The sequence below is a fragment of the Klebsiella sp. JN_Kp121 genome (assembly GCF_040062145.1).
Classification (GTDB): Bacteria; Pseudomonadota; Gammaproteobacteria; order Enterobacterales; family Enterobacteriaceae; genus Klebsiella; species Klebsiella aerogenes.
On sequence record NZ_JBEAHX010000002.1, the window covers coordinates 513,621 to 571,291 of the forward strand.

50 protein-coding genes and 2 pseudogenes (2 of these 52 cut by a window edge) are annotated in these 57,671 nt (G+C 53.8%); 30 read left to right on the top strand and 22 right to left on the bottom strand.

The window, feature by feature from the left end:
• Both tyrR and ABLU86_RS05105 read left to right on the top strand, forming a co-directional pair.
• Nucleotides 1-1,203, top strand: partial view of a transcriptional regulator TyrR gene (gene tyrR / locus ABLU86_RS05100; protein ID WP_015366278.1) — the 3' portion only. 339 nt of this gene lie to the left of the window's left edge; only the last 1,203 of its 1,542 coding nucleotides appear in the window; its start codon lies off the left edge, out of view; the stop codon is at nt 1,201-1,203.
• A gap of 133 nt (nt 1,204-1,336) precedes the next feature.
• On the top strand, nt 1,337-2,374 hold the full coding sequence (locus tag ABLU86_RS05105) for an AbrB family transcriptional regulator (protein WP_074165970.1): 1,038 nt from the start codon (nt 1,337-1,339) through the stop codon (nt 2,372-2,374).
• A gap of 28 nt (nt 2,375-2,402) precedes the next feature.
• On the opposite strand, the gene tpx is transcribed toward ABLU86_RS05105, so the two are convergent.
• Entirely contained in the window at nt 2,403-2,909 is a 507-nt protein-coding gene (gene tpx, locus ABLU86_RS05110) for a thiol peroxidase (protein WP_015366280.1), read from the bottom strand.
• Nucleotides 2,910-3,011: 102 nt separating this feature from the next.
• Here tpx and ycjG point away from each other — a divergent pair, with 102 nt between their 5' ends.
• Nucleotides 3,012-3,977 (top strand): L-Ala-D/L-Glu epimerase, encoded by a 966-nt coding sequence (ycjG, locus tag ABLU86_RS05115; RefSeq protein WP_020078608.1) that lies wholly within the window; start codon nt 3,012-3,014, stop codon nt 3,975-3,977.
• Here ycjG and mpaA read toward each other — a convergent pair.
• The gene (gene mpaA / locus ABLU86_RS05120; protein WP_015366282.1) at nt 3,968-4,681 is read right to left on the bottom strand and encodes a murein tripeptide amidase MpaA; all 714 of its coding nucleotides are present in this window, start codon (nt 4,679-4,681) and stop codon (nt 3,968-3,970) included. The genes ycjG and mpaA overlap by 10 nt on opposite strands.
• Before the next feature lie 90 nt (nt 4,682-4,771).
• Between mpaA and ABLU86_RS05125 the strand changes: the two are divergent.
• Nucleotides 4,772-4,834, top strand: a pseudogene (locus tag ABLU86_RS05125) (hypothetical protein); the annotation flags it as partial.
• A gap of 35 nt (nt 4,835-4,869) precedes the next feature.
• Nucleotides 4,870-6,486 carry an ABC transporter substrate-binding protein gene (locus ABLU86_RS05130; RefSeq protein ID WP_213197784.1) on the top strand — a complete coding sequence of 539 codons (1,617 nt, stop codon included), beginning with the start codon at nt 4,870-4,872 and terminating at the stop codon, nt 6,484-6,486.
• 179 nt (nt 6,487-6,665) lie between these two features.
• On the opposite strand, the gene ABLU86_RS05135 is transcribed toward ABLU86_RS05130, so the two are convergent.
• Entirely contained in the window at nt 6,666-7,718 is a 1,053-nt protein-coding gene (locus tag ABLU86_RS05135; protein WP_074160617.1) for a LacI family DNA-binding transcriptional regulator, read from the bottom strand.
• A gap of 222 nt (nt 7,719-7,940) precedes the next feature.
• Here ABLU86_RS05135 and ABLU86_RS05140 point away from each other — a divergent pair, with 222 nt between their 5' ends.
• The 8 genes from ABLU86_RS05140 to ABLU86_RS05175 all read left to right on the top strand — a co-directional run bounded on the left by ABLU86_RS05140 (nt 7,941) and on the right by ABLU86_RS05175 (nt 14,186).
• Nucleotides 7,941-8,381, top strand: a complete 441-nt coding sequence (locus ABLU86_RS05140; RefSeq protein WP_020078611.1) for a PTS sugar transporter subunit IIA — start codon at nt 7,941-7,943, stop codon at nt 8,379-8,381.
• Between the two features lie 10 nt (nt 8,382-8,391).
• A complete protein-coding gene (locus ABLU86_RS05145; RefSeq protein ID WP_015366287.1) occupies nt 8,392-8,658 on the top strand; it encodes a PTS sugar transporter subunit IIB in 267 nt (88 codons plus the stop codon).
• Between the two features lie 31 nt (nt 8,659-8,689).
• Nucleotides 8,690-9,952 (top strand): PTS ascorbate transporter subunit IIC, encoded by a 1,263-nt coding sequence (locus ABLU86_RS05150; RefSeq protein ID WP_015366288.1) that lies wholly within the window; start codon nt 8,690-8,692, stop codon nt 9,950-9,952.
• Nucleotides 9,953-9,973: 21 nt separating this feature from the next.
• Entirely contained in the window at nt 9,974-10,651 is a 678-nt protein-coding gene (gene alsE, locus ABLU86_RS05155; RefSeq protein ID WP_032708260.1) for a D-allulose 6-phosphate 3-epimerase, read from the top strand.
• A gap of 267 nt (nt 10,652-10,918) precedes the next feature.
• Complete coding sequence (locus ABLU86_RS05160; RefSeq protein ID WP_063410693.1) at nt 10,919-11,383, top strand: PTS sugar transporter subunit IIA; 465 nt, start codon at nt 10,919-10,921, stop codon at nt 11,381-11,383.
• Between the two features lie 45 nt (nt 11,384-11,428).
• Nucleotides 11,429-11,740, top strand: a complete 312-nt coding sequence (locus tag ABLU86_RS05165) for a PTS fructose transporter subunit IIB (RefSeq protein ID WP_001028229.1) — start codon at nt 11,429-11,431, stop codon at nt 11,738-11,740.
• A 43-nt stretch (nt 11,741-11,783) separates the two neighbouring features.
• On the top strand, nt 11,784-12,890 hold the full coding sequence (locus ABLU86_RS05170; RefSeq protein ID WP_015366291.1) for a PTS fructose transporter subunit IIC: 1,107 nt from the start codon (nt 11,784-11,786) through the stop codon (nt 12,888-12,890).
• A 429-nt stretch (nt 12,891-13,319) separates the two neighbouring features.
• On the top strand, nt 13,320-14,186 hold the full coding sequence (locus tag ABLU86_RS05175) for an aldo/keto reductase (RefSeq protein ID WP_063410694.1): 867 nt from the start codon (nt 13,320-13,322) through the stop codon (nt 14,184-14,186).
• Nucleotides 14,187-14,311: 125 nt separating this feature from the next.
• Here the strand turns inward: ABLU86_RS05175 and ABLU86_RS05180 are convergent, their stop codons facing one another.
• The gene (locus tag ABLU86_RS05180; protein ID WP_042892635.1) at nt 14,312-15,991 is read right to left on the bottom strand and encodes a glycoside hydrolase family 43 protein; all 1,680 of its coding nucleotides are present in this window, start codon (nt 15,989-15,991) and stop codon (nt 14,312-14,314) included.
• Nucleotides 15,992-16,034: 43 nt separating this feature from the next.
• Nucleotides 16,035-17,474, bottom strand: coding sequence for an MFS transporter (locus ABLU86_RS05185; protein WP_162184136.1), 1,440 nt, complete (start codon nt 17,472-17,474; stop codon nt 16,035-16,037).
• Between the two features lie 598 nt (nt 17,475-18,072).
• Between ABLU86_RS05185 and ABLU86_RS05190 the strand changes: the two genes are divergently transcribed.
• The 8 genes from ABLU86_RS05190 (at nt 18,073) to ABLU86_RS05225 (ending at nt 28,765) form a co-directional block, all read left to right on the top strand.
• Nucleotides 18,073-19,455 carry a carbohydrate porin gene (locus ABLU86_RS05190; protein ID WP_126027334.1) on the top strand — a complete coding sequence of 461 codons (1,383 nt, stop codon included), beginning with the start codon at nt 18,073-18,075 and terminating at the stop codon, nt 19,453-19,455.
• Between the two features lie 400 nt (nt 19,456-19,855).
• Nucleotides 19,856-20,347 carry a type VI secretion system contractile sheath small subunit gene (tssB, locus tag ABLU86_RS05195; protein WP_015366297.1) on the top strand — a complete coding sequence of 164 codons (492 nt, stop codon included), beginning with the start codon at nt 19,856-19,858 and terminating at the stop codon, nt 20,345-20,347.
• A gap of 42 nt (nt 20,348-20,389) precedes the next feature.
• Nucleotides 20,390-21,925: a type VI secretion system contractile sheath large subunit gene (gene tssC / locus ABLU86_RS05200; RefSeq protein WP_015705647.1), complete on the top strand. Its 1,536-nt coding sequence runs from the start codon at nt 20,390-20,392 to the stop codon at nt 21,923-21,925.
• Between the two features lie 119 nt (nt 21,926-22,044).
• A complete protein-coding gene (hcp, locus tag ABLU86_RS05205; RefSeq protein ID WP_015366299.1) occupies nt 22,045-22,536 on the top strand; it encodes a type VI secretion system effector Hcp in 492 nt (163 codons plus the stop codon).
• 154 nt (nt 22,537-22,690) lie between these two features.
• Nucleotides 22,691-25,360: a type VI secretion system ATPase TssH gene (gene tssH / locus ABLU86_RS05210; RefSeq protein WP_042894549.1), complete on the top strand. Its 2,670-nt coding sequence runs from the start codon at nt 22,691-22,693 to the stop codon at nt 25,358-25,360.
• The gene (tssA, locus tag ABLU86_RS05215) at nt 25,360-26,946 is read left to right on the top strand and encodes a type VI secretion system protein TssA (RefSeq protein WP_042894552.1); all 1,587 of its coding nucleotides are present in this window, start codon (nt 25,360-25,362) and stop codon (nt 26,944-26,946) included. Before tssH ends, tssA begins: the two co-directional genes overlap by 1 nt.
• A gap of 14 nt (nt 26,947-26,960) precedes the next feature.
• The gene (gene tssE, locus ABLU86_RS05220; protein ID WP_042894555.1) at nt 26,961-27,404 is read left to right on the top strand and encodes a type VI secretion system baseplate subunit TssE; all 444 of its coding nucleotides are present in this window, start codon (nt 26,961-26,963) and stop codon (nt 27,402-27,404) included.
• Between the two features lie 20 nt (nt 27,405-27,424).
• On the top strand, nt 27,425-28,765 hold the full coding sequence (locus ABLU86_RS05225) for a VasL domain-containing protein (protein WP_046883219.1): 1,341 nt from the start codon (nt 27,425-27,427) through the stop codon (nt 28,763-28,765).
• 65 nt (nt 28,766-28,830) lie between these two features.
• Here the strand turns inward: ABLU86_RS05225 and ABLU86_RS05230 are convergent, their stop codons facing one another.
• The 7 genes from ABLU86_RS05230 to ABLU86_RS05260 form a co-directional block, all read right to left on the bottom strand.
• Nucleotides 28,831-29,397: a DJ-1/PfpI family protein gene (locus ABLU86_RS05230; protein ID WP_015366302.1), complete on the bottom strand. Its 567-nt coding sequence runs from the start codon at nt 29,395-29,397 to the stop codon at nt 28,831-28,833.
• Between the two features lie 171 nt (nt 29,398-29,568).
• Nucleotides 29,569-29,763: a hypothetical protein gene (locus ABLU86_RS05235; RefSeq protein ID WP_015366303.1), complete on the bottom strand. Its 195-nt coding sequence runs from the start codon at nt 29,761-29,763 to the stop codon at nt 29,569-29,571.
• A gap of 203 nt (nt 29,764-29,966) precedes the next feature.
• Entirely contained in the window at nt 29,967-31,049 is a 1,083-nt protein-coding gene (locus ABLU86_RS05240) for an oxidoreductase (RefSeq protein WP_015705632.1), read from the bottom strand.
• A gap of 13 nt (nt 31,050-31,062) precedes the next feature.
• The gene (locus ABLU86_RS05245) at nt 31,063-31,809 is read right to left on the bottom strand and encodes a DeoR/GlpR family DNA-binding transcription regulator (protein ID WP_047064386.1); all 747 of its coding nucleotides are present in this window, start codon (nt 31,807-31,809) and stop codon (nt 31,063-31,065) included.
• A gap of 186 nt (nt 31,810-31,995) precedes the next feature.
• Nucleotides 31,996-33,813: an ABC transporter ATP-binding protein gene (locus ABLU86_RS05250; RefSeq protein ID WP_048230939.1), complete on the bottom strand. Its 1,818-nt coding sequence runs from the start codon at nt 33,811-33,813 to the stop codon at nt 31,996-31,998.
• 3 nt (nt 33,814-33,816) lie between these two features.
• Nucleotides 33,817-35,268 carry a M81 family metallopeptidase gene (locus ABLU86_RS05255; RefSeq protein ID WP_048230938.1) on the bottom strand — a complete coding sequence of 484 codons (1,452 nt, stop codon included), beginning with the start codon at nt 35,266-35,268 and terminating at the stop codon, nt 33,817-33,819.
• Nucleotides 35,269-35,281: 13 nt separating this feature from the next.
• A complete protein-coding gene (locus ABLU86_RS05260; protein ID WP_045366288.1) occupies nt 35,282-36,415 on the bottom strand; it encodes an ROK family transcriptional regulator in 1,134 nt (377 codons plus the stop codon).
• Between the two features lie 232 nt (nt 36,416-36,647).
• Between ABLU86_RS05260 and ABLU86_RS05265 the strand changes: the two genes are divergently transcribed.
• The 7 genes from ABLU86_RS05265 (at nt 36,648) to dbpA (ending at nt 44,296) form a co-directional block, all read left to right on the top strand.
• A complete protein-coding gene (locus ABLU86_RS05265) occupies nt 36,648-38,180 on the top strand; it encodes an ABC transporter substrate-binding protein (RefSeq protein WP_047077597.1) in 1,533 nt (510 codons plus the stop codon).
• Nucleotides 38,181-38,204: 24 nt separating this feature from the next.
• Nucleotides 38,205-39,125 (top strand): ABC transporter permease, encoded by a 921-nt coding sequence (locus ABLU86_RS05270; protein WP_015366310.1) that lies wholly within the window; start codon nt 38,205-38,207, stop codon nt 39,123-39,125.
• A gap of 1 nt (nt 39,126) precedes the next feature.
• Nucleotides 39,127-39,987, top strand: a complete 861-nt coding sequence (locus ABLU86_RS05275) for an ABC transporter permease (protein ID WP_015366311.1) — start codon at nt 39,127-39,129, stop codon at nt 39,985-39,987.
• Complete coding sequence (locus ABLU86_RS05280) at nt 39,984-40,901, top strand: ROK family protein (protein WP_015366312.1); 918 nt, start codon at nt 39,984-39,986, stop codon at nt 40,899-40,901. Before ABLU86_RS05275 ends, ABLU86_RS05280 begins: the two co-directional genes overlap by 4 nt.
• A 553-nt stretch (nt 40,902-41,454) precedes the next feature.
• Nucleotides 41,455-42,438 (top strand): zinc transporter ZntB, encoded by a 984-nt coding sequence (gene zntB / locus ABLU86_RS05285; RefSeq protein WP_015366313.1) that lies wholly within the window; start codon nt 41,455-41,457, stop codon nt 42,436-42,438.
• 287 nt (nt 42,439-42,725) lie between these two features.
• Entirely contained in the window at nt 42,726-42,908 is a 183-nt protein-coding gene (locus tag ABLU86_RS05290) for a hypothetical protein (RefSeq protein ID WP_071596126.1), read from the top strand.
• 14 nt (nt 42,909-42,922) lie between these two features.
• A complete protein-coding gene (gene dbpA / locus ABLU86_RS05295; protein ID WP_063410896.1) occupies nt 42,923-44,296 on the top strand; it encodes an ATP-dependent RNA helicase DbpA in 1,374 nt (457 codons plus the stop codon).
• Nucleotides 44,297-44,343: 47 nt separating this feature from the next.
• Here the strand turns inward: dbpA and ttcA are convergent, their stop codons facing one another.
• The 7 genes and pseudogenes from ttcA to nifJ all read right to left on the bottom strand — a co-directional run bounded on the left by ttcA (nt 44,344) and on the right by nifJ (nt 52,169).
• A complete protein-coding gene (gene ttcA / locus ABLU86_RS05300; protein WP_032711785.1) occupies nt 44,344-45,279 on the bottom strand; it encodes a tRNA 2-thiocytidine(32) synthetase TtcA in 936 nt (311 codons plus the stop codon).
• 47 nt (nt 45,280-45,326) lie between these two features.
• Nucleotides 45,327-45,596 (bottom strand): annotated as a pseudogene (locus tag ABLU86_RS05305) (tyrosine-type recombinase/integrase); the annotation flags it as partial.
• Between the two features lie 33 nt (nt 45,597-45,629).
• Nucleotides 45,630-45,965 (bottom strand): HigA family addiction module antitoxin, encoded by a 336-nt coding sequence (locus ABLU86_RS05310; protein WP_032711784.1) that lies wholly within the window; start codon nt 45,963-45,965, stop codon nt 45,630-45,632.
• A 57-nt stretch (nt 45,966-46,022) separates the two neighbouring features.
• Nucleotides 46,023-46,319, bottom strand: coding sequence for a type II toxin-antitoxin system RelE/ParE family toxin (locus ABLU86_RS05315; RefSeq protein WP_042894575.1), 297 nt, complete (start codon nt 46,317-46,319; stop codon nt 46,023-46,025).
• A gap of 236 nt (nt 46,320-46,555) precedes the next feature.
• Nucleotides 46,556-46,990 (bottom strand): universal stress protein UspF, encoded by a 435-nt coding sequence (gene uspF, locus ABLU86_RS05320; protein ID WP_015366316.1) that lies wholly within the window; start codon nt 46,988-46,990, stop codon nt 46,556-46,558.
• Nucleotides 46,991-47,134: 144 nt separating this feature from the next.
• A complete protein-coding gene (gene ompC, locus ABLU86_RS05325; RefSeq protein ID WP_032714650.1) occupies nt 47,135-48,280 on the bottom strand; it encodes a porin OmpC in 1,146 nt (381 codons plus the stop codon).
• Between the two features lie 361 nt (nt 48,281-48,641).
• Nucleotides 48,642-52,169 carry a pyruvate:ferredoxin (flavodoxin) oxidoreductase gene (gene nifJ / locus ABLU86_RS05330; protein WP_348795976.1) on the bottom strand — a complete coding sequence of 1,176 codons (3,528 nt, stop codon included), beginning with the start codon at nt 52,167-52,169 and terminating at the stop codon, nt 48,642-48,644.
• A gap of 654 nt (nt 52,170-52,823) precedes the next feature.
• Between nifJ and ABLU86_RS05335 the strand changes: the two genes are divergently transcribed.
• Nucleotides 52,824-53,090, top strand: coding sequence for a DUF333 domain-containing protein (locus ABLU86_RS05335; RefSeq protein ID WP_015705621.1), 267 nt, complete (start codon nt 52,824-52,826; stop codon nt 53,088-53,090).
• Between the two features lie 16 nt (nt 53,091-53,106).
• On the opposite strand, the gene hslJ is transcribed toward ABLU86_RS05335, so the two are convergent.
• The 3 genes from hslJ to ABLU86_RS05350 all read right to left on the bottom strand — a co-directional run bounded on the left by hslJ (nt 53,107) and on the right by ABLU86_RS05350 (nt 55,291).
• A complete protein-coding gene (gene hslJ, locus ABLU86_RS05340; protein ID WP_015366322.1) occupies nt 53,107-53,529 on the bottom strand; it encodes a heat shock protein HslJ in 423 nt (140 codons plus the stop codon).
• A gap of 125 nt (nt 53,530-53,654) precedes the next feature.
• Entirely contained in the window at nt 53,655-54,644 is a 990-nt protein-coding gene (locus ABLU86_RS05345; protein ID WP_015366323.1) for a 2-hydroxyacid dehydrogenase, read from the bottom strand.
• Nucleotides 54,645-54,790: 146 nt separating this feature from the next.
• A complete protein-coding gene (locus tag ABLU86_RS05350; RefSeq protein WP_042894585.1) occupies nt 54,791-55,291 on the bottom strand; it encodes a DedA family protein in 501 nt (166 codons plus the stop codon).
• Nucleotides 55,292-55,477: 186 nt separating this feature from the next.
• Between ABLU86_RS05350 and ABLU86_RS05355 the strand changes: the two genes are divergently transcribed.
• Nucleotides 55,478-57,671: the 5' portion of a YdbH family protein gene (locus ABLU86_RS05355; RefSeq protein ID WP_045414171.1), read on the top strand. The gene runs 440 nt beyond the window's last position; only the first 2,194 of its 2,634 coding nucleotides appear in the window; the start codon lies at nt 55,478-55,480; its stop codon lies beyond the right edge, outside the window.

Sequence of the window (57,671 nt, forward strand, 5' to 3'; positions counted from 1 at the left end):
GGTCAAACTCAGGCACGCTTACGCAGCCATCCGGTGGCGCAACTCATTACTGATTTCAACCTGCAGCGCTGGCTGGAAGGCAACCCGCTGGAGTCGCATACCGAGCATGTGGTCGTCAATGGCCAAAACTTTATGCTGGAAGTGACACCGGTGTATCTGGAAGGCGAACACGCCGAGCGTGTGCTGACCGGCGCCGTGGTGATGTTACGCTCCACCGTACGTATGGGGCGTCAACTGCAAACGCTGACGACCCAGGATACCAGCGCCTTTAGCCAGATCCTCGCCGTTGGGCCGAAAATGCGCCACGTTGTTGAACAGGCCCGCAAGCTGGCGATGCTCAGCGCCCCGTTGCTGATTGTCGGCGATACGGGTACCGGTAAAGATCTGCTGGCCCATGCCTGCCATCTGGCCAGCCCGCGCGCGAGCAAACCTTATCTGGCGCTGAACTGCGGTTCGATTCCGGAAAACGCGGTAGAGAGCGAGCTATTCGGCGATGCGTCGCAGGGGAAAAAAGGTTTCTTTGAGCAGGCCAACGGCGGCTCTGTGCTGCTGGATGAGATCGGCGAAATGTCGCCTGGCATGCAAACGAAGCTGTTGCGCTTTCTCAACGATGGTACTTTCCGTCGTGTCGGTGAAGATCACGAAGTGCATGTCGATGTCCGGGTTATCTGCGCGACGCAAAAAAATCTCGTCGAGCTGGTGCAAAAAGGACTCTTCCGCGAAGATCTTTATTATCGTCTGAATGTGCTGACGTTGAACCTGCCGCCGCTGCGCGATTGTCCGCAGGACATCATGCCGTTGACCGAACTGTTCGTCGCGCGCTTTGCCGATGAGCAGGGCATCCCGCGGCCAAAACTCTCCGCTGACCTTAATACCGTGTTGACCCGCTATAGCTGGCCGGGCAACGTGCGTCAGTTGAAAAACGCAGTGTACCGCGCGTTAACCCAGCTCGAGGGCTTCGAACTGCGCCCGCAGGATATTCTGCTGCCAGATCACGATGTGTCGTCGCTGCCGGTAGGTGAAGAGGCGATGGAAGGATCGCTCGACGATATTACCCGCCGCTTTGAGCGTTCGGTATTGACCCAGTTGTATCGCAGCTTCCCCAGCACGCGTAAATTAGCCAAACGTCTCGGCGTTTCGCATACCGCGATTGCTAACAAGCTGCGGGAGTATGGTCTGAGCCAGAAGAAAGGCGAAGAATAAATCACCGGTGCGGCCGGCTCGGCGCGGCCGCGATTTTCAGCGTTTTTTCAGCGATATCTCTGTATATACTTATTTTATTTTTCTTTTTCCGGGAAGGTGACGGTTGGCGAAGCAACGGGATTGGCCTCAGTGGATGATATTACTGGCACTCTCCGCCGTGCTCTCCTTTGTGCTGTTCCGGCTCCATCTTCCCGCTGCGCCGCTGCTTGGCCCGCTTATCGCCGGAATTACCCTTAGTCTGCGCGGCGCCGCGATTCGTCTCCCTCGTCCATTCTTTATCTCCGCTCAGGCTATCATCGGCTGTATGATCGCCCGCGCGCTAACCCCGTCTATTTTCGGCGTTCTGGCCGCCAACTGGGCGCTGGTGTTGATTATCCTCCTTTCCACGCTGGCTATCAGCGCGCTGACCGGCTGGCTGCTGGTGCGTTACAGTTCGCTACCCGGGGCAACCGGCGCGTGGGGAAGCTCGCCGGGCGGCGCTTCGGCGATGGTGGTGATGGCCCAAGAGTATGGCGCCGACGTTCGTCTGGTGGCCCTGATGCAGTATCTGCGGGTACTGTTCGTGGTTGGCGCGGCGGTAATGGTGGTGCGTTTCGCGCTCGGCGGCGAGGCGCAGGAGATGACCCAGCAGATCGTCTGGTTCCCGCCGCTGACTTTTAATCTACCGTTAACGTTGCTATTGACTGCGGTCGCCGGTTGGTTAGGGTTACGTTTACGCATCCCTTCCGGGGCAATGTTGTTACCGATGCTGGCCGGTGCGCTGGCGCAGGGTGAAGGCATGCTATTGCTGGAGCTACCGGAATGGTTACTGGTGCTGGCGTATACCGCGCTTGGCTGGACGGTTGGCCTGCAGTTTAATCGCGAGATTTTTATGCTGGCGCTGAAGACGCTACCGCAAATCATTGCCGCCATCGTCGGCCTGATCGCGCTGTGCGCGCTGATGGCTTTAGCGTTAACGCACCTGCTGCCGCTGGATTTTCTCACCGCCTATCTGGCGACCAGCCCCGGGGGTCTGGATACGGTGGCGATAATCGCCGTCGGTACCCGGGCGGATATGTCTTTTATCATGGCGATGCAAACGCTGCGCCTGTTTACCATATTGCTCACCGGCCCGGCCACCGCGCGGTTAATTTCGCGCTATGCGCCGCGCAAAGAAAAAAGCCCCCGTTGAAGGAGGCTTGATAACAGAAGGGAAGCGATTACGCTTTCAGCGCAGCCAGCGCCGCATCGTAATCCGGCTCTTCGGTGATTTCGTTAACCAGCTGGCTGTATACCACCTGGTCGTTTTCATCGATAACAACGACTGCGCGTGCAGCCAGACCAGCCAGCGGGCCGGCGGAGATAGCAACGCCATAATCTGCCAGGAACTGCGGCGCGCGCAGGGTGGACAGGGTGACCACATTGCTCAGGCCCTCTGCGCCGCAGAAACGGGACTGCGCGAACGGCAGGTCAGCGGAGATGCACAGCACCACGGTGTTGTTCAGCTCAGAAGCCAGTTGGTTGAATTTGCGAACCGATGCCGCGCAGACGCCGGTATCGATGCTTGGGAAAATATTCAGTACTTTACGTTTACCAGCGTATTGGCTCAGCGTGACGTCAGAGAGATCTTTGGCGACCAGCGTAAACGGCTGCGCCTTCGCGCCAGCCTGCGGAATGGAGCCCTGAACGGACACTGGGTTACCCTGGAAATGTACGGTTTGCGACATGGTTATCTTCCTGTTTACATATAGTTAACGTCGTAGTTAGTGTATGACATCAGCCAGCAACACGGCAAACTCTATTTAACATTTACCTAAGAGGCCCAGGGAATGCGCAACCTTCGAGTTTTTGAAGAATCATGGCCGCTTCACACGCCGTTTGTTATCTCTCGCGGCAGCCGCAGCGAGGCCAAAGTCGTGGTGGTGGAAATAGAAGAGGATGGGGTAAAAGGGGCCGGAGAATGTACGCCTTATCCGCGCTACGGGGAAAGCATCGCCTCGGTGATGGCGCAGATTATGGCGATCGGCGAGCAGCTTGAGCGCGGCGCTACCCGCGAGCAAGTGCAACAGCTACTGCCGGCTGGGGCAGCGCGCAACGCCGTCGACTGCGCGTTGTGGGATCTGGAGGCGCGCCGCGCGGGGAAAACGTTGCCGCAGCTGCTTGGCGTCAATCTGCCGCGCGAAGTCGTGACGGCGCAAACCGTGGTAATCGGCACGCCGGAACAGATGGCGGCCAGCGCCGCCGCGCTGTGGGAGAAAGGCGCGCGGCTGCTGAAGGTCAAGCTCGACGATCATTTGATTAGCGAGCGGCTGGTTGCTATTCGCGACGCGGTGCCGCAGGCGACGTTGATCGTTGATGCTAACGAAGCGTGGCGTGGCGAAGGTCTGGCGGCGCGCTGTCAGCTTTTGGCCGATCTCGGCGTGGCGATGCTGGAGCAGCCGTTACCGGCCGGCGCGGATGAGGCGTTGGAAAACTTCATTCATCCGCTGCCGATCTGCGCCGATGAGAGCTGTCATACGCGGGAAAGCCTACCGGCGCTGCAGGGTCGCTACGAAATGGTCAACATTAAGTTGGATAAAACCGGTGGTCTGACCGAGGCATTGCTGTTGGCGCAGGAGGCTGAACGGCTGGGTTATAAGAGGATGCTGGGCTGTATGCTTTGTACTTCACGGGCCATTTCCGCCGCGCTGCCGCTGGCGCCGCTGGCCCGTTTTGCGGATCTCGATGGCCCGACCTGGCTGGCGGTAGATGTGGAACCGGCGCTGCAGTTCAGCACCGGCATGCTTCATCTGTGAGTGTGCCAGTGTAGTAAATCGGTCATCGCCGCGAGGTACTTTTCTGTCGCTTCGTCGGCGGAGACCGGCGGAAATTCGGCGGTAATGCACGGCAGGCCGATATCGGCGCACCAACTGCCAAAAGAGCCCGGCGTTTCGTAACCGACGCTGCCCACCAGCGGTAAATTAAAAGCCCCGGCGAGCCATTGTCCCAGCTCGCTGTGGCCGGGGTCCTCAATGCAGGCCAGCGGATCGTGGAAGGAGACTACCCACGCCGGATGGATCTGGTGGATCAACTGGCACAGCGCCTGGGTTTCGGGCTCCGAACCGGGTTTTTCACCGGTCAGCAGAACCACATCACGCTCTTCGGCTGCACTATTCCAGCGATACACCGTTTCTCCCGCCTTCCAGTTAGCGGCCGGGAAATTACGATTGAGATCGATACCGCGGGCGTTGGCGCGTAACCCTAGCTGACAGCCGTCAGGGTTGACCGTTAATACCACGTGATGGCGACGCAACTCCGGTTTTAGCGTGCGCAACGCGCAGGAGAGGGTGACGATCGACGAGTTTTCGTCGCCGTGCGTGCCGGCGATAATCAGACCGCTGCGGCTATCTGCCAGCGGAGCGGGGAACCACAGCAGCGGCGCGCCGAGATGCGACTGGCCGTAACGTTGCGTGCCTGGCGGGAAAGCGCCGCGCAGGGGACGAGGGCGTGAAACGGGCATAGGGTATCCTGTCATCAGGTTATTGTTAGCAGTGTTGTAGAAAAGCGTCCCGGAATCAAACGCTTTCCCTCTCTGGCGAAAAAACTCGTCATGTCAATTTTCTATCATAAGCCGTTTGCAATTTCAGGTGGGGAAACAAATAATTATCGCTCTGCCAGCACTGGTTTGTTCATTTAAAAGGGGATCTCATGAAGTATCCTGTCACATTGACATGCGGCGCGCTGTGGTTAGCCAGCGTTTCTTCTCTTGCCTGGGCGGCGGACGTGCCTCCGGGAACCGTATTAGCTGAAAAACAGCAGCTGGTACGCCATATAAAAGACGAGCCCGCTTCATTAGATCCCGCTAAAGCCGTCGGCCTGCCGGAAATTCAGGTTATCCGCGATCTGTTCGAAGGGCTGGTGAACCAGGACGCGAAGGGCAATATCATCCCTGGCGTGGCGACCCGCTGGCAGAGCAACGATAACCGCGTCTGGACCTTTACCCTGCGTGATAACGCGCGCTGGTCAGACGGCACCCCGGTGACGGCGCAGGATTTCGTCTATAGCTGGCAGCGGCTGGTGGATCCGAAAACCACCTCGCCATTTGCCTGGTTCGCCGCCTTGGCGGGTATCAGTAATGCGCAAAATATTATTGATGGTAAAGCGGCGCCGGACACCCTTGGGGTGACGGCGGTCGATGCCCACACGCTGCGCGTGCAGCTGGATAAACCGCTGCCGTGGTTCAGCAACCTGACCGCCAGTTTTGCGTTCTACCCGGTGCAGAAAGCCAACGTCGAAAGCGGCGCTAACTGGACGCGCCCGGGCAGCCTTATCGGCAACGGCGCCTATGTGCTGAAAGACCGGGTGGTGAATGAGAAGCTGGTTGTCGTGCCGAATACACAATACTGGGAAAACGCCAAAACGGTGATTAAGCAGGTGACTTTCGTGCCGATTAACCAGGAATCTTCGGCGACCAAACGTTATCTGGCGGGTGATATTGATATCACCGAATCCTTCCCGAAAAATATGTATCAGAAGCTACTGAAGGATATTCCCGGACAGGTCTACACGCCGCCGCAGTTAGGTACCTATTATTACGCTTTCAATACCCAGAAAGGGCCAACCGCCGATGAGCGTGTGCGTCTGGCGTTAAGCATGACCATCGACCGGCGGATTATGGCGGAGAAAATCCTCGGCACCGGTGAGAAACCGGCCTGGCGGTTCACCCCTGACGTCACCGCAGGCTTTACTCCGCAGCCTTCGCAGTTTGAGAGCATGAGCCAGGCCGAGCTTAATGCCCAGGCTAAAGCGCTGCTATCGGCGGCAGGATATGGCCCGGACCGTCCGCTGAAGCTGACGCTGCTGTACAACACGTCGGAAAATCACCAGAAAATCGCCATCGCCGTGGCGTCGATGTGGAAGAAAAACCTTGGTGTGGATGTGAAGCTACAAAACCAGGAGTGGAAGACCTATATCGATAGCCGTAATACCGGTAATTTCGACGTTATCCGCGCATCGTGGGTAGGGGATTACAACGAGCCGTCGACTTTCCTGTCGCTACTCACTTCTACTCATAGCGGTAATATCTCGCGCTTTAACGATCCGGCATACGATAAGATCCTCGCCCAGGCGGCGCAGGAAACCTCGGAAAAAGCGCGTAACGATGATTACAATGCGGCAGAGAAAATCATCATGGCCAAAGCGCCTATTGCGCCGATTTATCAGTATACCAACGGCCGCCTGATCAAGCCGTGGTTAAAAGGATACCCGATCACCAATCCGGAAGACGTGGCGTACAGCCGCACGATGTATATTGTGAAGCACTAATCGGTAGCGGTTGCCTGATGGCGTCAGGCAACCATCGCTAACCTCAGAACTGGCGCGGCTTACAGCGCCAGTTTCTCCTTCTGACCATTACCCGCCACAGCAGAAAGCATAACTTTTCTGACGCATAGTTATCCTGCCGTATTCGGTGGGATAACAAATCAATAAATATGTCGCCAACGCTACTGCTTCCTGGTGCTGGCGCGAACTTGTAACGCTGAGGGTAATTCAATGAATTTATCCGTCGAATTACCCGCCAGCAGCTCAAGCAGTGTTTGTCCTGCGAGGGTTCCCGTTTCACTCCAGGGGAATTCGACGGCAGTCAGCGCCGGTGAGCAAACGGCGGCAAGAGTCCCCCCGCTCAGGCTTGCCAGTGCCAGAGAGTCAGGCACTTTTTGCCCCGCGCCATGGCAGGCCATAATACAACCGCAGGCGATTTCATCGGATGTGCAAATCAGCGCATCAAGCTCAGGCCAGGTGATACGAATATCGCCGAGCAGGTTCAGGCCGGTCGTAATGCCTGCCGCCAGGTGAGAGGTCACCACGCGATGCGGAGAGTGGTTAACGGAGAGCATCGCGCTGTTCCAACCGCTCAGTACCTGGCGAAACATAATGTTATTGGAAGCCGTGCAAAGCAGGCCGATATTTTTATATCCGGTCTGTACAAGCGATGTGACCAACTTTTTGATGGCTGCGGCATAGTCAACGCCAATGCTGACCCAGCTCGCATCGCGATTGATGGCGCCAATCTCAACCACCGGCACGCCGGTGTTACTTATCATTTGCGAACAACTGCTGATGTTATCAATATTGAATTGAACAATCGCAGCCGGGTTGTAAGCGAGCATTTGCGCAAAAGCTTTTTCTTCACTCTGTCCACCCTGACCGGACTCGATAAACATCATGCTATAGCCCTGGGTCGTGAGCACGGTCTGTAGTGTTTCGGAGACGGCAAGAAAGCCCGGGGAGGAAAAAGAGGGAACCACGCCCATCACCAGACTGGAGTCAGCAGAGGCAAGGTTGCGGGCCTGCAGATTTGGCACATAGCCCAGCTCGCTTACTGCGGCTTCAATGCGTGTACGCAGTTCAGGATTCACTTTTTCAGGCATGCGTAACGCGCGTGACACGGTCATCGTGCTCACGCCGACCAGTTTTGCCACTTCAGCAAGCGTAATTTTACCGGTGTTTTTCCTGCGTTTTTCTCTCGCGCTATCGTCCGCTTCTAACGTCTGCACTGGTGTCCTCCTTTCGCCTGACTGGGCAGCCATTGTAAATGATGTTTGGCATTTTACGCATTGCCCAACTGCAAAGTAATGATAAGTATGGATAACAAAGTTAGCGGTAACAAGAATTTTAACATTATTGACGTGTTAGCGCTAACTTTGAGATGAAGATCACGGTAAGCCGCGAAGAGATTCCACTATAGTAGGCTCACTTTCAATGCTATCGGGGAATTTATGATCACGACCTGGTTACCAACGGAAAATATCCAGATTGTGGATTCAGTCAGTGACTGGAAACAGGCAATTACGTTATCGGCTCAACCCTTATTGGCGAAAGAGGCGATTACTGAAGATTATATTCAGGCCATTTTTAACAGCCATGAAAAACTTGGTCCTTATTATGTTTTAGCGCCTGGTCTGGCGATGCCTCATGCTCGCCCGGAGCAAGGCGCAATTAAAAATGGTTTATCGCTTTTGCATATTAAAAAAGGCGTTTCTTTTGGCTCGGAAGAGAATGACCCTATTTACGTCGTGATTATGCTGTGTGCGCTTTCGGGAGATGAACACATCAATATGATTACAGCCCTGGCAGACATTTTTAGCGATGATGAACGACTCTCAGCACTGCTGAAAGCCTCATCAATGACGAAAATTCAAGCCGTTATCAATGGATAGTGAGGTAGAAATGAAAAAGGTTCTGATTGTTTGCGGTAACGGTTTAGGTAGTAGCTTTATCGTTGAAATGAACGTGAAAAAAATCATTACAGAGTTAAATAAAGAAGCAGAGGTTTCCCATACCGATCTGACTTCAGCAAAAAGCGAGACTGCCGATATTATTCTTAGCGCCAGGGATATAGCTGAACATCTGTCCAGCCATTCTGCCCAGGTTTTTGGTTTATCTAACCTGCTGGATAACAATAAAATCAAAGAAATTCTTTCCGAGAATCTCTGATTAATTATTTGCGGCCTTACGGAGTCATTCTATGCTGCAGTTTATTATTCATGATGTGTTGGGCACACCAGCAATACTGGTCGGTTTGTTTTCCCTGATCGGCTTATTATTGCAGAAAAAAGCAGTTTCCGACGTTATTTCCGGAACCCTCAAAACCATTATGGGGTTTGTGATATTAACATCCGGGGCGGCGATTGTCGCCACGACGTTAACGACGTTTAGCCAGCTGTTTGAGCACTCCTTCCATATTCAGGGTGTTGTCCCCAATACTGACGCCATGGCGGCGCTGGCGCAGAAAAACTACGGTACTGCGACAGCCATGATCATGGTGCTGGGGATGTTGTTTAATATTGTTCTTGCCCGTATTACGCCGCTGAAATACATCTTCCTGACAGGCCACCACACGCTGTATATGTCGGCGATGCTGGCTGTCATTCTCTCTGTCGGCGGTCTGTCGCCGTTCTGGGTGGTACTGGTGGGGGCGGTAATCCTCGGCATCATGATGGTGGTCTCTCCGGCTATTCTGCAGCCATTTACCCGCAAAATTACCGGCACTGATGACCTGGCGCTGGGCCACTTTGGTTCAACCGGGTATCTGCTGTCGGCGCTGGTGGGAAAAGCGATCGGTAAAGGCAGCCCGTCGATTGAAGAGCTGAAGGTGCCGAAAACGCTGAACTTCCTGCGTGACTCCTCGGTGGCTATCTCGCTGACGATGATGATTCTGTTCCTGATTCTGGTACTGGTCGCAGGTAAAGAGTTTGTTGAGACCAGCATCAGTGGTGGTCAGAACTTTATCATCTTTGCCATTATCCAGTCGCTGACCTTCGCGGCAGGCGTGTGGATCATCCTTGCGGGTGTTCGCATGATTATTGCCGAAATTGTTCCGGCCTTTAAAGGCATCGCCGACAAGCTGGTGAAAGACGCGAAACCGGCGCTCGACTGTCCAACCGTCTTTCCGTTCGCCCCGAACGCGGTGATCGTCGGCTTCCTGTCAAGTTTTGCCGCTGGTCTGGTGAGTATGTTCCTGTGTCCGCTGCTTGGCCTGAGCGTCATTGTTCCCGGCCTGGTGCCGCACTTCTTCTGCGGCGCGACGGCGGGCGTTTACGGCAACATCTGCGGCGGTCGTCGCGGCGCGGTGGTGGGGGCATTCGCTCACGGTCTGTTGATTTCTTTTTTGCCCGCGATTTTGCTGCCCCTGATGGGCGACCTTGGCTTTGCATCCACCACCTTTGGCGATGCGGACTTTGGCGTTGTTGGCATCATTCTTGGGCATGTCGTGTCACTGTTTAACTAACTAATTTTATAGAGGTGAGGTATGGCAGCTAAATTTTCGCCCTCGTTAATGTGTATGGATTTAACGCAATTCAGAGAGCAAATTACGGCAATGAACGGTCGGGCTGATTTTTATCACGTCGATATTATGGACGGTAACTATGTGAAGAATATTACGCTATCACCGTTTTTTATCGAAAACCTGAAAAAAATTACCGATGTGCCGATCGACGTACATCTGATGGTGAATCACCCGGAAGATATAATTCCAATGTGTATTAATGCCGGGGCCGATATTATCAGCTTCCACCCTGAGACGGCGAATAACAAAATATTCCGGCTGTTGAACCAGATTAAAGACGCTGGTCGTCGCTGCGGCGTAGTGTTGAACCCAGCTACTCCGGCGGATGCTATTAAAGAGTACGCGCATCTGCTGGATAAAGTGACCGTCATGTCGGTTGACCCGGGCTACGCAGGTCAGAAATTTATCCCAGAATCGCTCAATAAAATTAAACAGCTGATCGCGATGCGCGAAGTGCATGGTTACCACTATCTGACCGAAATTGATGGCTCCTGTAACGAGAAAACTTTTAATGTTATCTCCCAATCGGGCGTTGACGTCTTTATTGTGGGAACCTCGGGCCTGTTCTCCCTGGCGGATAATGTCAGCGATGCATGGGATAAAATGGTCGATATCTATCAACGCGAAATCGCTGCCTGAAAATTGCAGCGCGCTCAGCCGTATTGAGCCATTGCGCAGTGCAAAGAGTCTATTTAACCGGTCTGTCTCTTTGCCTTCGCGTTAGATTTATATGGTTGAGAGCGCTGTAACCCTTTTTATATCTGGAGTTCGCTTGCGACGCCTCGTCGTACGCTTGCGGATGCTATCTATTATGCTGTCCGGCCCCGACGGGTTTGGCAGACTACGTGGTGGCAGAAGCTGGTATCGCTGATTACTGATGATTATTTATGTTAACGAAGGTAACTTATGGACATTTCGAGTGTACTGAACGTAAAAAATATTAAATTAAACATGATGGCTAAGAGTAAGGAAGAAGCAATTGAAGAATTAGCCGACTTATTAGTACGTGATGGAGCTGTTATTAATAAAGATATTTTTCTGCAAGATGTTTGGTTACGCGAAGAACAGGGCTCTACTGGATTCGAAAATCATATAGCGATCCCTCATGGTAAATCCTCAGGCGTAGCCCGTACGGCATTGGCCATTGGCCGAACCCAACATCATATCCCCTGGGAAACTATGGATGGTAGTGACGTTCGTTGTATTATTTTATTTGCTGTATGCCTGCTGGATCAAAATACCACCCACATCCGATTATTATCCCAGGTTTCAGGTTCACTTGCCGATGAAGAGATAGTAGAAAAATTACTGATGGAAGATTCCCCGCAGAAAATCATTGATCTTTTAAATGCTGAAGATGTCAGCGCTTAATTTAATTATCATAGCATCGATAACAATTAACCCTGGAGAATAGTTATGAATATTGTTGGAATTACAGCCTGCACTGTAGGTATTGCACACACTTATATTGCGCAAAAGAAAATTGAAATAGCAGCAAAAAAGGCCGGTCACAATGTCAAAATCGAAACGCAAGGGACTATAGGTATCGAGAATGCCTTGACCGCTGAAGAAATTGCACAAGCCGACATTGTTCTGTTAGCCGCCGATGTTAAAGTTTCAGGTGAAGAAAGATTTGCCGGGAAGAAAGTTGTCAAAGTACCAACGGAAATGGCAGTTAAATCACCAAATAAGCTTATTGAAAAGCTTGGTGAATTAGTCAATTCATAACACCTACCTATGCGTATCCTATATAAAATAAAGGGCGTAATTTATGAATATAAAAGAAATATGGAAAGCAGCAAACCCTAAAGGTCATCTGCTGACTGCCATCTCATTCTTGATTCCGATTGTCTGTGGTGCTGGGTTTATTATTGCCATCGGTATGGGTTTTGGCGGGACGGTTCAGGACACTTTAGTATCGGGTCAATTTGATCTGTGGCAGGCTTTCGCTACCATGGGAGCTAAGGCGCTCGGACTATTGCCCGTCGTTATTGCTATCGGAATTTCCGGTTCGATCGCAGGTAAGCCCGGTATTGCCCCTGGTTTTGTTGTCGGTCTGGCAGCTAATGCTATTGGTGCGGGTTTTATCGGGGGCATGATCGGTGGCTACATTTCCGGGTATATTGCTCTTGCTATCATTAAAAATGTGAAGGTTCCTGGCTGGGCCCGGGGTTTAATGCCGACATTGATTGTGCCATTTTTTGCATCCATTTTCAGTGCTCTGCTCATGGTCTATATCATCGGCACGCCTATTGGTATTTTTACCGATGCACTCACATCGTTTTTGAGAAGTATGGGAACTTCATCTAATTTAGTATTAGGTGCTGTTATTGGGGCGTTGTGTATCGTTGACTTTGGTGGGCCGATCAATAAAACGTGCTTTGCATTCGTCTTAACTCTCCAGGCACAGGGTATAAATGAGCCAGTTACGGCCCTTCAGTTAGTCAACACGGCAACACCTATCGGTTTTGGGCTTGCATTTTTTATCGCCAAACTGCTTCGCAAAAATATCTATAATAACGAAGAAATCGAAATGTTAAAGTCGGCGGTTCCTATGGGGGTAGTGAATATTGTTGAAGGGTCTATCCCTATAGTGATGAATGATATCGTTCGCGGTATTGCAGCAGCGGCAATCGGCGGTGCTTGTGGTGGTGCAATCACCATGGTGTATGGTGCGGATGCAACTGTACCTTTTGGCGGGGTATTGATGCTCCCAACAATGTCAAATCCCATGGCAGGTATTATGGCATTGATAGTTAATATATTAGTAACAGCAACCATTTATGCTGTCATCAAAAAAGATGTTCCTCGCGATGTTGTTATCAATAACGATCAAGAAGAGGAAGATATCAACTTCGATGATATTAAGATTAGTTAGATATATGCATAATGGCATGCCGTAACATGATGTCGCGTTCACAATGAATGTTATTATTATCGCGACATATATTATTTCTGCATTCTGTTCTTATCGCCACGAGTAAAAAATGGGTCGCCATGGTGGCCCATTTTTTACAGGCATGTTATCAGAATTACTTAAAAAGGCTATCTAATAATCAATTACGGCCCTGACGATTAACGTTGGGTGAAGAGCATGAGGGTAAAAAACAGCAATATTTTGTGGTTCACTCTTAATCGTCGTTTCCATATCCGGCATTAATTCAATACGTTCGCCGCTCTGTAGCGTTGCGCCAATCAACCTGCCTGTATTTATGAATTCGCTGCATAGGTCAAATCAGAAATGACTGACTAATCATGGTGGTGTTTCCGGCCTAAAATGGTGTTTTAACATGACAGGGGCCTTGCCGTGAAATATTCAGTATTAAGTAACAACCTCAGAATGCCGATGGTCGGCTTTGGCGTGTTTAAGGTTACCGATAAAGAAGAGTGTAAGCAGTCGGTATTATGCGCTATTCGTACCGGTTATCGCCTGATTGATACCGCTGCCATCTACGCCAATGAAGATGCCGTGGGTGACGCGGTTCGCGAGGCCATCGCTGAAGGGTTGTGTACCCGTGAGGAGTTATTTATCACGTCGAAACTGTGGGTTCAGGACATGGCCAACGGCGATGTGGCTAAAGCCGGTATTGAGGCCTCGCTGAAAAAATCGGGCCTGGAGTATTTTGATCTCTATTTATTGCATCAGGCCATGGGCGATTATTTCAGCGCCTGGCGCGCGCTGGAAGAGGCTTATGAAGCCGGTAAACTGAAAGCCATCGGCGTGTCCAACTTCTACGCTCACGTGTTAGTTAATTTCTGTGAAACCGTCAGAATTAAGCCCATGGTGAACCAGGTCGAATTACATCCTTATTTTGCGCAACCCGCCGCGCTGGAAACCATGAAGCACTATAACGTTCAGCCCGAAGCCTGGGCGCCGTTAGGCGGCGGGAGACATAAACCGTATGAAAATGAAATGCTGCAGGGGATTGCCGCTGCCCATCAAAAAACCATCGCCCAGGTTATTCTGCGCTGGAACGTGCAGCGCGGCGTCACGGTAATTCCTAAATCCACCCGGCAGGAACGTATTGCAGAAAACTTTGATCTCTGGGATTTCTCCCTAACCGATAGCGAAATGGCGCAAATTAGTGCACTGGATTTAGGCTATGTGGGTGAAGCGGTGAAACATTTTAATCCGGAATTTGTACGTGGTTGTCTGGGCGTTAAAAAGCAGTAGAAAAGTCATAACGAGACGGTGGGGGAACCCACCGTCCTGATATAAACATTGCCAATCCACAGATCTTCGCTTTCTTCTTACCGGGTTAATCTGCGCCAGGTTGACTATAAAAGACGTTCATCAAACTAATCAGCACGTAGCTCGCCAGCCTCCCAACTATAAACATCCGTGCCAATTAACGAGTCGCCAAGCTCTTGATAATCGAAATCATAAAAATCAGCACAGGCGCCGTAGCCGGAGTAGTCCACTGCGGCAAGCCCTACAAATGCTCCGGTAAAGAAACCGCCATAGCTCTGCAGGACATAGTCATCGGAAAGGACGGCGGCATCGAAAACTACCGGGATTTCAATAAACTCGGCGCCGTCAAAACTATACTCATAGCTATAGGTCTGCTTCCTGACTTTTGTCCGTAACCACACGTATTCGACGTCGTCAGGAATATTAATCGCGTTATCTTTCAGGTATGAAGTATATTTTCCACGATTGTTTTCGGCAACCTCGATGACTCTGCCGTTAATTTCATTCCAGGTTACAAAAGCAAAACTCCAGTGACGGTCGTTGTAGTAATTGGTTAATCCGGCCATTTGTTGGTAGCTGAAAGGATTAAAAGCGACTTTAACTTCAGCATTAAAGTAAAAGGCTTGCCAGCGGCGGGCAATAAGCGACAAATCATGCGTATTCGCTAATGATCCCTGGCCGATTAAGGTAAGCTTTCCGTCGCCTGTGGTACCCATCTTTTCGGTAAACGGTACCCGCAGGGTATTCCAGTTGAGATTAAGCGTTGGCGTAGTAAATTCATCGTGCTGGCTATTATCTTTCGCGCTTTCGGTATAAATGGCGTCTTTTGGGCCCTCAACAAACGTTTTACCGCCGTGACCGCCCACAATGCGCGGCCAACCGTCGTCATCCCAGTACACTTTTTGGATAGCCGTTTCCCGGCCAAGCGTGGACCAGCCGCGAGGATCATAGATTGATTCTCCGGGACGATTCCACGGACGAGCGCACAGCGAAGCATAATACCATTCGCCTTCGGGCGTCGAAACCAAAGCGCCGTGTCCTTGCTTCTGGATATAGCTGTCAGGGGTATCAACGTTAGTTAAGAATACTTCTCCAGGCTCGGTTTCAAAGCTGTCGGCATTTAAAGTGGTGGAACGGGCCACCACCTCCTGATGAGTAAATACCGTCCCCCCTTGAGCGGCAAAGAGATAGTAATAACCGTTCAGTTTATAGAGATGCGGCCCCTCAACGAGCGCTACTGCGGTACCGCGATAGATGGTCCGTGCGGTTTCCGGCATTAATTTTAAAGTTGTTGTATCAAGCTCTGTTAAGGTAATCCCATCAAAAGGATGGTGGTACTCCCGATGATCCCACGTCTGTTGCACAATATATTTACGGCCATCATCGTCATGGAAAAGTGAAGCATCGAAACCCACGCCATTCAGTTTTATCGGCGCACTCCACGGGCCGCGAATATCTGTTGCGGTGGTCAGGTAGTTTGTCATGTCTTTAAAGGCACCTTCGGTGACTTTCACATCGGTATACACTAACCAGAATTTACCATCCGCATAAGAGAGCGCCGGAGCCCAAATACCGCCTGAAGACGGATTCCCCTTCATATCTAAGAGGGTAGTGGTTGACAATGGCGACGGCAGAAGATTCCAGTGCTTCAGATCTTTTGATTCATGTAAACGAACGCCAGGAAACCACTCAAATGTCGAGTTGGCGATATAGTAGGTGTCCTCAACACGGATAATGCTGGGGTCGGCATTAAAACCACGTAATATAGGGTTTTGGATAAGGGACATATTATTACACCTTTATAAATTTAAAGTTTACTCTGTATTGGATTTACACCCGAATCTCATCAAGCTGGCGGTTAATGTCGCTGACGTGTTTGTCTGAGATGGGATAAATTTGCATGACGATCATTGCTACAATCGCTAAGGCGATGGGGATCCAGACCGCTGTCATCATAATCCCATCGATAGCGCTCGCGCTTTGCTGCGCGCCGGTTTCATTAAATCCATAGACGGCCAGCAGCCACAGAGGAATGGCGCCGCCAATGGTAAAGCCAATCTTGAAAAACAGGCCCATAATGGCATTAATAATTGCTGCATTTCGCTTACCAGACTTTAATTCACCATAAGCAATAACTTCAGGAACCAGCGCCCACATAAATCCGGTGGCTGAGGTTAAGCCCCACTGTTTAATGAATGTGGCGATGTAAGCAAGCCACAGCGCATCGTGCATGCCTTCACGCGACCAGACGTAAGTTAATAATTCACCAGCAATAAACATTCCCAGGAAAATGTGGAAGAAGCCTTTTTTACCAAAAATCTTTTTTAGTTTTGGCCAAAATATGGGGAACGCAATGCCGGGTATAGAGGCGACCAGCCCAACGGCGCCCATCCATTCGGAGTGACCAACAACATACTGATTGAAAAAGCCGTTAACCGTGTTCATAAAGAACATGAAGGTAAAGGCCAGCATGAAAAACAATCCAAGAATGACGAGTGGACGATTATTTTTAAGTTCAAGGAACAGATCGGTTGTTTTAACGTTGGCGGTCTGTTCCGCGGTCGCAACAACGCGTTCTTTAGTGAATTTATAGCAAATGAAAAGTGCCACCGCACCTAATAACATATACACGGAGTAGACGCCGAACCAGGCGTAATTTGCTGATGGATCGGTATAGTTTCCCAGATTGAGTTCTATGCCAAAAAAACCGGTATCCTTCAGGCTACGGTCTTTTGGTGAGGCCATTTGCACGAACATCGGAAAAAGGGTATACACCAGAAGATTGGCGCTATTAGCCAGCATCATTCGCGTACTGGTTAATTTATCAATAGATTCCGGATCTCTTGTCAGTGAGGCATTAAGAGAACCATAAGGGATATTCACCAGGGAGTAGACTAAATCCAGCGCTAAATAAATGATAAAGGCGAACGGTACGGAACCTCTCACGCCAGGAATGGGAGCAAAAAGCAAAGCGGAAAGGATCACCAGCGGCACGCCGGCTCTTAACAGCCAGGGACGGTATTTACCCGCGACTGACGTCCTTTTGTCTACATAGGTTCCAACCATCGGATCCCAAAACACATTGATTATTCGTACGAAAAGAAAAATGAACCCCGCAGTGGCCGTACTGATCGTATTCACCGTCAACATATGTAGAGCAAGAAAGCCGCCTATTGTGCCGAAAACCAGGTTTTGCGCAAAATCGCCCATCCCGTAGCCAATACGTTCCCCACAAGTTAACTTATGATATTCATCATTGCGACTTTGCATTATTTTTTTACCCATTCTGAGCAGACTCCGGTTTGTTGTGTGAGTGTGAAACACTTTCTGACACAAATGATCTCGAAGAATCTATTACGTTTTTAAATTAATTAATTATGTTTTTTTACTTCTGTGATCCTCAGAGCAACAGCCACTTGACACAATCTATGTACTCTATATGGATTTTCTCGCATTAAATATTTGAAAGTAATATTTGCGAGGTGGCTCACATTTGAGTGTTTTCTCAATCGCTGAGTGAAATATCGTAATTGAGCAACCGGTTTATAGAATACAGGATGTGTCATAGTTGTTACATTTCTTACATTCACCAATGTCGGAGGTATTATGCCATCTTAGTTTAGGCGGATAACTATCAAGGGTTTTACTCACCATATAATGATGCCCACGCGGCAGAATCACTGTGGCGATGATTTTCTATCAGCGCTAATCATTAATTTCGATTGTGGAGAAAGAATTACGATACTAGTTTAAAACCTCTGTAACGGTACAAAATAAAAATAAATTGTTCTCACAGTAGCGACATATTCTGCGTAGCCAGAGTAAGGTTGTTATTGTCTGAATAAAATTAACCTCTATTGAGATAATGATGACAATGATTAGAAAGCTTCCATTAACTATGGCGGTTATCGCCGCGTTTTCTCCGTTTACCTCTGTAATAGCCCAAGAATTTACCCAGGAACAGATCGACGCCATCGTCGCGAAAGCCGTCGATAAAGCGCTGGCCGACCGCCAGGCTAAAATTGATGCCGCGGCCGATAAAAAGGTCGATGTTATTACCAACCCGCAGACCACCGCCGCTTCGCCGGATATGGCGATCCCTTTCGGCCTGAAATTTAGCGGCTACGCCCGCTATGGCGCCCATTTCCAGACCGGCGACCAGAAATATGTCGGCGTCGACGGCTCCTATAACGGCGCCTCGGCGATCGGCCGTCTCGGTAACGAAAGCAACGGCGGCGAATTCCAGATCAGCAAAGCGTTCAAAAGCGCGCAGGGGGCCATCTGGGATCTCAACGTCATGTTTGACCACTGGAGCGACGAGGTTAACCTGAAAAAAGCCTACGTCGGCGTCACCAACGTCTTCGAATCCAACCCCAACGCCTATATCTGGGCCGGCCGCGATTTCCACCAGCGCCCGCAACAGGGGATCAACGACTACTTCTGGATGAACCACGACGGTCAGGGCGCGGGGGTGAAGAACTTCGATATCGGCGGCGTGCAGTTCGACGTGGCGACGGTGTCGCAGGTGAAATCCTGTAGCCCGGAAGTGATGGCCGATGAGACCAACCCGTCGCGCATCACCTGTACCGGCAGCTCGGATACCGGCGATAACGGCCACTACGCATTGACCACCAAAACCCACAACATCAAGGCCGGGCCGATCGACGTCGAGGTATACGCCAACTACGGCTTTGACTCAAAAGCGGTGGACAGCGACGCGCGCCTCGATGCCTGGCAGGGCGGGCTGGTGCTGAGCCATAGCAACGACAGCGGAGTGAACAAAGTGATCCTGCGCTATTCCGATAACTCGGATAACAGCGTCTATAACAAAACCGACGACCTGACCACGGTCTACGCCAGCTTCGAGGGCAGCCATAAGTTCACCCAGCAGGCGCAGATCGAGTATCTGCTAGCCTTCCACGACTACGACAACGGCAAGGATAATACCGACAACCGTAAAAACTACGGCGCGATCGTCCGGCCAATGTACTTCTGGAACGACGTGCACTCGACCTGGCTGGAAGCGGGCTACCAGCGCGTTGACTACGACCAGGGCGGGGATAACCACGGCTGGAAGCTGACGCTGTCGCAGAACATCGCCATCGGCATGGGGCCGGAGTTCCGCCCGATGCTGCGCTTCTATGTGACCGGCGGCCAGGTGGATAACGAACACACCGCGAAAGTAGACGGCACCAGCGACGAGCGGTTGGATTCGCTGAACATCGGCGGTATGTTTGAGGCGTGGTTCTGAGAGAATGTGTTTACGGGAATACCAGACTGGCCTACGCCAGTCTGGTAGTTTTTGGCGCCCAGAACGCTATTTTATTAACGTCTCTATTAATACTTCCTTTTAATAATTCATTTATTAAAAGGAATGAGTTTATGTCGACGCTGAAAGTTGAATTTATAATATTTAAATAGTTTCCATCTGTGATTGAGTAAATTACATATTGGTTGTCGTGTTGAGATTGCATGAGTTATTGGTTGGAATTATTGCTTGCCAGCGATATTGATCTATGCCAATTAAATGACTCGTTATCTCTGGATCTTCGTATCTGCTGGTTGATATATTACCCTGGTTTCTTTAAACATAACGTTGTGAATAAAACGAAATTTACTCCACAATCATTCCTTAAGGAAAAGGGACCGCTATGGCTGATTCATTCCAGAATGAGGTGCCGAAGGCACGTATTAATTTAAAATTATCCTTACATACCGGGGGGGCGCAGAAGAAGGTTGAACTACCGCTTAAATTGCTCACCGTTGGTGATTTCAGTAATGGAAAAGAGCATCGACCATTGGCCGAGCGCCAGAAAATAGATATCAATAAGAATAATTTTAATAGTGTGCTTTCTGAATTTAACCCAGAGATCAATCTCACCGTTGAGAATACGCTGGCCGGTGACAACTCAGAAGACAATGTTAAACTGCGTTTTTCCGATATAAAAGACTTTGAGCCCGAACAGGTTGCCCGGCAAATCCCTCAACTCCGCGCCATGCTGGCGATGCGTAATTTATTACGCGATCTCAAATCGAACCTGCTAGATAACGCTACTTTCAGAAAAGAGCTTGAGAGAATCCTTAAAGATCCAGCTCTGTCCAGCGAATTACGCGCCGAAATGAGTGCCCTTGCCGGGAAGTAAACGGCGGTCATCTCTTTTAATGGATTAACCGGGAATATGCTGATGTCTGTAAATACTGAAACGAACCCCGCGCAGGGGCAAACCGCCGTAATGAACAAAGAAAGCGTTTACGCTTCTCTGTTTGAAAAAATCAATCTGAGCCCGGCATCAAGCCTTGGCGATATTAATGTCTTTCTGGACGATGCGGCGCTATCAGAGGCCACGGCGGGGGAACGCCTGACCGCGGCGATGCAGGTTTTTATGGACTGCATTCGTCAATCCGGTCAGCAGGTGGAGAAACTCGATAAAACGCTTATTGACCACCACATCGCGGAGCTGGATTTCCGTATAAGTCGTCAACTCGATGCTGTTATGCATCACCCGGAGTTCCAGAAGGTGGAATCTCTGTGGCGCGGCCTGAAGCAATTGGTAGATAACACCGACTATCGCCAGAACGTGAAAACCGAAATCCTCGATGTGTCCAAAGACGATTTACGTCAGGATTTTGAAGATGCGCCAGAGCTGATACAGAGCGGCCTGTACTGGCATACTTACACCGCCGAATACGACACCCCCGGCGGCGAGCCGATAGGCTCGGTAATTTCGGCGTACGAGTTTGACGCCAGCCCGCAGGACATGGCGCTGTTGCGTAATATTTCGAAAGTCTCCGCTGCGGCGCATATGCCATTTATCGGCGCCGTAGGGCCGAAATTTTTCCTCAAGGATTCAATGGAGGAAGTCGCGGCGATTAAAGATATCGGCAACTATTTCGATCGCGCTGAGTACATTAAATGGAAATCGTTCCGCGATACCGATGACTCGCGCTATATCGGCCTGGTCATGCCGCGGGTATTGGGCCGTCTGCCGTATGGGCCGGACACGGTTCCGGTGCGCAGCTTTAACTACATTGAGCAGGTAAAGGGGCCGGATCACGAAAAGTATCTGTGGACCAGCGCGTCATTCGCCTTCGCCTCGAACATGGTACGCAGCTTTATTCAAAATGGCTGGTGCGTACAAATCCGCGGCCCGCAGGCGGGCGGCGCGGTGAAAGATCTTCCCATCCACCTCTATGATCTCGGCACCGGAAATCAGGTGAAAATCCCTTCCGAGGTGATGATCCCGGAAACCCGTGAGTTCGAATTCGCCAATCTGGGCTTTATTCCGCTGTCTTATTATAAGAACCGTGACTACGCCTGCTTCTTCTCGGCTAACTCAACTCAGAAACCCGCGCTGTACGACACCGCGGATGCGACAGCCAATAGCCGTATCAACGCCCGCCTGCCGTACATCTTCCTGCTGTCGCGCATCGCCCACTACCTGAAACTGATCCAACGCGAGAACATCGGCACCACCAAAGATCGTCGCCTGCTTGAGCTGGAGCTCAATACCTGGGTTCGTGGCCTGGTTACGGAAATGACCGATCCGGGTGACGAGCTGCAGGCCTCACATCCGCTGCGTGATGCGAAAGTGGTAGTGGAAGATATCGAGGATAATCCAGGCTTCTTCCGCGTCAAGCTGTACGCGGTGCCGCACTTCCAGGTGGAAGGCATGGACGTCAATTTGTCTCTGGTTAGCCAGATGCCGAAGGCGAAAGGGTAACACGCCTGTCACTATCCAGGTCGTCTGGCTCGACAGGCTACAGCCTGTCTGGCGACAGACAACACACCCGCGCCATCTCAGGATGATGGCGTGTCAAAAAATGAAATGGAGTAATTAACATGGCAATACCAGTCTATTTGTGGTTGAAAGACGACGGCGGGGCGGACATTAAAGGTTCCGTGGATGTGAAGGATCGTGAAGGCAGCATCGAAGTGGTGGCGCAGGAGCATAACCTGTACATCCCGACCGACAACAACACCGGAAAGCTAACCGGCACACGTATCCACACGCCGTTTCTGTTTACCAAGGAAATCGACTCCTCAAGCCCCTATCTCTACAAGGCGGTGACCACCGGCCAGACGCTGAAGTCTGCCGAATTCAAGTGGTACAAAATCAATGATGCTGGTCAGGAAGTGGAATACTTCAACACCAAACTGGAAAACGTGAAAGTGGTGAAGGTCAATCCGCTGATGCACGACATCAAGAACCCAGCCTACGAGAAGCACAGCCATCTTGAGCAGATTGAACTGCGCTACGAAAAAATCACCTGGACCTATAAAGACGGCAACATCATTCATTCCGATTCATGGAATGAACGAACGACAGCCTGACGCCCGAAGCAGGCGGTTCGCCGTCTGCTTTTTTGCTAAGCGCCTGTGACCGCTGGCTTTTAGCAAAAAACAATCAGCCTGCCCGACCTTGCGCGCTTTGGTCTCCTGCGGCGATGGGCGGTAGCGTGTCCGGAATCGACAAAGAGAGAGCCTCATGGAAAACCCAGCCATCCTGTTACGCCGTTTAAACCCTTACTGCGCCCGCGCCCTGGAAGGCGCCGCTTCGCTGTGTCAGGCCCGCGCGCATGCGCAAATCCTTCCAGAACACTGGCTGCTAAAACTACTGGAGCAGGGCGAGGGAGACCTGACCGTTTTAGCGCGGCGTTATGAGTGGGATATGGACGCTATCTGGCAGGATCTGCTCTCTTTTCTGGAAACGCTTCCACGTTCGGTACACAGCCGGCCGCAGCTGTCTGGCAGCATCCAGAGCCTGATGCAGGAGGCGTGGCTGCGGGCTTCACTGGCGGGGGAGACCTCTCTACGCAGTGTTCATCTACTGATGGCGTTAGTCAGCAACCCAACGCGGGTGCGCTGTGACAGTCTGTGGCCGCTGTTAACGTTGGGACAAGCGCAGCTTGAACACCTGCGACCATTATTAGATATGCAGTCTGATGAGCGCCCGGAATTACAGCCAGATGAGCCTGGCCACGCTGGCGATGTGGATTTTGTCGGTCGCCCCGTGGAATCGGCCGTGAAGTCCGCTGAGATGAACCCTGCATTACAGAACGCGCTGGATAAATTTACCCTTGATATCACTGCTCGTGCCCGTGAAGGCAAAATCGACCCGGTTTTTGGTCGCGATAACGAAATTCGTCAAATGGTGGATATCCTGTCACGCAGGAGAAAAAACAACCCAATCCTGGTTGGCGAACCCGGTGTAGGCAAAACCGCGCTGGTCGAAGGGCTGGCGTTGCGTATTGCGGAGGGCAATGTGCCGGACAGTCTGAAGCCGGTTTCATTGCGTACGTTGGATCTCGGCTTACTGCAGGCCGGCGCAGGCGTCAAAGGGGAATTCGAACAGCGGCTTAAGAACATTATCGAAGCGGTACAGCAGTCGTCTGCCCCGGTGCTGCTGTTTATCGATGAAGCTCATACTATCATCGGCGCAGGCAACCAGGCCGGTGGCGCGGATGCCGCTAATTTGCTCAAACCGGCCCTGGCGCGCGGCGAACTGCGAACTATCGCCGCCACGACCTGGAGTGAGTATAAGCAGTACTTTGAGCGTGATGCCGCGCTGGAGCGCCGCTTCCAGATGGTCAAAGTCGACGAACCGGACGATGACACCGCCTGTCTGATGCTACGCGGGCTAAAATCTCGCTATGCTCAGCATCACGGGGTACATATCACCGATGAAGCCATTCGCGCCGCCGTGACACTTTCCCGACGCTATCTCACCGGCCGCCAGTTGCCAGATAAAGCGGTGGACCTCCTGGATACCGCATCGGCCCGCATTCGCATGGGAATCGATACGGTGCCGGAATCGTTGACGCGTATGAAAGCGCAAATCACGGCGCTGGAAATGGAAAAACAGGCGCTGCTGGAAGATGCCATGGTCGGTAGCGGTAGCGACGAAGCGCGGCTGGCGGCAATTGAGCTGGAAGAATCGCGTATTATTTTACAGCTTGACGATCTGGAAACGCAGTACGGCCTGGAACTGAAGCTGACCGAGCAACTGCTGAGCTGCCGAGCCGATCCTTCCCGCCGCAAGGAGATTGGCGCATTACAGAGCCAACTTGCCAGCGTCCAGAATAACCATCCGCTGCTGGGGCTGGATGTCGATTTACGTACCGTAGCAACGGTGATTGCCGACTGGACCGGGGTACCGCTCTCTTCATTGCTGAAGGACGAGCAGACGGAACTGCTGGGTCTCGAATTTCATTTGGATAAACGAGTGGTGGGGCAGGATATGGCGCTAAACGCCATTGCCCAGAGACTGCGGGCGACCAAAACCGGACTTGCGCCGGATAACGGCCCGCAGGGCGTATTTCTGCTTGTCGGTCCAAGCGGTACTGGTAAAACGGAAACCGCGCTGGCGCTGGCTGATGAGCTGTTCGCTGGTGAGAGATCGCTGATTACCATCAATCTTTCCGAATATCAGGAGCCGCATACGGTGTCCCAACTGAAAGGGGCGCCTCCCGGTTATGTCGGCTACGGTCAGGGGGGGATTCTCACCGAAGCGGTACGCAAACGTCCGTACAGCGTGGTCCTGCTTGATGAAGTGGAAAAAGCGCACCGCGATGTGATGAATGTGTTCTACCAGGTGTTCGACCGTGGCTTTATGCGCGATGGCGAAGGACGCGAAATCGACTTCCGTAATACGGTGATCCTGATGACCTCAAACCTCGGCAGCGATCGGCTGATGCAGATGCTGAAGGAGCAGCCGGAAGCGACAGAATCCGATTTACATGACCTGTTGCGGCCGGTGCTGCGAGAACATTTTCAACCAGCGCTGCTCGCGCGTTTCCAGACCATTATTTACCGGCCGCTCAGCCAGCCGGCGATGCGTAAAATTGTCAACATGAAACTCAACCAGGTCAGCCAGCGTTTGTATCGTCATTACGGTATGACAACCGATATTGCCGAAGGCCTGTACGATGCGTTGACGGACGCCTGCCTGCTGCCGGATACCGGCGCGCGTAACATTGACAGCCTGCTTAATCAACAAATTCTACCGGTGCTGAGTCAGCAACTGTTGAGCCATCTGGCGGCAGGGTTGAAACCACTACATCTGGCTCTGGATTGGGATGAAGAAGAGGGGATTTCACTAGTCTTTGAAACGGGAGAAAACCCACCTGGTTTAGCTATTCGGGAAGGATGCAAGTAATGGCGTCCATTGAAACCCTGATTTCTGCCTGCCAGCTGCAGGTTAATGAGCTGGAGAGGCTGGCACAGACACATATTATCCTGTGGGAACGCTGGCTGCAGCCGATTGCAGATGGTGAGCCCGTCGGAGAGGAGCCGGATTACGATGATGATTTCCAGCAAATACGCGAGGAAGTGAATAAACTTTCTGGCGCGGATACCGAACGCATTCTGCTGCTGGTGGAAAAACTGCTGACCGCCACCGCTAAGGATATTCGTGTCGCCACCTACTACGTTTGGGCGAGACTACATCGCGATGGCGAAGCAGGGCTTGCGGAGGGGCTGGCGTTACTGGCTGGATTACTACAGCGTTTCGGCATGAAACTTCATCCCCAGCGGGAGCGCAGTAGAATCGCGGCGCTGGAGTGGCTGTGCAGCGGTCGTATGCTGGACAGCCTGTCACTCTATCCGGAAGTGACAAAAGAGGGGACTGGCCGTATTGCCGCGGCGTTATGGGAGATAGAAAAGCGCCTGGCAGACAGTGAAAGTAAAGAACGACCCCAGCTTAATAGTCTCTATGCCGCACTGGAGTCGCGGGTTTTGAAATCTGGCGGTATGGATGCCCTGGTGCCACAGAGCATCGGTGAATCCTCAGGCCAAACGTCGGTATCGGGGGATGTACCCACACTGAAAGGTATTGCCTCGGGCCAGGAGCTTCTCGCTCAGGTACGCACCCTGGCGCAGTACCTGAGAAACCAATCAGATGGTTGGCTCGCCGCTCACCGACTGATAAAAAATCTTCGTCACGACACCCTGCACCAGCTACCGTTGTTGACGGTCGAGGGTAAGACCCGCATTGAACCACCTAAACCAGAACAGCGGGCGCAGCTCAAGCGGCTCTATCTGCAGCAGAGCTGGCGGGAGCTGCTGGAGGAGGCGGACAGCCTGTTGGCGCGCGGGTCAAATCATCTGTGGCTGGACGTGCAATGGTATCTGCATCAGGCGTTGATGAAATCCGGGCAGGAAGCCGAGGCGGCCATTATTCAGGACGATCTGAAAGGGCTGCTTTCACGGCTAAGAGGGTTGGAAACACTGGCCTTTAACGATGGTACGCCATTCGCTGATGAAGTGACGCTTAACTGGATACAACTGCAGGTCATGGATGAACCGGGCAACTGGCAGGACGAGCCTGCCACCACGGCGTCCGGTGAGAACGATATCCTGCAACTGGAGACGGAGGCGCTCGCCCTGGCCGACCGTGAGGGGACCGAAGCAGCGCTTATGTGGCTGCAAAATCGTCCTGATGCTAACACTCCCCGCCATTGTTGGCTGCTGCGCTTGCTGATGGCGCGTATTGCAGAACAAAACGGTAAAAATGAGCTTGCGCTGCACCTGCTGGGGGAGCTGGACAGGAACGCTGCCTGCGTTACGCTCTCGCAATGGGAGCCGGATTTGCTGTTCGAGGTTAAAGCGCGGCGATTAAAACTATTACGCATGAAGGCCGGACGTAGTGAAGCAGAAAAAAAACGCCTGCAAGCGGAAATGGAACAACTGCTCGCGGGGCTTATTGCCATTGAACCTGCGCGGGCGGTGGTGCTGTGCGATTAGTCAGGAGAAAAACAATGCCGCGCCCCTCACTTTACGACACCCTGTTTGGTAATTTCTCCGGCGGTCTCGATCTGCATCAGATCGGTGAAGAAAATCAGGTCATTTTATCGGTGCTTGATAATATGCAGCGTATCCTCAACTGCCGGGCTGGCACGCTGGCGCATCTTCCGGATTACGGTCTGCCGGATATGACAAAAATTCTCCAGGGGATGCCGGGTAGCGCTCACCAGTTAATGACCACGCTGTCCGCGGTACTGCTCAAATACGAACCGCGGCTGAACAGCCTCCGTGTGGAGATGCTCGAACAGACACAGCCAGGCGAACTACGTTATGCCATCGACGCGGAACTGAAGGAAATTGGTCTGGTACGCTATGGCACGGAATTTGTGCCTGAAGGCAGAGTACTCCTTCGCCATCTGAAACAGCAACAGTATCTGAATGCCCGCACCGCTATTTAGCCCTCACTCTGGTTACTCCTATGACAACTTATCCTAAGCGTCACCTGACTACCGGCGGCGACCCGCGCACGCTGGCTGACTACGCAAAGCTGCGTGAAGAAATGCATAAACTCAGCCACCCGGCGCGCCCCGACGTTGACTGGCTATACGCAGAACGGCTTTGTCTGTCGCTGTTTGACCGTAACGGCGTAGAGCTGCAGACTGCGGCCTGGTATACGCTTGCCCGTACGCAGTTAACCGGTTTATCCGGCCTGAATGAAGGCCTGGCTATCCTGGAAACGCTGATTACCCGTCAGTGGGGGAGCCTTTGGCCACAGCCGGTACACGCGCGGATGGAAATCCTCTGCGGTTTGGGTAAACGGCTACAGCAAGCGCTACGTACGCTAACGCTGACCTATGCCGATCTTAGTTTGATTTATGAGGTGGAAGCGCATCTGAAAGCGCTGGACGCTGCGCTACAGCGTCTGGAATTAAAGCATGCCAGTCAGTTTGATGCGTTGCTCAATTTAATGCATAACGCGGCGGTACGGCTGGAGAACAGTGATGGCGTAACTAGCGCTGATACCCTACCGCACGTAGTCGCGATGGAGAATGCTTCCACCCATTTGGATGAGCGGGTTGAGCGAACGAAGTGGGTTTATATTGCGCCGCCGGAAACGCTACCACACGAGCAAGCCGGCAATGAGCGTCAGAATTCTGAAAAACGATGGCGACCTTTTGTGGCCGGTATGCTGACGATGCTGGCGCTGGCCGCTGCGGCGGGATGGGGGTGGCAGGCGATGGCTAAACCAGAGCCGGAACAGCGGCAATTCGCTCTCAGTCTGGCGCCATTGCCGACGGTACTTTCGCCAGATCAGTTACGCTCCTTTTCTCAGCACGCACCGCCGGCAGACGGTGGGATAAAGCAGACCCGGCAGCAGCTGTCAGATCTGGCCCAACTCAAGCCGAATTGGGCCATCGACTATAGCGAGCAACTGGTACAACAGGCACAAGTGCTATGGCCGGAGCAGGCGAAAACATTGTCCTCGCAGTGGCGGCAGCAGATCATAGCCGCCGCGCTGCCGGCGGAAAATCTCACCGGGTGGTATCAGGGAATGCAGCAACTGCAGCAATTAACTCAGCGTCTGGATGCCCTTGATGAACAGAAGGGCAAATACATGACGGTTAGTGAACTGAAATCCGCGGTGTTCGCCATTACTCAGTCTTTTAATCGAACCGTCCCGGCTGAAGAACAGTTACGCCAACTGTCAGCGATGACAGAAGGACAAATCAGCCGCGCCGCGCAGCAACAACAGGCGGAACAACACCTGCAGCAGCTGATAGTCTCTTATGCGCTACTGAAAAGTAAAATGGCGGAATAGCTTCGCGCAAGGCGTAAGGGCTGGGGCATATCGTAGCGTAGCGACTCCAGCCCCGGAAAAGGCGTTTACCGCTGCAGCACCTCGGCAAATTTAGCAAGCCATTGCGGATGGGCGGGCCAGGCGGGGGCGGTGACCAGATTGCCGTCAACGTGCGCCTGGTCGATGCCAATATCCGCATAATGCCCGCCGCTGAGTCGCACTTCGGGAGCGCAAGCCGGGTAAGCGCTACAGGTACGGCCTTTAAGAATACCCGCGGCGGCCAGAAGCTGCGGGCCATGGCAAACGGCAGCAATCGGTTTATGCGCGGCGTCGAAAGCCTGGACCAGTTTAATCACCTGCTCATTCAGGCGCAGATATTCTGGCGCGCGGCCGCCGGGGATCAGCAGGGCGTCGTAGTCCTGTTCTCTGGCGCTGGCAAAATCGGCGTTCAGTACGAAGCGGTGACCGGGTTTTTCGCTGTAGGTCTGAGCACCGTCAAAATCATGAATCGCCGTCATAATATAGTCGCCTTTGCTCTTATCCGGACAGACGGCATCAACCTGATGGCCGATCATCTGTAATGCCTGAAACGGTACCATGGTCTCGTAATCTTCAGCGTAATCACCCACCAGCATTAAAATTTTCTTGCCCATATTCTTGTTCCTCCCACGATAAAGATGAATAAGATATAGACTGCCACAAGAGAGAAAGCGAACCGTGAGGGCGCTCAAAAATGGTTATTGATGACATTTGGCTGCCGGGATTTAACCCGAGGGGAATGCGTTGCCGCAGCTAACGGCCACGGCAACAAAAAGCGGTCAGAGTTAATCCACGTTAGTGAAGTAGTCGCGAGCAACCGCTTCTACACGCTTCGCTTCCAGGCCGGTCTTTTCGCTGATCCCGGCGATAAACGGCTTGAACTGCTCGGTCATCACGTGGCCGCCGTCCCAGTGGGCGACGTAGTAACGGCACTGATAGCGATAAAAGTGGAGGGTCTTTTCTCCTAACGTGTAATACATGACATTCTCCTGTCCAGTGTGTCGGGCTGCGTCCGCAGAAGCTAAGGGCGTACCACAATAATCAGGTATTTGATTATATCCTGCTCCCAAATGTGGCAAATTTCCAGCAGCCAATTGGCGATCGAGAGAGATTTTCCTTGGGAGGGTTTTCAGCAGAAGAGAATATGTAGCGGCTGAAGAATACGACAGCCGCCAGGGAGAGCTTACTGAAGCCCGGCCAGTTCGTTGGCGGTTAACGCCAGCTTCTGCACGCTGCCGCTTTCTGACGAGGCAACGGCAGCTTCCAGCACCGCCATCACTGCCAGCGCCTGTAGCGGAGGCACCGGGTTGGCGATTTTGCCCAGCAGGGCATCGCGAACCTGAATATAGTACTGGCGCTGATCGCCTTTCGGCGTGGCGAGCGTGTGCGCCTGCAGGCTGGCGTCGAACAACGTCATGCTGTCGTCATCCTGGCCCCAGCTTTCACTCCCTGGGATGACGCCTGCCAGCAGCTGGCTCTCCTGCTGGTCTGCTTTCAGTTTCACGACGCTGCCGCTATCTCCGTGGACCGTGAAACGCGAGACGCCGCCGGCCACCAGCATGCTACAGTGCAAAATCACTTTGTGCTGTGGATAGTTCAGTACCACATGTGCCCAGTCGTTAATCTCTGCGCCCTGGCGCAGGGTGGCAATATTACCCTGTACAGTTTGCGGCAGGCCGAAAAGTTGCAGCGTCTGGTCGATCAGGTGCGGGCCAATATCAAACCACAGGCCACTACCCGGTACGTTCTGTTCGCGCCAGCGGACGCGAACCTGCGGGCGGAAGCGGTCGATATGCGACTCGAAATGCTTAACCTTGCCGATCAGCCCCTGCTCGATGGCCTGCTTAATGCCGAGATAATCGCTATCCCAACGGCGGTTATGGAAGACAGAAAGCAACCGTTGCTTTTCTTCCGCCAGCGCGATCAGCTCGCGCGCTTCCTGCATATCGAGAGTAAAAGGTTTATCTACCACTACGTGCTTACCGGCATTGAGCGCCAGGCGAGCCAGCGGGGCGTGGGTGGCGTTTGGCGAAGCGAGTACCACCAGATCGACGTCCGGATGCTGAATGGCCTCTTCCGGCGAAGCGATTACCGCGACATCCGGCAGATCCTGTTTCACTTTAGCTTCGTCGCGGGAGGCGACGACGGCAAGCTTTAACCCTTCGACCGAATTAATGAGCGGCGCGTGAAACGTTTTGCCGACAAATCCGTAGCCGATCAGCGCAATATTAATGTGCTTACCTGCGCCGTTGATAACTTTATGCATGACTTTCTCCACGTTATTCAGCGTCAGCAATGCTGACCTGCATTGAATTGTCTTCGCCAAGCGCGTGCCACGGCTTGTCGAGGAATAGACGATCGATGTGTTTCAGTTCGGCGACCAGGTAAGGCTCGCAGCGATTAAGTTTCAGATGATCAGCCACCAGCCAGTGCTCGACGCTGGCAGCCAGCATGGCGCGTTTCACTTCAGCATCCGCTTCCTGGCTGGCGCTAAGCCCTTGTTGCGCATGGATCGCGCAGGCGCCGAGAATGGCGATATCCGCGCGGTAACGAGAAAGCAGCGCCAGCGTGGCGCTACCGGCAAACAGCCGCTGCCGCATATCCCATTTCCCGCCAAGTAAAATCAACTCGATATCGGGCCGTTCGCTAAATAGTTGTGCAATATCCAGAGAAGGGGTGATGACCGTCAGCGGCCCTTTTAGATGCGCGGCGACGGCGAGTACCGTGCTGCCGGCGTCTAAAAATAGCGTTGCACCCGGAGGAACCTCACGGGCGACCAGCGCGCCAAGGCGTTGCTTAGTCTCGGGCAGCAGCGCATTGCGCCCCTGGCGATTCATGGCCGGAAGATCGAGGGCGATAGCGCCGCCATGGTTTTTCTGCACCAGTCCGCGTTTTTCCAGGTCACTTAGATCGCGGCGAACGGTATCGGGCGAGACCTGCAATCGTTCAACCAGTTCGCTGATGCTAATTTGACCGTTTTCGCTCAGTAGTTCGAGCAAAAACTGTTGTCGGGCGGTTTTATGCATAATTGCTTTTCCTGCAAAATACTGCAACAACCTGCATAATACAGCATGATGTGAGAATGTGAATCGCAAAAAACAGCAAAAAATGCGTTACCAGTTAAAAGAGGAGATGGAGCATCGCTTTTGGGAAGGGGACCGGCTCAGCGCAGCCTATAGAGCGTTAAACCGGTCTATTTAAAGGTAATCCGCTTAGCGCATTACCCAGTGCTGGTTACCGACTTGTTCGTAGCGACGGGTCGGCGGCTGCCAGTCTTTATCGCGAAATGGCGACGGCAGTTCATCGTTATTGGCTTCACGCAACAGATGGCGACGAGACGGATCGGTCTTTGGGATCGCCGCAATCAGCTTTTGCGTATACGGGTGCTGCGGATTGGCGAAAATGGCCTGCCGCGGGCCAATTTCGACAATTTCACCGAGATACATCACCGCCACCCGGTGGCTGATGCGTTCAATCACCGCCATATCATGCGAGATGAACAGAAAGGCGATTTTCATCGTTCGTTGCAGTTCGATAATCAGGTTGACCACCTGCGCCTTGACCGACACATCCAGCGCCGACACCGACTCGTCGGCGATAATCACCTTGGGATTCATCGCCAGCGCGCGGGCAATGCAGATGCGCTGGCGCTGACCACCGGAAAATTCATGCGGATAACGGTTAAGTACCGCGACGTTGAGCCCCACTTTTTCAATTAATTCATGGGCGCGCGCCAGCGCCTGCTGGCGGGTGGCAAGGCCATTTTCCAGCAGCGGTTCAATCAGCGTTTCCTGGATTTTCAGCCGCGGATTCAGACTGGCGAACGGATCCTGAAATATCATCTGGATATCCTGACGCATCCGCTTTTGCTGCTGGCGCCCGGCTTGCAGGACGTCATAGCCATTAAGGCGAACATGGCCGGATTGCGCCTGAACCAGGCGAATGAGACTGCGACCGGTGGTCGATTTACCGCAGCCTGATTCGCCCACCAGCGATAGCGTTTCGCCGGGCCATAAATCAAAGCTGACGTTTTCTACGGCGTGTATATGCCCGGCTAACTGATTAAAAAAGCCTTTTTTGACGGGAAAACGGGTGACCAGGTTTTTGACCGACAGCACAGGTTCGTTGCTGGTCAGACTGAGATCCGCTTCTGGCGGATAACGATGAATTTCTCCGGTTTGCAGGTTCACCGATGGAAATTTACAGGGGGTCGAGCTTACATCCATTTCACCTGCCGCAGGTACCGAGGCCAGCAGCGCGCGGGTATAGGGCTGTTGAGGTGCGGCGAATAGCGTCGGCGTGCGCTCGCATTCGATGGCGTCGCCGCGGAACATCACCAGCGTATCGTCGGCGGTTTCCGCGACCACGCCCATATCATGAGTAATAAACAGCACTGCGGTATTGTTTTCTGCCTGCAGAGTTTTAATCAGATCGAGGATTTGCCCCTGGATAGTGACGTCCAGCGCGGTAGTAGGTTCATCGGCGATCAGCAGTTTAGGCTTCAGGGCCAGCGCCATCGCGATCATCGCGCGCTGGCGCATACCGCCGGAAAACTGATGCGGATATTCATCGAAACGCTGTGCGGCATGCGGAATGCGGACTTTTTCCAGCAGGGCGATGGCCTCCTGCTTCGCCTGGCGCGCCGATAACCTCTGATGGCGGATAAAAACTTCCGCTATCTGATTGCCGATGGTAAATGCCGGATTAAGACTGGTCATCGGCTCCTGAAAAATCATCGCTACCTCGGCGCCGCGTACACGACGCATCTCCTCTTCAGGAAGCTCGAGCAGGGATTGGCCGCCGAGCAACACCTGTCCCTCGGTACGGCTATGGCGGGCAGAAAGCAGGCGCATGATGGCCATCGCCGTCACGCTTTTGCCTGAGCCCGATTCGCCGACAATCGCCAGCGTCTTACCTGGATAAAGGCTAAAACTGATATTACGCACCACTTTCTGCCAGCTATCGCCGTGGCGGAATGAGATGCTCAGATTGTTGACGGCCAGTACTGGCGCAGGCGTTTCCCGGTTCATGACTCAGGACTCCCTGGCAAAGGGCGCGCGGGCGGAAACCCGCACCTGTGGGGTGAATTCGAGGTCACGCGTAAACGGCCAGGTCGGGGTCAGCATTCGCCGGCGGGCCACCCGTTCAATATCCTGATCGACGACCCCTTCCGAGAGCGCCATCAGGTTCGGATTGGCCAGCGGCGCCAGTTCCGGCGATAAATAGCCGGATTTTACCACCAGAATTTTCACCTGCCGCGGGTCTAACCCCAGCGCGCTAAAGTCAGCAATGTCATGATACGGACGACGACGGTCAGCCACCACCACGGTAATACCGCCGGTCTGCAAAATCGCCTGATTGGCCGGGCGCTGCGGGCCTGCCGCCAGCAAACCTGTCACGGTAAAACGCGCGCTCGCGCTGACGCCCGCCGGATCGAGGTTAGCGCCGAGTGTTAGCTGTAGTTCAGCGCCAATACCGGCTTCAAAGGCCGCACGCGTTGCCGGCGCGTCGGTAATGCCGGCAACCAGAGTATTTTGCGCCTGTTGGCGTAGCAGTTCGGCGAGCACATCGCCGCGATCGCCGACGCCGCCGCCGGTTGGATTATCGCCAGAATCCGCCAGGATCACCGGGCCCGTGGCGCTGGCGATAGCCTGAGCGACGCATTCGGCTACGCTGCCCGTCCTGCAGCCGAAAACAAAATCTTCCCGCACGTCCCAATATGCCTGAGCCAGTTTTGCGGCCTGTTGCTCCAGTACCGCGCGATCGGTGCCGGTAAAAATGGCCGCGGCGGTGGCGCGCGGTTCATCGGCCCACACGTAGCCGACCATTAATGAGCTATCGAGTACGCCGTCTATCTGGTCGCTGTGCGGCAGCATGGCGTAGAGGCTTTTCGCCGGTTCATCTTCTGTACTGGTTCGCTCGCCAGGGAGTAATACCGGGATGGGGGCCCACACTATGCCCGGGCGCACGCCGCTTTGCAGACTATTCACCAGCATACTGACCGAACGGCGCATGGTCTCTTCGATATCGATATGCGGCGCGGTGCGATAGGTTGAGTAGATGTCGATGGCGTCGATGATGCGCTGGGTCACGTTACCGTGTAGATCGTAGCTGACGGCAATCGGGCAGTCATCGCCAACGCAGGCGCGGGCGGCGGCGATCCAGTCTCCTTCGGCATCTTCCATACCTTCAACGAACATTGCGCCGTGCATCGCCAGGTACAGGCCGTCGATCGGCAGTTGCGCCTGTAGACGGCTTAAGAATTCGGCTTTGAACTGTTCATAGGTCTCTCGCGCCACCGGGCCGCCGGGAATCGCCCTGGTGTGCAGCGTCGGCAGAAACGTCGCCGGATAATCACGTAAAAACTGAAAGTGGGGCGCCTCCAGCAGGGCATCGCCCTTGACGGTGCGAAACTCCGCTTCATGAGTCAGTACTGGGTTAAACGTGCTGCATTCAATATGTATTCCGCCAACGGCAATGCGCATAGGGACCTCGAAATTAGGCTGGGAAAAGAACGTGAGTCAGCGCGACGCTCGCCGCGGCGAGCGCCCAACTGTCCTGCGTCAGCGGGCGATAGATAAGCGGTGTGTTTCCCGCCATCCCCGGCAGCAGGTTGGTTTCTATAGCTTGTTGCATCACGGTATTCAGTAAACCGTTAAAGCTTTCCGGCTGATGGGCAAGCATGATCGCCGCCGGATCGTGGGTCTGGATCTGATGTGAAATAGCCAACCCTAAGGCGTCACCGGCCCGATGCAAGATCTGGATGGCGGCTGTGTGGCCCTTGCGCGCCATGGCCTCCAGTTCATCCAGTTGGTCGGTGTTGATACCGGCCATGCGCGCCTGTTCAAAGATAGCGGTGAGAGACGCAATGGTGTCGAGACAGCCACGTTTCCCGCAGCGACAAGGCGTGCCTGCAGGCACAATGGTGCAATGGGCTATTTCGCCTGCGCCGCCGTGGGCGCCGCGCCAGATTCGGTCATAGATGACCGCCGCGCTGCCGATGCCGCTGCCGTGGGAAATCACCACTGCGCTCTCCAGCTTGCGCAGATGACCAAACGTTTTCTCCCAGTTCGCCAGTGCCCGGGTGTCGTTTTCAATAAATACCGGGATCCCGCCGGTCGCGTGGCTTAACAATTCAGCTAGCGGCACCTGATGCCAGCCCAGCAGCGCCGACTGTACGCAGACCGCTTGCGCGGCGTCCACAAAGGCAGACAGGGCAAAACCGATGCCGACCAGCCGTTGGCGCTCGATGAGCGTATCGTTTAATAAACTGCGGATTTCACCCGCCAGTTGCTGGATTACTTCGGGGATTTCAAGCTGTGGCGTGAGCAGGCTCTCGGCGATTTTCTCGCCGCTGGCATTCATCAGCACCAACACAAGCTGGTTATCGATCAGCGAGATGCCGATGGCGTAAGCGGCGTCCGGCGCCAGCGAGAGGGTGACCGAAGGGCGTCCCTGGCCGCCGGAAGCGGCCATATCGCTCTCCTGTAGCAGACCATCAGCCAGCATCTCTTTCACCAGCGCGCCAATGGCCGCTTTACTCATACCCGTCAGGCGGGCGAGGTCAGCGCGGCTGGCGCCTTCCTCGCTACTGACCAAATGAATCAATTGTTGGTGGAGTTTGTTCAGCATAGTTACTCAGCCATAACGCTTTTTTCTGAACATAATCGCGGGCTGGCGCTTTAGCAACCACTTTATTTTCAAAAATAACTAAACCATCACATATAAGTTAAATTTATTACCTAATTAAGCGTTATTCATGGCTAATATCACATTTATGGGACTCTGTTTTAGGTAAAAAGAAAACCTAATCGCAACATAAAAGTCACAACTGGCGACATAACAGACAGGTAGGGGTTAACGGATGAAGGCAATTATGAATAAATATCGACTTGCCATTCTGGCAGGCTTACTGGCGGCTGGTGGGGCGACGGCGCTGCAGGCGGCGACGCTGAACGTGATGCAAAACGAACCTCCGCGTAGCATGGACCCGGGCGATCAAACCGCGACCTTTACCGATACTGTATTAAAACCAATGTATGAAGGACTGGTAGACTTATCGCCGGATTTCAAGATAGCGCCCGCGTTGGCCACCGCCTGGAAGGTGAGCGATGACGGTAAAGTCTGGACGTTTACCCTGCGTAAGAACGTCACTTTTCATGATGGCTCGCCGTTTAATGCCGATGCGGTGGTCGCCAATATCGAACGACATATCGACCCAAAAGGCGGCCTGGCAGCCAGTTCGCGGATGCGCAACGTTATCGCTTCCGTGAAGAAGATCGATGATAACAACGTCGAGATTACGCTGAAAAAGGTCTATCCCTCTTTCCTCAATCTGTTGACCGGCGGCTCGGCGAAGATGGTGAGCCCGGCGGCGGCGAAAGCCGGCACCATTGGCCGTAAAGCGGACGGTACCGGCCCGTACATGCTGCAGGAGTATAAAACCGGTGAATATGTGCTGGAGAAGAAAAACCCGAAATACTGGGGCGAGAATCACGGCCCGGATGAGATTAAGTGGACCTGGAGCGCGGAGCCGTCGGTGATGAACATGGCGCTGCTTTCCGGCCAGGTCGATGTGATTAACCCGGTACCGCCACAGTTTGGTCGGCAGTTGAAAAGCAACCCGCAGGTGAAGCTGGAGCAGGGGCAGGGGGCGTCGGTATTCTGGGTGGCGCTCAACGTTGAGCAAAAACCGCTGAACGATGTCCGCGTGCGTCAGGCCCTGAACCTGGCGACCGACAAAGAAGCGCTGCTGAAGGCGGTGATGTTTGGCTTTGCTTCTGCCGCCAACTCGCCGCTGGCGCCGGTGAACGAAGGATATGATAAAACCCTCAACGACTATCCGTGGGATCTCGATAAAGCGAAAGCGTTATTAAAAGAGGCCGGTTACCCGCAGGGCTTTGAGATGAACATCGCCGTGCAGGGACCGGATGCGCGTACCGCGCAAATCCTGCAGGCGATGTGGGGCAAAGTCGGCGTGAAGCTCAATATCCAGCAGATGGAGAGCGGCGTCTGGAGCAAAGCGGCGTTTGCGCCGGCGGCGGAAAAGTTGGCCAACCGTACCGATGCGGTGCTGGCCTCCTGGTCGTCCGGCCTTAATGGGGCTGATTTGCAGCTGCGCCCGCTGTACTACTCACAGAGCGCCGCGCCGGCCGGGGCTAACCTTGGCTTCTACCGCAACCCTCAGGTGGATGAGCTGTTAGACAAAGCGGCGACTACCATGGATGACAACGCGCGTATCGCTGAATATGTGGCGGCGCAAAAGGCCATTATGCACGACGCACCGCATGTGATGCTCTACTTCCAGGACGATCTGTACGCCACCCGCGCCACCATTAAAGGCGTGCGGATGGAGCCGGGCGGCGAAATTATCGTTACCGAAGCGCAAAAGCCATAACGTCGAGGTCAGGGTGGAGTTGTTATGAAAGCTTATGTGATTAAAAAACTGCTTTCTTTGCCGCTGATCCTACTGGGGGCATCGCTGATTGTCTTTCTGGCGATCAGAATGCTCCCCGGTGACCCGGCCCGCCTGATGGCCGGGCCGCAGGCCACCCAGGATGATGTCAGCCGTATGCATACGCGCCTCGGTCTGGACGATCCGCTGGCGGTGCAGTATGGCCATTTCGTTAGCGGAATGCTGAAGGGGGATTTTGGCACTTCGCTGAAGTCCGGTCAGCCGGTCTCCGCCGAAATGAGCGAACGGGTTCCTTATACTTTAGGCCTGGCGCTGCTGGCGTGGATGATGGCGGTGATCCTCGGTATTCCCATGGGGATGTGTGCGGCGATTTACCGCAATCATGTTGCCGACCATGTGCTGATGCTGGTGGCGATTGCCGGCGCGTCGATAGCCAATTTCTGGCTGGCGCTGATCGCCATGGATACCTTTTCGGTGAAGCTGGGCTGGCTACCGCTACTGGGCGCCGAAGGCTGGAAAAGCTATATCCTGCCGTCGGTTTGCCTGGGGATTTTCCCGATGGCGGTGATGTCGCGGATGACCCGCTCCAGTATGGTTGATGTGTTAGGCGAGGATTACATCCGCACCGCGAGGGCCAAAGGGCTGGCGCCGTTTCAGGTCTATTTCAAGCATGCGCTGCGCAATGCGCTGATCCCCATCGTGACGATTATCGCACTGAACTTCGGCAGCCTGATCGGCGGCGCGGTGGTGACCGAGTCGGTGTTTAACTGGCCGGGGATAGGCCGCTATCTGGTGGATTCGGTACGCTATCGCGATTATCCCGTCATTCAGGGAGTGACGATGATTACGGTGGCAAGCGTGGTGGTGATGAACCTGGTTGGCGAGATGATTATCGCCAGAATCAACCCGAAAATAAGGTTTGACTGATATGTCGGAAATTTCACTCGCCAAATCGCGCAGCGGTGTGCTCAGCGGCCTGCGCTGGGGGATGGAGCATCCCTCGCTGACCCTCGGCGGCATCATCGTCGCCTTAATCGTGGTATGTGCCCTCTTCGCGCCGTGGTTAAGCCACTACGATCCCTATGCGCAGGACCTGCTGAATATTCTCTCCGCACCGTCGGCCGACCACTGGCTGGGCACCGATGACTATGGCCGCGATATCTTTTCCCGCACCATTTACGGCGCCAGGATCTCGCTGATTGAAGTGGTGGTCAGCGTGGCGCTGTCGCTACTGATGGGGCTACCTCTGGGCATTATCGCCGCCCTGTGCGGTAAAAGTGTCGACCACCTGATTATGTGGGTGATGGATGTCATTTTCGCTTTTCCCGGTATCGTGCTGGCCATCCTGCTGGTCAGCGTCCTCGGCGCAGGGTTGATGAATATGCTGCTGGCGATCGCTATCTTCTCGGTGCCGGTTTACGCGCGCCTCAGCCGTAACCTGACGTTGGGCATCAAGAATATGGAGTACATGGAAGCGGCACGGGCACTGGGAATTGGCTATCGCCGGCAGATAATCCACTACATCCTGCGAAATACCCTGGGGCCGATTACCGTGCAGGCGACATTGACCGGCGGCTCGGTGATCCTCGCCGCGGCTTCGCTCTCCTTCCTCGGCATGGGCGTGCAACCGCCGATGCCGGAGTGGGGGACAATGATGAGCGATGGGCGTAACTTCCTGGGTATCAGCCTGGGGATTTCGCTATGGCCGGGGCTGGCTATTGTCTTTTCGGTATTAGGCTTCAACCTGCTGGGCGATGGCCTGCGTGATTTAATGGATTCGCGCCTATGAGTAACAGCGTGCTTTGTCTGGATATTGGCGGCTCCTTTATTAAAAGCGCGGTTTCTCCGGCGCTGGGGCAACTTGTTATGCCGCGCCAGCGGGCGATGCCGCTAAGCTCCTGGCCCGCCTTCGTTTACGCCGTGGAGGAGATTATCGCGCAATATGGCGATGCGATTAGCGAACAGAGTCCACTGGCGCTCTCCTGCGCCGGCGTGGTAGATGTTGCCAACGATCGTATTCTGTCGAGCAACATTCCGCCGTTTGCCGATATTGATATTACCCAATCGCTGCAGACTGAGCTCGGGCGCCAGGTGGCGATGGCTAACGATGCTGACTGTTTTACCTTAGCCGAGGCGCGTTTCGGCGCGGCAAAAGATCTGCCGGTGGTGTTGGGCGTGATCCTCGGCAGCGGGATCGGCGGGGGGATTGCCATCAATGGTAACATCCTCTACGGCAATCAGGGGATCGGCGCCGAGTGGGGGCACGGACCCATTACGCGCACTCATCTGCGGGGAATTGAGTTGCCGCGGCTGGCCTGCGGCTGCGGACAGCAGGGATGCCTCGATACGCTCGGCGGTGCAAAAGGGATGCAGCGGCTGCATCAACTGCTCAGCGGTCAGGCGTTAAGCAGTGTCGAGATCGTGAAGCAGGGTATGGCCGGAGAAGAGACAGCGGCGTTGACCCTTGAAGTATGGCTTGAACTGATGAGCGAACCGTTGGCTCATGCGGTAAATATCCTCGGGCCGCATAAAATCGTCGCAGGCGGCGGGCTGGCGAGCGAAACGACGCTGCTGGCGCGCCTTGATACAGCATTGCGGGCAAAGATTCTGCTGAAGAGCGCTGAGCCACTACTGGTCGCCGGGCAATTTAGTCGCGAAGGGGGATTATTGGGAGCATCGGTGCTGGGCTGGGAAAAATTTTAGCCAGAAATGTGGCGAATTTGACGGAAGCTTCTAGGATTAGAGCCTATCCCAGTAGGCGTAATTGGCACAGCCAGTTTGAACACGGACAGCGCGCAGAAACCGGAGCGTACACGTAGTACGTGAGGATTTCGAGCACTGCCCTGGTTCAAAATGGCAAGTAAAATAGCCCTAATGGGATAGGCTCTTAGTCTGCTTATAAAAATGGAGTAATAACCATGTGCACTAATTTACACGATAACGCCCGCCGCTATGCGGAAGAGAAAAAATGAACGCTTGCTACTAATCCTGTCCTGTGCCCGCCCAGACGACGGCAAAGGTTAATACAGTGGATTAGCCGACGACTGATACGAACGAATAAGAACCCGCCAATGGCGGGTTCTCCCTTTCTGGCGGCCTGAACAACTTTTGTGCTGTAGTGCCATTAGCGTCATTAAAAACGGTGCGCTGTCTACTTGTTAGGCGATTGCGACGATTGCGGGAGGCGAAATGCAGCCGAATAGCGTACCTTATGGATTATTCACGCTTTTTACAGGCATGCATTAATGGAGGTTCAGTGGACGCGATTAAGGGCTCGGAGCTGAAAGTGCCGGACGCCATCTTTGCATGGGTGCTCGACGGGCAGGGCGGCGTAAAGCCGCTGGCTGATGACGATATTATCGATAAGAGCAGTCCCTGCTGGCTACATCTTAATTATACCCATACCGATAGCGCCGACTGGTTAGCCGCTACGCCGTTGTTACCGAATAATGTTCGCGACGCGCTGGCCGGTGAAAGCACGCGCCCGCGCGTGACGCGCATCGGCGATGGCGCGCTGATTACCTTGCGTTGTATCAACGGCAGCACCGATGAACGCCCCGATCAACTGGTGGCGATGCGACTGTATATGGACGAGCGGCTAATCGTTTCCACTCGTCAGCGTAAGGTGCTGGCGTTGGATGATGTGCTGGGGGATCTGCAGGAAGGCAATGGGCCGACGGATTGCGGCAGCTGGCTGGTGGAAATTTGCGATGCGTTGACCGATCACGCCAGCGAGTTTATTGAACAGCTGCACGACCGGATTATCGACCTTGAAGATGACCTGCTTGATCAACAGGTGCCGCCGCGCGGTTTTCTGGCGCTACTGCGAAAGCAGCTTATCGTCATGCGCCGCTATATGGCTCCGCAGCGCGATGTCTACGCCCGTCTTGCCAGTGAGCGTCTGCCGTGGATGAGTGACGATCACCGTCGGCGGATGCAGGATATTGCCGACCGTCTTGGCCGCGGTCTTGACGAGATTGACAGCTGCATTGCCCGCACGGCAATCATGAGCGATGAAATCGCGCAGATCATGCAGGAGTCGCTGTCGCGGCGGACTTACACGATGTCATTGATGGCGATGGTTTTTTTGCCCAGCACCTTCCTGACCGGTCTGTTTGGCGTCAACCTTGGCGGTATTCCTGGCAACAGCTGGCATCTTGGCTTTTCGATATTTTGCGTAATGTTAGTTGTTCTAATCGGTGGTGTTACCTGGTGGTTACATCGTAGTAAATGGTTGTAAGAAATTGTCTTTTCAGGCGATTTTGCCGCTGAAACTCCGGCAATATTTGAGCGAAATCAATAAACCATCTACCCATTCAGGGCAATATCTCTCTCGCAGGTGAATGCAACGTCAAGCGATGGGCGTTGCGCTCCATATTGTCTTACTTCCTTTTTTGAATTACTGCATAGCACAATTGATTCGTACGACGCCGACTTCATTGAGTCGGCTTTTTTTTTGCCCTCTGCCAGCTAACTTCTACGCTTAAAGAATAGTCCTGTAAAGAGAGGGGATAAAATATGCGTAACATGGCGCTGTCCTTGCAGTCGATACCCATCGGCCCTGAGCCCAATGACCCGGTGCCGGTGCCCGATCCGCGGCCTCGCCCGCACCCGCTTCCCGACCCGCCGCCGGACGATGACCCGATTAAATTGTCGCATCAAGAGCGGAGATCTGCGAGGATACGCGCCTGCAGATTGTCCGCCCTTTAATGCGAGAAAACATTGTGACCGCTTTTTCAACACTGAACCTTTTGCCCGAAGCTCAACTGAACAACCTTAACGAACTGGGATATCACGCAATGACGCCAGTGCAGGCTGCCGCATTGCCTGCGATCCTGGGCGGAAAGGATGTGCGCGTACAGGCGAAAACCGGCAGCGGTAAAACGGCGGCCTTTAGTCTGGGATTGCTACAGCACGTTGATGCCGGTCTGTTCCAGACCCAATCACTGGTGCTGTGCCCGACCCGCGAACTGGCGGATCAGGTTGCTGGCGAACTGCGTCGCCTGGCGCGCTTTTTGCCAAATATTAAAGTATTAACCCTCTGCGGCGGCCAGCCTTTCGGCGCCCAGCGCGATTCCTTACAGCATGCGCCGCATATTATTGTCGCCACGCCTGGCCGCCTGCTTGACCACCTGCAGAAGGGGACCGTATCGCTGGACGCGTTGCAGACGCTGGTTATGGATGAAGCCGATCGGATGCTCGATATGGGCTTTAGCGACGCCATCGATGAAGTGATTCGTTATGCGCCAGCTTCGCGCCAGACCTTACTGTTCTCCGCGACCTGGCCGGAAGCTATCGCCGCAATCAGCGGGCGGGTGCAGCGGGATCCGCAGACGATTGAAATCGATAGCGTTGATGCGCTGCCGTCTATTGAACAGCAGTTCTTCGACGTTTCGCAAAGCGGTAAAATCAAGCTGCTGCAAAAATTGCTCAGCCAGCATCAGCCGGCTTCCTGCGTGGTATTTTGTAATACTAAGCGTGATTGTCAGGCGGTGTGCGATGCATTAAACGCTGCCGGCCAGAGCGCGCTGTCGCTGCATGGCGATCTGGAACAGCGCGATCGCGATCAGACGCTGGTGCGTTTTGCTAACGGTAGCGCCCGCGTGCTGGCCGCCACCGACGTGGCGGCGCGCGGCCTGGATATCAAATCGCTGGAGCTGGTGGTTAACTTTGAACTGGCGTGGGATCCTGAAGTTCACGTTCACCGTATCGGGCGTACCGCGCGTGCAGGCGAAAGCGGCCTGGCGATTAGTTTCTGCGCGCCGGAAGAGGCGCAGCGCGCTAACATTCTTGCCGAAATGCTGCAGATCAAACTCAACTGGGTTAACGCGCCGGCGGGTAATCATATTGCGCCGCTGCAGGCGGAAATGGCGACCCTGTGTATTGATGGCGGCAAAAAGGCGAAAATGCGTCCGGGCGATGTGCTGGGGGCGTTAACTGGCGATATGGGGTTTGATGGCGCGGATATCGGTAAGATCAATGTTCATCCCGCGCATGTTTATGTCGCTATCCGTCAGGGCGTGGCGCAGAAGGCGTATAAGCAGCTGCAAAACGGCAAGATCAAAGGCAAGTCCTGCCGCGTACGTTTGCTGAAGTAAGGGCGGCAAGTGACGGTCTCCGGCGCTTGCCGGAGACGTGTTGCCTGTTATTTTACTTCAACCACATTCAGACGCAGTTCATCTAACTGAGCGTCTTCTTCTTCCGGCTGCCAGCCCGCAGGCTGCAGCGGGATCTCTTCGCGGTCAAAGGCCAGATCGCCGCCGTCAACCACCGCAGAACCGTGTGTGATGGATTTAAAATCAAACAGATTGACGTCGCTCAGGTGCGACGGCACCACGTTCTGCATTGCGCTAAACATGGTTTCGATACGGCCAGGATAGCGTTTATCCCAATCGCGCAGCATATCGGCGATCACCTGACGCTGCAGGTTAGGCTGGGAGCCGCACAGGTTACAAGGAATAATCGGGAAGCCTTTGGCCTGCGAGAAGCGTTCGATATCTTTTTCGCGGCAGTAGGCGAGCGGGCGGATAACGATATGTTTGCCGTCATCGCTCATCAGCTTCGGCGGCATACCTTTCATTTTGCCGCCGTAGAACATGTTGAGGAACAGCGTCTGCAGGATATCGTCGCGGTGATGGCCGAGCGCGATTTTGGTCGCGCCCAGTTCGGTCGCCGTACGGTAGAGAATGCCGCGACGCAGACGAGAACACAGTGAGCAAGTGGTTTTGCCTTCCGGGATTTTCTCTTTAACGATGCCGTAAGTGTTCTCTTCGACAATCTTATACTCAACGCCCAGCTGTTCCAGATACGCTGGCAGAATGTGCTCCGGGAAGCCCGGCTGTTTCTGATCGAGGTTAACGGCCACCAGCGAGAAAGAAATAGGTGCGCTTTTTTGCAGGCTGCGCAGAATTTCCAGCATGGTATAGCTGTCTTTACCGCCGGAAAGACAGACCATAATACGGTCGCCATCTTCAATCATGTTGAAGTCGGCGATCGCCTCACCGACATTGCGACGCAGTCGTTTCTGCAGTTTGTCGATATTGTATTTTTCTTTCTTTGTAACTTGCTGATTATCTTGCATTATTAACGTTCTCTGAAACTAAAGGGGCATATAGGGGGCAAAATGATTTAAAGCCCAAGCCGGGAATTCAGCATTGAAAGCTGGTCGCCGTTCATCTCTTCAATCCATGTACTGTAAACTTCGTACACCATCTGTGCGTTTTCATGCCCCATCTGAATGGCTATAAAAGACGGGTTTACGCCAGCCGACAGCAGCCAGCAAGCGAAAGTATGCCGCGTATGGTACGGATTCTTGCGCCGAATGCCAGCGCGTTTTACTGCTGCCTCCCAACGGCTTCCTCTGCGGCTGTGTGAGTAGTACGGTTTTTGCTCGCCATTTGAAAGCCCGCAGTTAAGCGGGCTCGCGGGGAATCAGGCGACTTTCTTATCAGCTTTGCTGGCGATAAATTTCGAGGCGGGAACAATGCGGCTAAACTCTTCCTGCGCGCGGGTGTCATTCTCCACCTCCCACAAATCTACAGCAGCCTGAAGGTTAAGCCAGAAATCAACGGTGGTATTGAAGGCTTTAGACAGGCGAAATGCCATGTCAGTAGTTAGTTTGCGGTTGTTGTTAACTAATGCACTTACACTATTACGATGCACATGTATCATTTCCGCAAGTTCGTTGATTTTTAAATCTAGCGGCTCCAGGTATTCAAACTGCAGGATGTCACCTACGGTAGTTGGTTTTCTGGTTGCCTGTTTCATAGTATTCCTTGAGGTTTTTGAGTTTCAAAAGGCGCCAGCTGCAACTGGCACCCTTATTTAGTACTTGTGCGGATCCAGGTAAAGGTCTTCCGCTTTTCCATCCACCCACTTAAATATTAAGCGGTACTGCTGGTTAATTCTAATTGACGAATAACCTTCCAATTTGCCGTTTAGCTCTTCATATCTATTACCAGGTGGCGAGCGTAAATCCAGATAGGTAACGGCGGCATTGATGATATCGAGTTTGCGAGCTAGCGTGGTATGTATGTCTGGAGGAATTTTTTTATGTGGTGCCGAGTGCAAAAAAAACTCTTCCAACCATACATCACGAAAGCTACCTATGTGATTCTGCATTCCATTTAAGCCTCCCTGATCCTTTATGTGGTCATTTTACTGCACTCATGCACAGTGCGCAAGTGCAGTAAAATCTTGTTCAGATTACAGGTTGAAAAGCAGATCTCTTATTGTGAGGGAGAGTTTGCTGGTGGGGTTGTAGGTATTCCTGCAAAAAAACCATGCACCTCCGACATACTGAATATGTCCCTTGAGAAGGTCGAGTGCGTAAAGCCCGCCGGGCGGCGGGCTTGGGATTACCTGACGACCAGCACCGAGCACTCGGCATGGCGCACCACCGCCGCGGCGTTAGAGCCGAGCAGATAGGTAGTAATGTCCGGGCGATGCGAGGCGATAATGACCAGGTCGGCGGGCAGCGATTTAGCCAGCGCCAGAATCTTATCTTTTGGCGAGCCCTCGGCAACGTGGAAATGCATTCTGTCTTCCGGAATGGCGAAGCCTTTTGCCAGCTCACGCAACTGCGCTTCCGATTCGGCGCGTAGTTCATCCATAGCCGGCAGTTCAGCGGTATAGGCCATGCCCAGGGAGGCGTAGTAGGGTAGCGAAGGGATAACGGTGAGGAAATGCACCTGCGCGTCATCGACGCGTGCTTCGGATTCAACGTGGCGGATCACACGTTGAGTAAATTCTTTATCAGAAATATCGATGGGTACCAGAATCATTCTACTCATAAAACCTCCTGTTTTAATAACCACCAAAACAGTATGCCATCAGGATTGAGGTTCTACTACAGCGTGAATCACAAATTGCTACGGGAACCGCTATTTTATTGGCGGTTGAAGCGAAATGCCCGCCGCGAGCGGCGGGCGCAAGCATTAGAACTGATATACCAGACCCAGTGCTACGATATTGTCGGTAGAAATACCGTTGTCTTTATAGAAGTCGTCATTACCGTCGAGCAGGTTGATTTTGTAATCAACGTAGGTGGACATATTACGATTGAAGTAATAGGTCGCGCCGACATCCATATATTTAACCAGGTCTTTATCAGAGTACTGGCCGTTAGAATAGAGATCTTTACCCTTAGACTGCAGATAAGAGATCGCCGGACGCAGACCGAAATCGAACTGGTACTGTGCGGTCACTTCAAAGTTCTGGGTTTTGTTGGCTACGCCACCGCCATCTTTGCTGCTGGTAGAACCATATGGTGTCATATTGCGGGTTTCAGAATACATGGTCGCCAGATAGATATTATTGGCGTCATATTTCAGGCCGGCGGTCCAGGCATCGGCTTTATCGCCATGAGCGTTGGTTTGGGTCATTTGATCGTTAGTACGATCGGATGAGGTATATGCTGCGCCAGCGCTGATGCCCATGCCTAAGTCATAGGTAGCAGAAAGACCGTAGCCGTCGCCGTTGTCATAGCGCACATCATTGTCGTCAATGCTGCCACGGTTGTTGGTACCAACGTCTTCGTTAGTCCCTTTACTTTCGTTTTTACCCTGATACTGGAGCGCGAAGTTCAAGCCGTTAACCAGGCCGAAGAAATCGCTGTTACGATAGGTCGCGACACCGTTGGCGCGGCCGGTCATAAAGTTGTCGGCCTGAGTATAAGAGTCGCCGCCGAACTCCGGCAGCATATCGGTCCAGGCTTCGACGTCGTACAGGACGCCATAGTTACGGCCGTAATCGAATGAACCGTAGTCGCCTGCTTTGATCCCGGCGAAAGCCAGACGAGTCCATGCCTGATCGCCAGAGCTTTCAGTATTGTTAGCCTGAACGTTGTATTCCCACTGACCGTAGCCGGTGAGCATATCGTTAATTTGCGTTTCACCTTTAAAGCCGAAGCGCAGGTAGGTCTGATCGCCGTCTTTACTGGAGTCGCTGGAGAAATAATGTAAACCGTCTACCTTGCCGTAGAGATCTAATTTGTTGCCATCTTTATTATAAATTTCTGCCGCGTGAGCAGCGCCGGCAGCCAATAATGCCGGGATAACCAATGCCAGTGCTTTTCTTTTCATTTGGATATTCCTTTAACTATTTTTGTTTTAACTTCCTGGGTGGAAGTACGGCCATGCTAAAGGAGCGCATTCTGATATGATAAGTATCAATTGTTACAATATAAGTAAATTCTAAAGCAAATAAATATACAGTAATGATAATTTCCCGCATGAATATAATGTGAGGATGTATATAAAATAAAAATTATACATCATCGTTTGAATATCGTATTCTGCCTGGGTTATATGCCTTTATTGTCATTTAAAATTTATATTGTTGCCGTCTCATTCATATCGAATGATTAATTCGTCGGAAAATGACAAGCCCGAATAGTTTTACTATTCGGGCTTTTTTTATTGCGCCAGATATCCGTCAGCCGGGTTAACTTTCGGTGGTCGGTTTCTCCGCTTTACCTGCCAGCTGGGCCAGGAAGTCATAGCGTTTTTGCAGGTCGGCGGCCGCGTCCTTCCACAACTGCTCGGCGACTTCCGGCTGCTGGGCGTTCAGACGACGGAAGCGTTGCTCGTTGAGCAGCGTTTCCGCCAGCGCATCCGACGGCGGACGCGAGTCCAGCGCCAGCGGCAGCTTGCCTTCATCGGCGCGACGCGGGTCGAAGCGGTACAGCGGCCAGAAGCCGGTTGCCGTCAACTGGCGCATCTGGTCGTGGCTCAACGCCAGGTCATAGCCGTGCTCCTCACACGGGCTATAGGCAATTATCAACGATGGACCCGGATAGGCTTCCGCCTCCTGAATCGCCTTCACCGTCTGGTTAAGCTGCGCGCCGAGTGAAATCTGCGCCACATAAACATGACCGTACATCATCATGCTTACGCCGAGATCCTTGCGCGCCTTACGTTTGCCGTGCTCGCCAAACTTGGTGACTGCGCCGAGAGGCGTCGCCTTCGATGCCTGACCACCGGTATTGGAGTAACATTGCGTATCGAGCACCAGGATATTGACGTTTTCGGTCAGGCTCAGCACATGGTCAAGACCGCCAAAGCCAATATCATAGGCCCAGCCATCACCGCCGATAAGCCAGACTGATTTCTCGACTAACGCATCCGCATCGGTGAGCAGCTCTTCGGCCCCTTCGACCCCCGTCAGCGCCTGACGCAGCTCGGCGACCTGTTGGCGGCGCGCTTCCGGCGACGCTTCCGTATGCAGCGCGGCGTTCAATTCGGCCGGGAGTTTATCGGCAAATTCGCTCAACAACCGCATCACGCGCTGGCGGTGTTGGTCGACGGTTAAGCGGAAGCCCAGGCCGAATTCGGCGTTATCTTCAAACAACGAGTTGGCCCACGCCGGACCACGGCCGTAAGCGTCAGTGGTATAAGGCGTTGAGGGGAGGTTGCCGCCGTAAATGGACGAACAGCCGGTGGCGTTGGCAATCAACATCCGATCGCCATACAACTGGGTCAACAGTTTGATATACGGCGTTTCGCCGCAGCCCGAGCAGGCGCCAGAGTATTCAAACAGCGGGCTAATTAGCTGCGAGGTGCGAATATCAATGCGCTCAAGTTTGGTGCGATCGATTTCCGGCAGGTTGAGGAAGTAGTCGTAATTGACTTTCTCTTCTTCAACGTGCTCAAGGCGCGACATCATATTGATGGCCTTGATGTCCGGATTCTGGCGATCTTTCGCCGGGCACACTTCGACGCACAGGTTGCAGCCGGTGCAATCTTCCGGCGCGACCTGCAGAACGTATTTCTGCCCGCGCATATCGCGGGATTTCACATCCAGCGAGTGCAGGCTGGCTGGCGCGTTTTCCATCTCTTGCGGAGCGACCACTTTGGCGCGGATCGCCGAATGCGGACAGGCGGCGACGCAGTGGTTGCACTGGGTACACAGCTCTTCCTTCCAGATCGGGATCTCTTCGGCAATGTTGCGTTTTTCCCAACGGGTGGTGCCCATGGGCCAGGTACCATCTGGCGGCAGCGCGGAGACCGGCAGCGCATCGCCAAGGCCGGCAAGCATCGCCGCGGTGACGGTTTTGACAAAGTCCGGCGCGGCATCGGAGACCACTGGCGGACGGTTGGGGCTGCTGGCGTTAACCGGCTGCAGCGGCACTTCCGCCAGCGATTCGCGGGCCAGCGCCAGCGCCTGCCAGTTGCGTTCCACCAGCTCCTGGCCTTTGCTGCTGTAGCTTTTGGCAATCGCACCCTGTAGTTCGGCCAGCGCGCTGTCGCCCGGCAGGATTTGGGTTAAATGGAAAAAGGCCATCTGCATAACGGTGTTGATGCGCGCGCCAAGGCTGCACTCACGGGCGATTTTCGCCGCGTTAACGACATAAAAGCGCGCCTGCTTTTGATTCAGCGCGGCCTGTACTTCCTGGGGCAGGCGGGACCATACCTCATCAGCGCTGTAGGGGGTATTGAGCAGGAAAATGCCGCCGGGCTTCAACCGCTCTACCATCTGATATTTATCGATAAACTGCAGTTGGTGGCAGCCGACGAAATCGGCCTGCGAGATCAGATACGACGAGCGGATCGGTTTTTCGCTGACGCGTAGGTGCGAGACGGTCAGGCCGCCGGCCTTCTTCGAATCATAGACAAAATAGCCTTGTGAGAACCACGGCGTGGAGTTGCCAATAATCTTGATATTGTTCTTGGTCGCCGAGACGCTACCGTCGCTACCGAGGCCGTAAAACAGCGCTTCCAGCTTCGCTTCCGCCGGTAGCGTATTTTCCGCCAGCGGCAGCGAAAGGTTAGTCACATCATCATAAATGCCCACGGTAAAGCGGGGTTTTGGCTGTGCGGCCTGTAATTCATTAAAGATGGCCAGCACGCATTCCGGGCCAAACTCTTTGGACGAGAGACCATAGCGGCCGCCGATAGTACGTGGTAGTGTTTCGCGCTCGCCGCGGTTGAAGGCTTCCGCCAGCGCGGTCATCACGTCGAGATACAACGGTTCGGCAAGCGCGCCAGGTTCTTTGGTGCGATCCAGTACGGCAACCGCGCGGGCGCTCTCCGGTAGCGCCTGCAGCAGATGCGTGGCGGAGAACGGGCGATAGAGGCGAACTTTCAGCACGCCGACTTTTTCCCCACGGCTCAGCAGTTCATCCACGACCTCTTCACAGGTGCCGATAGCGGACCCCATGATGACAATTACCCGTTCCGCCTGCGGGTGACCGTAAAATTCGAACGGTTTGTACTGGCGACCGGTGGCGGCGGCGAAATCATTCATCGCCGTTTCAACGTGTTCGTATACCGCGTCGTACCACGGGTTGGTCGCTTCACGGGACTGGAAATAAGTGTCCGGATTGGCGGAGGTGCCGCGAATGACCGGATGCTCCGGGTTAAGGGCGCGTTGGCGATGCTCGGCGATTTTATTCTGCGGCAGCAGGGAACGAATGGTGTCATCCGCCAGCGGCGCGATTTTGTTGATTTCGTGCGAGGTGCGGAAACCATCAAAAAAATGGATAAACGGCACCCGGCTTTGCAGCGTGGCGATATGGGAAATCAGCGCGAAGTCCTGCGCTTCCTGGACGCTGCTGGCGCAGAGCATCGCGCAGCCGGTCTGGCGCACGGCCATCACGTCGGAATGATCGCCGAAAATTGACAGGGCGTGGGTAGCCACGGTGCGGGCGGCTACGTGCAGGACAAATGGCATCAACTGGCCGGCCAATTTATACAGCGTCGGGATCATCAGCAGCAGGCCCTGCGATGACGTAAAGGAAGTGGAAAGGGCGCCGGTCTGCAGCGCGCCGTGCACGGCGCCGATAGCCCCGGCTTCCGACTGCATCTCGACCACGCGGGGGACATCGCCCCAGACGTTTTTCAGCCCATCGCCAGACCAGGCGTCAGCCTGCTCCGCCATCGTTGAACTGGGCGTAATCGGGTAGATGGCGATAACTTCACTCGTGCGAAACGCGACTGAAGCGACCGCGCCATTACCGTCAATCGTAATCATAAGAAGACACCCTTACATTGCGCAAAAAGAAGGGACCCGTGAAACGGCGACGAGTCCTGTAATTATGCTTTCATTTTAGCAAACGCCCGCCGCGGCCATTTTCGCATTTGTGTCCTTGGGAATGTCCTTATCTATGTTTGGATCAATTTTTTGGCGGAAAAACAAAAATGTGACTGGTTAAGGGCCGAAGAAGGTGTTGACGGATACCTACGCTGCACTGCTTAAACAAAGCAAAATCTATTTTTAAATTTAATAGCTTTTAGCCAACCGGTAATCGCGTGCTATTTATTTGCTGCGGTGAATTCCCCTCTGCGGCGGAGCGTTCAGTTCAGTCTCCTGTTGGCGAAAATTAGCACGCGAATTAGTTCGAACTGGCTAATTCACCGGGAGGCACCCGGCACCGCAATCACCATTCGCAAACTATGAAACCCGATCGCTGCAAGCGTGATTTTTTCGTCGGGAAAATATTTAGCGCTGGAATGAAAGCCGCGCTGCTGCGGCGCTTTGCCTGTCGAGATCAAGCTTTAAGCGGAAAATTTGCTAGAAAATGTTAATGAGGCGCATAAATACGTATTTCGCCTCTCGACGGCAGGCGCTGCGCTGCCTATTATTCTTGAGTTTGTTTATTCTAAGATGTTTCTGAAGGGGGAGAGGATGCGAGCTGCGTTTTTAGTGGGATGTGCGGCGTTATTACTGTCGGCTTGTAGTAACGAGCCGGTGCAACAAGCCACCGCGGCACACGTACCGCCCGGCATGCGCGCGGCGATGAGCGACAGCGGCCAGGCGAATTGCGCGATGGTTGGCGGTTCATTATCGGTTGCCCGCCAGCTTGATGGCACCGCTATTGGCATGTGCGCGCTACCGAACGGTAAACGCTGCAGCGAGCAGGCCTTAGCGGGCGGAAGCTGCGGAAACTACTAATACGCAAGGCGTGTGGTTACATTAAATCGGCGAGTTTATATACCAGCGATTGGTCGGCGGTCGCCAGCGTGAGCTGATTCTCCGTCAGATCGACCTGCGCGCCATCGCGCAGCATTTTGCTGAGGGTATTATCCAGCGCGTTCCGTTGTGGATCCGCGCACAGCTTACGCGTCATCGCCAGCTGTTCAACTTTTAGCTCGCCGTCTGACAGCTTGCCCTCGCCGCTGAAGCCGTTGCACATCGTGCCTGACACATACATTTTTTCGCCGAAGCTAATTTCCGGCGGCGGCGTCTGGCTTGCCGGTAGCGCCTGGCCGTTAACGCTGGTCAGCACAAAACGGTGATGTTGTAGTTGTTCGGCGTTGGTAGAAACTTTGCTGTTGTATACGCAGCCCGATAGCAGCATGCCCGCCGCCAGCAGTGCAGCAAACTTATTCATTCGAACTCCAAAACATTTGTCATATCAATAAAACGAAAAACAGTGTAACTGTAATGCAGGCAGGATCTGTGGGGATTGTCTGAATGTGCCCCCCGTTAGCGGGGAGCACAAAAGGGGAAAGAAGCTTAGACCAGCGCGTTCGGGCAGGTTTCGCCCTTAGCTACCTGCTGCAGATTGCCAAGCGTTGTCTCGGAAATACCGATCAGCGCCTCAGCCGTCAGGAATGCCTGGTGCCCGGTAAACAGGACGTTGTGGCAGGCGGAGAGCCGGCGGAACACGTCATCCTGGATGACATCATTCGATTTATCTTCAAAGAACAGATCGCGTTCATTTTCATACACGTCCATTCCCAGCGCGCCGATTTTCTGGTGCTTCAGCGCGTCGATAGCCGCTTGTGAATCTATTAGCGCGCCGCGGCTGGTATTAATGACCATCACGCCGTCTTTCATCTGATCGAATGCCGCCTGGTTGAGCAGGTGATAGTTTTCGTTGGTAAGCGGGCAGTGCAGGGAGATGACGTCGGACTGCGCGTACAGCGTCGGCAGGTCGACATATTCAACGCCGAGATCCAGCGCCGCCGCGCTCGGGTAGGGATCAAACGCCAGCAGGCGCATACCGAAACCCTTGAGGATCCGCAGCGTCGCGACGCCGATTTTACCGGTGCCGATCACCCCTGCGGTTTTACCGTACATGGTGAAGCCGGTCAGCCCTTCCAGCGAGAAGTTGGCATCGCGGGTACGCTGATAGGCGCGGTGAATGCGACGGTTCAACGACATCATCATACCGATGGCGTGTTCAGCAACGGCTTCCGGCGAGTAGGCCGGGACGCGCACGACGCGCAGGCCCAGCTCTTTAGCCGCATCAAGATCGACGTTGTTAAAGCCGGCGCAGCGCAGCGCGATGTATTTCACGCCGTGGGCTTTTAGCTCTTCCAGCACCGGGCGGCTGCCGTCGTCATTAACGAAGATACATACCGCTTCACAGCCGTTGGCCGTTTTCGCGGTCTTCTCGGTCAGCAGGAAGTCGAAAAATTCCAGTTCAAAGCCGTATGCGTCGTTAACATGCTGCAGATACTTTTTATCGTACTGCTTGGTACTATAAACAGCGATTTTCATAAGGCTTTCCTCTAGTGATAATACCGTCACGGTAGCATAATTAAAATAATCTTACAAATATTAAAAATTAGTTTAATCATCAGGTTATGATATTAATTCTAGAGCATATCGCAGTCTTAAGAAATCTCTTTAAAAGACAATACGTTTCACCAAAAACTGAGGCTGAATGCCCCCGGCGCCAGCAGGATAAATGGCCAGAGTAACCCTGATGCCACATTGGCTACCTGGAAACGCCATAGCGGTGTACCGCTGGCGCCGGTGACCAGCGGTAACGTTGCGCGCAGCGGCGACAGAAAACGGCCGAAGAACACCGCCCAACCGCCGTGACGGCGCAGGAATAGCTGGCTACGCAGCACGCGTTCGGCGCTGAGCCAGCGCAGGCGTTGCAGATGATGCTGATAGCGCCGGCCAATTTGCCATGAGAGCCAGAATCCGCCGATTGCGCCCAGGCTGGCGCTTAGCCACATTAACAGGAAATGACCGATGCTGGTTGAGGCAAGGGCTCCGAGCACCAGCAAACCCGAGGTACCGGGGATCACAAAAGAGATGAGGGCGCAGGATTTACTGAAGGTCAGCAGAAAAACAATCAGTAATACCAATGAATAATGGCTCTGGGCGTGTTCGATCAGCGAGATAATGAGCTCCACGGAATAACGGCTCCTTATTACCTGTTTTTCCAAGTGTCGCAGGCACAATTTAAACGAAGTCTAAATAGTTATTCAGCAGAAATGAGTGCGACTATCCTTAATCAGGACGTTAACTTTCACTCGCGGGTCGAACGTGCCACAATAGGCGCCTATCGGCTTTTACTTAGAATCAGGATTTGACTGCCCATGAAGGGTAAATATAAAGCCGCTCTTGCGCTGTTATTAGCTCTAATTTTGCTGCCGTTGGCCCTGCTGGCCACATTAACGCATTGGGTTCCGACGCTGGCGGGTATCTGGCTGCCGGTCGGCACGCGTATCTCGCTTGGCGAAAGTCCGCGCCTGACGCGCTCCTCGTTGATTATCCCCGATTTACGCTACCTGGTGGGCGATTGTGAAATTGCTCGTGTCAGCAACGCGCGCCTTACCCGTCCCAGCCGCTGGCGGCTACACCTGAGTGAACTGGATATCAATAGCGCCTGCCTGGCTAAGATCCCCGCCAGCGAGCCGCTCTCCGGCGCGCCGCGAACTCTCGCCGAGTGGCAATCGATGCTGCCTTATAGTTGGTTAACTATCGACAATCTGCGCCTGTCGCCGTGGGAAAAATGGCAGGGGAAACTGGTGATGTCGTTGACGCCTGGGCAGCAGGATATCGGTTATTCAGGCAAAGAGGTCACGTTACAGGCGAAACTGCGCGGCCAGACCTTAACGGTCAGCAATTTCAGCGCGCGGCTGGTGGACGATCAGGCGCCGGTTAAGCTGGTCGGTGAATTCGAAATGCCGCTGGTGCCGGATGGTCTACCGGTCGATGGCCATCTGGTCAGCACCTTCGAGTTCCCACAAACGCCGGGTCTGGTGGATGCGGAACTGGAATGGCAGAAAAACCGCGGCCAGCTGCTGGTCACGCCGCGCGGTGAGGTCGAGCCGATGCTCGACCTGCCGTGGGAGATCACCCCTGAACGTATCACCATCAGCGATGGGCGCTGGAACGCGGTGTATGCCGGCTATCCGCTTAGTGGGCGGGTGGCGCTTTCGTTTGGTGACTGGCAGAAAGGCACCGAGGAGATGGAAATCAGCGGCCGGCTCAACGTGTTAACGCACGGCGAAGCGGGTAAAGGCAACGCCGTGCTGAATATTGGCCCAGGTAAGCTAAGCATGGACCACAGCGACATGCCGCTCAGCCTGACCGGCGAAGCCAAGCTCGACGATATGATTTTTTATGCCGTGCTGCCCGCAAAACTCAGCGGCCCGCTGATGACGCCAGAGCTGGCTTTCCATCCCGGCGCGCTGCTGCGTTCACGCGGGCGGGTGATTGACTCGCTGAACATCGATGAGATCCGTCTGCCGTTGGCGGGGGTGAAAGTGACGCAGCAGGGGGTGGATGGCCGCCTGCAGGCGATACTGCGCGCCCATGAACAGGAAATGGGCGATTTTACCCTGCATCTGGATGGGCAGGCCGACAATTTTATGCCCGACCGCGGTCGCTGGTCGTGGCGTTATTGGGGCGATGGTCACTTTTCGCCGATGCAGGCGCGCTGGGATGTGAAAGGCGCCGGTGAGTGGCGGGATAACGCCATTATTCTTAACAGCCTGTCGACCGGGTTCGATAAGCTACAGTACGGCACCATGCTGGTCAGCACGCCGCGCCTGACCCTCGATAAACCCATTCACTGGCTGCGCAATGAACAGCATCCAAAATTCAGCGGCACGTTGTCGCTGGATGCCGGTAAAACCACCTTCAGCGGCGGCAGCGTTCTGCCGCCGTCAACGCTCAAATTCAATATTGATGGCCGCGATCCGACCTGGTTCCTGTTTAACGGCTCATTGCACGCGGAGAAAATCGGCCCGATTCGTCTGACCGGCCGTTGGGACGGCGAACGCTTGCGTGGCCAGGCATGGTGGCCGAAACAGGCGCTAAGCGTATTCCAGCCGCTGATTCCGCCGGACTGGAAAATGACCCTGCGTGAAGGTGATATGTATGCGCAGGTGGCGTTCTCCGCGGCAGCCGGGCAGGGCTTTGAGGCCGGGGGCCATGGCGTCTTAAAAGGCGGTAGCGCCTGGATGCCGGACAACCAGATCAACGGCGTCGACTTTGTTCTGCCATTCCGTTTCAGCGGCGGGAGCTGGCAGCTCGGTACCCGCCGTCCGGTTTCACTGCGTATTGGCGAAATCGTCAACCAGTTCACCGCCAAAAACCTGAGTGCCGATCTCCAGGGAACATGGCCCTGGAGCGAGCAGGATCCGCTGGAATTGAGCAACGTTAATGTTGATATCCTTGGCGGCAAGCTGTCCATGCAGCAGCTAAGGATGCCGCAGCATCAACCGGCGCTGCTGCGTCTGCAGAATATCTCCAGCAGTGAGTTGATAAGCGCCATCAAAGTAA

What these genes read in the sequence shown, in the direction of transcription:
- ABLU86_RS05140 (WP_020078611.1), top strand. Translation starts at nt 7,941, where the DNA reads ATGATCACGACCTGGTTACCAACGGAAAATATCCAGATTGTGGATTCA.
- ABLU86_RS05225 (WP_046883219.1), top strand. Translation starts at nt 27,425, where the DNA reads ATGACAACTTATCCTAAGCGTCACCTGACTACCGGCGGCGACCCGCGC.
- ABLU86_RS05240 (WP_015705632.1), bottom strand. Translation starts at nt 31,049, where the DNA reads ATGCATAAAGTTATCAACGGCGCAGGTAAGCACATTAATATTGCGCTG.
- ABLU86_RS05335 (WP_015705621.1), top strand. Translation starts at nt 52,824, where the DNA reads ATGCGAGCTGCGTTTTTAGTGGGATGTGCGGCGTTATTACTGTCGGCT.
- tssE (WP_042894555.1), top strand. Translation starts at nt 26,961, where the DNA reads ATGCCGCGCCCCTCACTTTACGACACCCTGTTTGGTAATTTCTCCGGC.
- ABLU86_RS05170 (WP_015366291.1), top strand. Translation starts at nt 11,784, where the DNA reads ATGAATATAAAAGAAATATGGAAAGCAGCAAACCCTAAAGGTCATCTG.
- ABLU86_RS05185 (WP_162184136.1), bottom strand. Translation starts at nt 17,474, where the DNA reads ATGCAAAGTCGCAATGATGAATATCATAAGTTAACTTGTGGGGAACGT.
- tssA (WP_042894552.1), top strand. Translation starts at nt 25,360, where the DNA reads ATGGCGTCCATTGAAACCCTGATTTCTGCCTGCCAGCTGCAGGTTAAT.
- ABLU86_RS05180 (WP_042892635.1), bottom strand. Translation starts at nt 15,991, where the DNA reads ATGTCCCTTATCCAAAACCCTATATTACGTGGTTTTAATGCCGACCCC.
- ompC (WP_032714650.1), bottom strand. Translation starts at nt 48,280, where the DNA reads ATGAAAAGAAAAGCACTGGCATTGGTTATCCCGGCATTATTGGCTGCC.
- mpaA (WP_015366282.1), bottom strand. Translation starts at nt 4,681, where the DNA reads ATGCCCGTTTCACGCCCTCGTCCCCTGCGCGGCGCTTTCCCGCCAGGC.
- ABLU86_RS05145 (WP_015366287.1), top strand. Translation starts at nt 8,392, where the DNA reads ATGAAAAAGGTTCTGATTGTTTGCGGTAACGGTTTAGGTAGTAGCTTT.
- tpx (WP_015366280.1), bottom strand. Translation starts at nt 2,909, where the DNA reads ATGTCGCAAACCGTACATTTCCAGGGTAACCCAGTGTCCGTTCAGGGC.
- ttcA (WP_032711785.1), bottom strand. Translation starts at nt 45,279, where the DNA reads ATGCAAGATAATCAGCAAGTTACAAAGAAAGAAAAATACAATATCGAC.
- alsE (WP_032708260.1), top strand. Translation starts at nt 9,974, where the DNA reads ATGGCAGCTAAATTTTCGCCCTCGTTAATGTGTATGGATTTAACGCAA.
- ABLU86_RS05230 (WP_015366302.1), bottom strand. Translation starts at nt 29,397, where the DNA reads ATGGGCAAGAAAATTTTAATGCTGGTGGGTGATTACGCTGAAGATTAC.
- hcp (WP_015366299.1), top strand. Translation starts at nt 22,045, where the DNA reads ATGGCAATACCAGTCTATTTGTGGTTGAAAGACGACGGCGGGGCGGAC.
- ABLU86_RS05275 (WP_015366311.1), top strand. Translation starts at nt 39,127, where the DNA reads ATGTCGGAAATTTCACTCGCCAAATCGCGCAGCGGTGTGCTCAGCGGC.
- ycjG (WP_020078608.1), top strand. Translation starts at nt 3,012, where the DNA reads ATGCGCAACCTTCGAGTTTTTGAAGAATCATGGCCGCTTCACACGCCG.
- ABLU86_RS05105 (WP_074165970.1), top strand. Translation starts at nt 1,337, where the DNA reads ATGATATTACTGGCACTCTCCGCCGTGCTCTCCTTTGTGCTGTTCCGG.
- ABLU86_RS05280 (WP_015366312.1), top strand. Translation starts at nt 39,984, where the DNA reads ATGAGTAACAGCGTGCTTTGTCTGGATATTGGCGGCTCCTTTATTAAA.
- ABLU86_RS05255 (WP_048230938.1), bottom strand. Translation starts at nt 35,268, where the DNA reads ATGCGCATTGCCGTTGGCGGAATACATATTGAATGCAGCACGTTTAAC.
- ABLU86_RS05345 (WP_015366323.1), bottom strand. Translation starts at nt 54,644, where the DNA reads ATGAAAATCGCTGTTTATAGTACCAAGCAGTACGATAAAAAGTATCTG.
- ABLU86_RS05265 (WP_047077597.1), top strand. Translation starts at nt 36,648, where the DNA reads ATGAAGGCAATTATGAATAAATATCGACTTGCCATTCTGGCAGGCTTA.
- hslJ (WP_015366322.1), bottom strand. Translation starts at nt 53,529, where the DNA reads ATGAATAAGTTTGCTGCACTGCTGGCGGCGGGCATGCTGCTATCGGGC.
- ABLU86_RS05260 (WP_045366288.1), bottom strand. Translation starts at nt 36,415, where the DNA reads ATGCTGAACAAACTCCACCAACAATTGATTCATTTGGTCAGTAGCGAG.
- ABLU86_RS05250 (WP_048230939.1), bottom strand. Translation starts at nt 33,813, where the DNA reads ATGAACCGGGAAACGCCTGCGCCAGTACTGGCCGTCAACAATCTGAGC.
- ABLU86_RS05315 (WP_042894575.1), bottom strand. Translation starts at nt 46,319, where the DNA reads ATGCAGAATCACATAGGTAGCTTTCGTGATGTATGGTTGGAAGAGTTT.
- nifJ (WP_348795976.1), bottom strand. Translation starts at nt 52,169, where the DNA reads ATGATTACGATTGACGGTAATGGCGCGGTCGCTTCAGTCGCGTTTCGC.
- ABLU86_RS05190 (WP_126027334.1), top strand. Translation starts at nt 18,073, where the DNA reads ATGACAATGATTAGAAAGCTTCCATTAACTATGGCGGTTATCGCCGCG.
- uspF (WP_015366316.1), bottom strand. Translation starts at nt 46,990, where the DNA reads ATGAGTAGAATGATTCTGGTACCCATCGATATTTCTGATAAAGAATTT.
- ABLU86_RS05270 (WP_015366310.1), top strand. Translation starts at nt 38,205, where the DNA reads ATGAAAGCTTATGTGATTAAAAAACTGCTTTCTTTGCCGCTGATCCTA.
- tssB (WP_015366297.1), top strand. Translation starts at nt 19,856, where the DNA reads ATGGCTGATTCATTCCAGAATGAGGTGCCGAAGGCACGTATTAATTTA.
- tssC (WP_015705647.1), top strand. Translation starts at nt 20,390, where the DNA reads ATGTCTGTAAATACTGAAACGAACCCCGCGCAGGGGCAAACCGCCGTA.
- ABLU86_RS05245 (WP_047064386.1), bottom strand. Translation starts at nt 31,809, where the DNA reads ATGCATAAAACCGCCCGACAACAGTTTTTGCTCGAACTACTGAGCGAA.
- ABLU86_RS05130 (WP_213197784.1), top strand. Translation starts at nt 4,870, where the DNA reads ATGAAGTATCCTGTCACATTGACATGCGGCGCGCTGTGGTTAGCCAGC.
- ABLU86_RS05150 (WP_015366288.1), top strand. Translation starts at nt 8,690, where the DNA reads ATGCTGCAGTTTATTATTCATGATGTGTTGGGCACACCAGCAATACTG.
- ABLU86_RS05160 (WP_063410693.1), top strand. Translation starts at nt 10,919, where the DNA reads ATGGACATTTCGAGTGTACTGAACGTAAAAAATATTAAATTAAACATG.
- ABLU86_RS05235 (WP_015366303.1), bottom strand. Translation starts at nt 29,763, where the DNA reads ATGTATTACACGTTAGGAGAAAAGACCCTCCACTTTTATCGCTATCAG.
- ABLU86_RS05290 (WP_071596126.1), top strand. Translation starts at nt 42,726, where the DNA reads ATGGCGCTGTCCTTGCAGTCGATACCCATCGGCCCTGAGCCCAATGAC.
- tssH (WP_042894549.1), top strand. Translation starts at nt 22,691, where the DNA reads ATGGAAAACCCAGCCATCCTGTTACGCCGTTTAAACCCTTACTGCGCC.
- ABLU86_RS05165 (WP_001028229.1), top strand. Translation starts at nt 11,429, where the DNA reads ATGAATATTGTTGGAATTACAGCCTGCACTGTAGGTATTGCACACACT.
- ABLU86_RS05310 (WP_032711784.1), bottom strand. Translation starts at nt 45,965, where the DNA reads ATGAAACAGGCAACCAGAAAACCAACTACCGTAGGTGACATCCTGCAG.